55 protein-coding genes and 3 rRNA genes (2 of these 58 cut by a window edge) are annotated in these 57,026 nt (G+C 72.8%); 49 read left to right on the plus strand and 9 right to left on the minus strand.

All coding sequences use genetic code 11. From position 1 onward, the window contains the following. Window positions 1-23, minus strand: partial view of a phosphotransferase gene (locus tag G8D98_RS01085; protein ID WP_166097970.1) — the 5' end (the start) only. 895 nt of this gene lie to the left of the window's left edge; only the first 23 of its 918 coding nucleotides appear in the window; its start codon is at window positions 21-23; its stop codon lies off the left edge, out of view. A gap of 106 nt (window positions 24-129) precedes the next feature. Here G8D98_RS01085 and tyrS point away from each other — a divergent pair, with 106 nt between their 5' ends. The 18 genes from tyrS (at window position 130) to G8D98_RS01175 (ending at window position 21,713) form a co-directional block, all read left to right on the plus strand. Next, complete coding sequence (gene tyrS / locus G8D98_RS01090; protein ID WP_166097975.1) at window positions 130-1,425, plus strand: tyrosine--tRNA ligase; 1,296 nt, start codon at window positions 130-132, stop codon at window positions 1,423-1,425. 654 nt (window positions 1,426-2,079) lie between these two features. Further along, window positions 2,080-3,605: ribosomal RNA gene (locus G8D98_RS01095) — 16S ribosomal RNA — on the plus strand. A 342-nt stretch (window positions 3,606-3,947) separates the two neighbouring features. Next, a 23S ribosomal RNA gene (locus G8D98_RS01100) occupies window positions 3,948-7,066 on the plus strand. 96 nt (window positions 7,067-7,162) lie between these two features. Beyond that, window positions 7,163-7,279: ribosomal RNA gene (rrf, locus tag G8D98_RS01105) — 5S ribosomal RNA — on the plus strand. Together the 16S, 23S and 5S rRNA genes form the textbook arrangement of a ribosomal RNA operon. 144 nt (window positions 7,280-7,423) lie before the next feature. After that, entirely contained in the window at window positions 7,424-8,341 is a 918-nt protein-coding gene (locus tag G8D98_RS01110; RefSeq protein ID WP_229661716.1) for a tetratricopeptide repeat protein, read from the plus strand. Beyond that, complete coding sequence (locus tag G8D98_RS01115; protein ID WP_166097978.1) at window positions 8,338-9,282, plus strand: HAD-IIA family hydrolase; 945 nt, start codon at window positions 8,338-8,340, stop codon at window positions 9,280-9,282. Before G8D98_RS01110 ends, G8D98_RS01115 begins: the two co-directional genes overlap by 4 nt. A 43-nt stretch (window positions 9,283-9,325) precedes the next feature. Continuing rightward, window positions 9,326-10,069, plus strand: a complete 744-nt coding sequence (locus G8D98_RS01120) for a DNA-binding protein (protein ID WP_166097980.1) — start codon at window positions 9,326-9,328, stop codon at window positions 10,067-10,069. Continuing rightward, a complete protein-coding gene (locus G8D98_RS01125; RefSeq protein ID WP_166097982.1) occupies window positions 10,066-10,230 on the plus strand; it encodes a hypothetical protein in 165 nt (54 codons plus the stop codon). The genes G8D98_RS01120 and G8D98_RS01125 overlap by 4 nt, the downstream gene beginning before the upstream one ends. Beyond that, window positions 10,214-11,047 (plus strand): TlyA family RNA methyltransferase, encoded by an 834-nt coding sequence (locus tag G8D98_RS01130; RefSeq protein WP_229661715.1) that lies wholly within the window; start codon window positions 10,214-10,216, stop codon window positions 11,045-11,047. The genes G8D98_RS01125 and G8D98_RS01130 overlap by 17 nt, the downstream gene beginning before the upstream one ends. Next, a complete protein-coding gene (locus G8D98_RS01135) occupies window positions 11,044-11,979 on the plus strand; it encodes an NAD kinase (protein WP_166097985.1) in 936 nt (311 codons plus the stop codon). Before G8D98_RS01130 ends, G8D98_RS01135 begins: the two co-directional genes overlap by 4 nt. After that, the gene (gene recN / locus G8D98_RS01140) at window positions 11,976-13,661 is read left to right on the plus strand and encodes a DNA repair protein RecN (RefSeq protein WP_166097986.1); all 1,686 of its coding nucleotides are present in this window, start codon (window positions 11,976-11,978) and stop codon (window positions 13,659-13,661) included. The genes G8D98_RS01135 and recN overlap by 4 nt, the downstream gene beginning before the upstream one ends. Before the next feature lie 23 nt (window positions 13,662-13,684). Further along, on the plus strand, window positions 13,685-14,857 hold the full coding sequence (steA, locus tag G8D98_RS01145) for a putative cytokinetic ring protein SteA (RefSeq protein ID WP_229661714.1): 1,173 nt from the start codon (window positions 13,685-13,687) through the stop codon (window positions 14,855-14,857). Beyond that, window positions 14,854-15,807, plus strand: coding sequence for a copper transporter (locus G8D98_RS01150; protein WP_166097991.1), 954 nt, complete (start codon window positions 14,854-14,856; stop codon window positions 15,805-15,807). Before steA ends, G8D98_RS01150 begins: the two co-directional genes overlap by 4 nt. After that, a complete protein-coding gene (locus tag G8D98_RS01155; RefSeq protein WP_166097993.1) occupies window positions 15,804-16,607 on the plus strand; it encodes a hypothetical protein in 804 nt (267 codons plus the stop codon). Before G8D98_RS01150 ends, G8D98_RS01155 begins: the two co-directional genes overlap by 4 nt. Then, window positions 16,604-18,235, plus strand: a complete 1,632-nt coding sequence (murJ, locus tag G8D98_RS01160) for a murein biosynthesis integral membrane protein MurJ (RefSeq protein WP_166097996.1) — start codon at window positions 16,604-16,606, stop codon at window positions 18,233-18,235. The genes G8D98_RS01155 and murJ overlap by 4 nt, the downstream gene beginning before the upstream one ends. Further along, window positions 18,232-19,323: a glycosyltransferase family 4 protein gene (locus tag G8D98_RS01165; RefSeq protein ID WP_229661713.1), complete on the plus strand. Its 1,092-nt coding sequence runs from the start codon at window positions 18,232-18,234 to the stop codon at window positions 19,321-19,323. Before murJ ends, G8D98_RS01165 begins: the two co-directional genes overlap by 4 nt. A gap of 16 nt (window positions 19,324-19,339) precedes the next feature. Then, window positions 19,340-21,052, plus strand: coding sequence for a CTP synthase (locus G8D98_RS01170; RefSeq protein ID WP_166097998.1), 1,713 nt, complete (start codon window positions 19,340-19,342; stop codon window positions 21,050-21,052). Next, window positions 21,045-21,713, plus strand: a complete 669-nt coding sequence (locus G8D98_RS01175; RefSeq protein WP_166098001.1) for an NUDIX domain-containing protein — start codon at window positions 21,045-21,047, stop codon at window positions 21,711-21,713. Before G8D98_RS01170 ends, G8D98_RS01175 begins: the two co-directional genes overlap by 8 nt. On the opposite strand, the gene G8D98_RS01180 is transcribed toward G8D98_RS01175, so the two are convergent. Both G8D98_RS01180 and G8D98_RS01185 read right to left on the minus strand, forming a co-directional pair. Further along, a complete protein-coding gene (locus G8D98_RS01180) occupies window positions 21,692-23,146 on the minus strand; it encodes a LamG-like jellyroll fold domain-containing protein (protein WP_166098003.1) in 1,455 nt (484 codons plus the stop codon). The two genes, G8D98_RS01175 and G8D98_RS01180, sit on opposite strands and share 22 nt — an antisense overlap. Before the next feature lie 19 nt (window positions 23,147-23,165). After that, window positions 23,166-23,762 carry a TasA family protein gene (locus tag G8D98_RS01185; RefSeq protein ID WP_166098006.1) on the minus strand — a complete coding sequence of 199 codons (597 nt, stop codon included), beginning with the start codon at window positions 23,760-23,762 and terminating at the stop codon, window positions 23,166-23,168. A gap of 182 nt (window positions 23,763-23,944) precedes the next feature. Here G8D98_RS01185 and G8D98_RS01190 point away from each other — a divergent pair, with 182 nt between their 5' ends. The 4 genes from G8D98_RS01190 (at window position 23,945) to G8D98_RS01205 (ending at window position 28,111) form a co-directional block, all read left to right on the plus strand. After that, a complete protein-coding gene (locus G8D98_RS01190) occupies window positions 23,945-24,652 on the plus strand; it encodes a VOC family protein (RefSeq protein ID WP_166098008.1) in 708 nt (235 codons plus the stop codon). Between the two features lie 134 nt (window positions 24,653-24,786). Further along, a complete protein-coding gene (gene aspS / locus G8D98_RS01195; protein ID WP_166098010.1) occupies window positions 24,787-26,610 on the plus strand; it encodes an aspartate--tRNA ligase in 1,824 nt (607 codons plus the stop codon). Between the two features lie 20 nt (window positions 26,611-26,630). Beyond that, window positions 26,631-27,233: an HAD family hydrolase gene (locus G8D98_RS01200; protein ID WP_166098012.1), complete on the plus strand. Its 603-nt coding sequence runs from the start codon at window positions 26,631-26,633 to the stop codon at window positions 27,231-27,233. Between the two features lie 275 nt (window positions 27,234-27,508). Then, window positions 27,509-28,111, plus strand: coding sequence for a DUF6518 family protein (locus G8D98_RS01205; RefSeq protein WP_166098015.1), 603 nt, complete (start codon window positions 27,509-27,511; stop codon window positions 28,109-28,111). Between the two features lie 165 nt (window positions 28,112-28,276). On the opposite strand, the gene G8D98_RS01210 is transcribed toward G8D98_RS01205, so the two are convergent. Beyond that, complete coding sequence (locus G8D98_RS01210; protein WP_166098017.1) at window positions 28,277-29,101, minus strand: GNAT family N-acetyltransferase; 825 nt, start codon at window positions 29,099-29,101, stop codon at window positions 28,277-28,279. A gap of 57 nt (window positions 29,102-29,158) precedes the next feature. Then, on the minus strand, window positions 29,159-30,004 hold the full coding sequence (locus G8D98_RS01215) for an endo alpha-1,4 polygalactosaminidase (RefSeq protein WP_166098020.1): 846 nt from the start codon (window positions 30,002-30,004) through the stop codon (window positions 29,159-29,161). A gap of 89 nt (window positions 30,005-30,093) precedes the next feature. Between G8D98_RS01215 and G8D98_RS01220 the strand changes: the two genes are divergently transcribed. Then, window positions 30,094-31,509: a replication-associated recombination protein A gene (locus tag G8D98_RS01220; protein WP_229661712.1), complete on the plus strand. Its 1,416-nt coding sequence runs from the start codon at window positions 30,094-30,096 to the stop codon at window positions 31,507-31,509. Window positions 31,510-31,532: 23 nt separating this feature from the next. Here the strand turns inward: G8D98_RS01220 and G8D98_RS01225 are convergent, their stop codons facing one another. Continuing rightward, window positions 31,533-31,706 carry a hypothetical protein gene (locus tag G8D98_RS01225; protein WP_166098023.1) on the minus strand — a complete coding sequence of 58 codons (174 nt, stop codon included), beginning with the start codon at window positions 31,704-31,706 and terminating at the stop codon, window positions 31,533-31,535. Between the two features lie 101 nt (window positions 31,707-31,807). Between G8D98_RS01225 and G8D98_RS01230 the strand changes: the two genes are divergently transcribed. From G8D98_RS01230 to G8D98_RS01290, 13 genes are all read left to right on the plus strand, one after another. After that, the gene (locus tag G8D98_RS01230; protein ID WP_166098026.1) at window positions 31,808-32,173 is read left to right on the plus strand and encodes a DUF948 domain-containing protein; all 366 of its coding nucleotides are present in this window, start codon (window positions 31,808-31,810) and stop codon (window positions 32,171-32,173) included. After that, complete coding sequence (locus G8D98_RS01235) at window positions 32,170-32,547, plus strand: hypothetical protein (protein WP_166098029.1); 378 nt, start codon at window positions 32,170-32,172, stop codon at window positions 32,545-32,547. Before G8D98_RS01230 ends, G8D98_RS01235 begins: the two co-directional genes overlap by 4 nt. Before the next feature lie 104 nt (window positions 32,548-32,651). Further along, window positions 32,652-35,348 (plus strand): alanine--tRNA ligase, encoded by a 2,697-nt coding sequence (gene alaS / locus G8D98_RS01240; protein WP_166098032.1) that lies wholly within the window; start codon window positions 32,652-32,654, stop codon window positions 35,346-35,348. Continuing rightward, the gene (ruvX, locus tag G8D98_RS01245) at window positions 35,348-35,881 is read left to right on the plus strand and encodes a Holliday junction resolvase RuvX (protein ID WP_166098034.1); all 534 of its coding nucleotides are present in this window, start codon (window positions 35,348-35,350) and stop codon (window positions 35,879-35,881) included. Before alaS ends, ruvX begins: the two co-directional genes overlap by 1 nt. Then, entirely contained in the window at window positions 35,878-37,044 is a 1,167-nt protein-coding gene (gene mltG / locus G8D98_RS01250; RefSeq protein ID WP_166098037.1) for an endolytic transglycosylase MltG, read from the plus strand. Before ruvX ends, mltG begins: the two co-directional genes overlap by 4 nt. Next, on the plus strand, window positions 37,038-37,865 hold the full coding sequence (locus G8D98_RS01255; RefSeq protein ID WP_205859664.1) for a shikimate dehydrogenase: 828 nt from the start codon (window positions 37,038-37,040) through the stop codon (window positions 37,863-37,865). The genes mltG and G8D98_RS01255 overlap by 7 nt, the downstream gene beginning before the upstream one ends. After that, a complete protein-coding gene (locus G8D98_RS01260) occupies window positions 37,862-38,545 on the plus strand; it encodes a prepilin peptidase (RefSeq protein WP_166098040.1) in 684 nt (227 codons plus the stop codon). Before G8D98_RS01255 ends, G8D98_RS01260 begins: the two co-directional genes overlap by 4 nt. A gap of 24 nt (window positions 38,546-38,569) precedes the next feature. After that, a complete protein-coding gene (aroC, locus tag G8D98_RS01265) occupies window positions 38,570-39,799 on the plus strand; it encodes a chorismate synthase (protein WP_166098043.1) in 1,230 nt (409 codons plus the stop codon). Continuing rightward, entirely contained in the window at window positions 39,799-40,305 is a 507-nt protein-coding gene (locus G8D98_RS01270) for a shikimate kinase (RefSeq protein WP_166098858.1), read from the plus strand. Before aroC ends, G8D98_RS01270 begins: the two co-directional genes overlap by 1 nt. Beyond that, window positions 40,302-41,375, plus strand: a complete 1,074-nt coding sequence (gene aroB / locus G8D98_RS01275; protein WP_166098045.1) for a 3-dehydroquinate synthase — start codon at window positions 40,302-40,304, stop codon at window positions 41,373-41,375. The genes G8D98_RS01270 and aroB overlap by 4 nt, the downstream gene beginning before the upstream one ends. 183 nt (window positions 41,376-41,558) lie before the next feature. Further along, the gene (gene efp, locus G8D98_RS01280; protein WP_166098047.1) at window positions 41,559-42,119 is read left to right on the plus strand and encodes an elongation factor P; all 561 of its coding nucleotides are present in this window, start codon (window positions 41,559-41,561) and stop codon (window positions 42,117-42,119) included. Between the two features lie 3 nt (window positions 42,120-42,122). After that, the gene (nusB, locus tag G8D98_RS01285; RefSeq protein ID WP_166098049.1) at window positions 42,123-42,536 is read left to right on the plus strand and encodes a transcription antitermination factor NusB; all 414 of its coding nucleotides are present in this window, start codon (window positions 42,123-42,125) and stop codon (window positions 42,534-42,536) included. Continuing rightward, window positions 42,529-43,071 carry a GNAT family N-acetyltransferase gene (locus G8D98_RS01290; protein ID WP_166098052.1) on the plus strand — a complete coding sequence of 181 codons (543 nt, stop codon included), beginning with the start codon at window positions 42,529-42,531 and terminating at the stop codon, window positions 43,069-43,071. The genes nusB and G8D98_RS01290 overlap by 8 nt, the downstream gene beginning before the upstream one ends. On the opposite strand, the gene G8D98_RS01295 is transcribed toward G8D98_RS01290, so the two are convergent. Continuing rightward, complete coding sequence (locus G8D98_RS01295; RefSeq protein ID WP_166098054.1) at window positions 43,043-43,249, minus strand: dodecin; 207 nt, start codon at window positions 43,247-43,249, stop codon at window positions 43,043-43,045. The genes G8D98_RS01290 and G8D98_RS01295 overlap by 29 nt on opposite strands. Before the next feature lie 98 nt (window positions 43,250-43,347). Continuing rightward, the gene (locus tag G8D98_RS01300) at window positions 43,348-43,524 is read right to left on the minus strand and encodes a hypothetical protein (RefSeq protein ID WP_166098057.1); all 177 of its coding nucleotides are present in this window, start codon (window positions 43,522-43,524) and stop codon (window positions 43,348-43,350) included. Window positions 43,525-43,694: 170 nt separating this feature from the next. Here G8D98_RS01300 and G8D98_RS01305 point away from each other — a divergent pair, with 170 nt between their 5' ends. Continuing rightward, window positions 43,695-44,072 carry a hypothetical protein gene (locus G8D98_RS01305; protein WP_166098059.1) on the plus strand — a complete coding sequence of 126 codons (378 nt, stop codon included), beginning with the start codon at window positions 43,695-43,697 and terminating at the stop codon, window positions 44,070-44,072. A gap of 11 nt (window positions 44,073-44,083) precedes the next feature. Here G8D98_RS01305 and G8D98_RS01310 read toward each other — a convergent pair whose 3' ends face one another. Next, the gene (locus G8D98_RS01310; protein ID WP_166098062.1) at window positions 44,084-44,836 is read right to left on the minus strand and encodes a metallophosphoesterase family protein; all 753 of its coding nucleotides are present in this window, start codon (window positions 44,834-44,836) and stop codon (window positions 44,084-44,086) included. 139 nt (window positions 44,837-44,975) lie between these two features. On the opposite strand from G8D98_RS01310, the gene pyrR reads away from it, so the two are divergent. The 12 genes from pyrR to coaBC all read left to right on the plus strand — a co-directional run. Continuing rightward, complete coding sequence (gene pyrR, locus G8D98_RS01315) at window positions 44,976-45,605, plus strand: bifunctional pyr operon transcriptional regulator/uracil phosphoribosyltransferase PyrR (protein WP_268238607.1); 630 nt, start codon at window positions 44,976-44,978, stop codon at window positions 45,603-45,605. Then, window positions 45,602-46,546 (plus strand): aspartate carbamoyltransferase catalytic subunit, encoded by a 945-nt coding sequence (locus G8D98_RS01320; protein ID WP_166098065.1) that lies wholly within the window; start codon window positions 45,602-45,604, stop codon window positions 46,544-46,546. The genes pyrR and G8D98_RS01320 overlap by 4 nt, the downstream gene beginning before the upstream one ends. Window positions 46,547-46,749: 203 nt before the next feature. Next, window positions 46,750-47,985: a dihydroorotase gene (locus tag G8D98_RS01325; RefSeq protein ID WP_373868491.1), complete on the plus strand. Its 1,236-nt coding sequence runs from the start codon at window positions 46,750-46,752 to the stop codon at window positions 47,983-47,985. Further along, window positions 47,979-49,127, plus strand: a complete 1,149-nt coding sequence (gene carA / locus G8D98_RS01330) for a glutamine-hydrolyzing carbamoyl-phosphate synthase small subunit (protein ID WP_166098070.1) — start codon at window positions 47,979-47,981, stop codon at window positions 49,125-49,127. The genes G8D98_RS01325 and carA overlap by 7 nt, the downstream gene beginning before the upstream one ends. Beyond that, window positions 49,127-52,438 carry a carbamoyl-phosphate synthase large subunit gene (gene carB / locus G8D98_RS01335; protein WP_166098072.1) on the plus strand — a complete coding sequence of 1,104 codons (3,312 nt, stop codon included), beginning with the start codon at window positions 49,127-49,129 and terminating at the stop codon, window positions 52,436-52,438. The genes carA and carB overlap by 1 nt, the downstream gene beginning before the upstream one ends. Continuing rightward, the gene (locus G8D98_RS01340; protein ID WP_229661711.1) at window positions 52,435-53,310 is read left to right on the plus strand and encodes a dihydroorotate dehydrogenase electron transfer subunit; all 876 of its coding nucleotides are present in this window, start codon (window positions 52,435-52,437) and stop codon (window positions 53,308-53,310) included. Before carB ends, G8D98_RS01340 begins: the two co-directional genes overlap by 4 nt. After that, on the plus strand, window positions 53,310-54,269 hold the full coding sequence (locus G8D98_RS01345) for a dihydroorotate dehydrogenase (protein ID WP_166098074.1): 960 nt from the start codon (window positions 53,310-53,312) through the stop codon (window positions 54,267-54,269). Before G8D98_RS01340 ends, G8D98_RS01345 begins: the two co-directional genes overlap by 1 nt. Beyond that, entirely contained in the window at window positions 54,266-55,129 is an 864-nt protein-coding gene (gene pyrF, locus G8D98_RS01350; protein WP_166098078.1) for an orotidine-5'-phosphate decarboxylase, read from the plus strand. Before G8D98_RS01345 ends, pyrF begins: the two co-directional genes overlap by 4 nt. Before the next feature lie 89 nt (window positions 55,130-55,218). After that, the gene (gene mihF / locus G8D98_RS01355; protein ID WP_166098080.1) at window positions 55,219-55,536 is read left to right on the plus strand and encodes an integration host factor, actinobacterial type; all 318 of its coding nucleotides are present in this window, start codon (window positions 55,219-55,221) and stop codon (window positions 55,534-55,536) included. After that, entirely contained in the window at window positions 55,533-56,114 is a 582-nt protein-coding gene (gene gmk / locus G8D98_RS01360; RefSeq protein ID WP_166098083.1) for a guanylate kinase, read from the plus strand. The genes mihF and gmk overlap by 4 nt, the downstream gene beginning before the upstream one ends. A gap of 3 nt (window positions 56,115-56,117) precedes the next feature. Further along, window positions 56,118-56,408 carry a DNA-directed RNA polymerase subunit omega gene (gene rpoZ / locus G8D98_RS01365; RefSeq protein WP_166098086.1) on the plus strand — a complete coding sequence of 97 codons (291 nt, stop codon included), beginning with the start codon at window positions 56,118-56,120 and terminating at the stop codon, window positions 56,406-56,408. A 4-nt stretch (window positions 56,409-56,412) separates the two neighbouring features. Continuing rightward, window positions 56,413-57,026: the 5' portion of a bifunctional phosphopantothenoylcysteine decarboxylase/phosphopantothenate--cysteine ligase CoaBC gene (coaBC, locus tag G8D98_RS01370; protein ID WP_166098089.1), read on the plus strand. It continues 616 nt past the right edge of the window; only the first 614 of its 1,230 coding nucleotides appear in the window; it begins with the start codon at window positions 56,413-56,415; the stop codon falls past the right edge of the window.

Below are 57,026 nucleotides of genomic sequence, written 5' to 3' on the forward strand. Positions count from 1 at the left end.
TCCTCGTCGTGGATGCGTCGCACGGGCCCATCCCACCCGCTGGTGTCTGCGGCGTCCACCGGGTTGTGCCGTGGCAGGCTGGGCCTGCCGGCGGCCGCCGGCAGGGACCCCGGCGGAAGGACGTGGCGCGTGACCGACATCCTCGACGAGCTCCAGTGGCGGGGGCTGGTGGCCCAGACCACCGACGAGCCCGCGCTGCGCCGGGCACTCGCCGAGGGGCCGCTCACGGTCTACTGCGGCTTCGACCCCACGGCGCCGTCCCTGCACTTCGGCAACCTCGTCCAGCTCGTCGTCCTGCGTCGCCTGCAACGGGCCGGGCACCGGGTCATCTGCCTCGTCGGCGGCTCGACCGGCCTCATCGGCGACCCCCGCCCCACCGCGGAGCGGATGCTGAAGACCAAGGAGCAGACCGCCGAGTGGGTCGCGCGCATCGAGGAGCAGGTGCGCCCCTTCCTCGCCACCGAGGGCGAGAACCCGGCCGTGGTCGTCAACAACCTCGAGTGGACCGAGGGCCTCTCGGCGCTCGACTTCCTCCGGGACGTCGGCAAGCACTTCCGGGTCAACCAGATGCTGCGCAAGGACGCCGTGGCGGCCCGGCTGGCCAGTGACGAGGGGATCTCGTACACGGAGTTCAGCTACCAGCTGCTCCAGGGCCTGGACTACCTCGAGCTGTACCGGCAGTACGGCTGCACCCTGCAGACCGGGGGGAGCGACCAGTGGGGGAACCTCGTCGCCGGCGCCGACCTCATCCACCGCGTCGAGGGGGCCTCGGTGCACCTGCTGACGACCCCGTTGCTCACCGACTCCGGCGGGGAGAAGTTCGGCAAGAGCGCGGGCAACGCCATCTGGCTCTCGGCCGACATGACGAGCCCGTACGCCTTCTACCAGTACTGGCTCAACGTCGAGGACGCCTCGGTCGCCCGCCTCCTGAAAGTCTTCACCGACCTCGACCCGCAGGAGGTGGCCGAGCTGGAGCGCGCTCTGGCGGAGGAACCGTGGAAGCGGGCTGCCCACCGTGTCCTGGCCAGCGAGGTGACGACCCTCGTGCACGGCGCCGAGGCGACTGCCGCGGTGCGGGCGGCGAGCGAGGCCCTGTTCGGGCGGGGGGACCCCAGAGCGCTCGACGCCCGGACCCTGCGCGACGCCGCCGCCGAGCTGCCGAGCGGTCCGGTCACGGTGGGGATGGCGCTCGTCGACGTCCTCGTCGCCGTCGGCCTCGCCGACTCCCGCAACGCGGCTCGGCGCACCCTCGGCGAGGGTGGGGCGTCGGTCAACGGGCAGAAGGTGGCCGACCCGGAGGCGACGCTGGGTCCGCGGGACGTGCTGCCCGGCGGGGTGGTGCTCCTCCGCCGTGGACGCAAGAGCCTCGCCGCCGGCCTCGTCGCCGACGCTCCGGCAGAGCCCGACGACGTGAGCCGAGGCTGAGAACGGGTTCGACTGTCACACAGGCGCTTTCGTCGGCAGACGGCAGGCCTCGGGCCGCCGGGGGGCAGCCGATTTGTGTTCCGCGGCGCCGGTCCTCTAATGTTCTCGACGTCAGCCCGAGAGGGAGGAACGGACACCAAGCGGCAGGGCCGAACAGCCCCGCACCAAGTAGGCCGGTCCCACGAGCTGGCCCCTGGCTCTCGCAGGTGGCTCCGAGCGCTCGACGCCCGAAGCGACAGGTGGAACAGGCGCCCGCAAGGGTGCTAGAGTGAGGGCCCTCGCGAAGATCCAAGCGCGATCGAACCGCCCGCTCCCGCAGCGGAGCACGGATTTGACGCCCAAGCATGGACGCGGGTAAGTTTGAACAGTTGCTTCCAGCGACTGGGAGAACACCGGAAGTAGCCCCGACGACACGCTCGCTGAGCGCGGCGTTGGTGCGCGTCCGAACCTTGAGAACTCAACAGCGTGTCAAAAATCGATGCCAATAACCTCGTCGCATCGCGCCGATCACCGACCGACGGTCGGGGAGCGGTCAGATGCACGAAAATCCTTTGGTTGACAACGAACAACAGCGAAAGCGAGTTGTTCGTGCTCAGCCAGTGAAACAACCCTCCAAGGGTACCGATTTCCCGGTCTCGTATCGGGAGTCATACATCAACGGAGAGTTTGATCCTGGCTCAGGACGAACGCTGGCGGCGTGCTTAACACATGCAAGTCGAACGGTGACCCTCGGAGCTTGCTCCGAGGTGATCAGTGGCGAACGGGTGAGTAACACGTGAGTAACCTGCCCCAGACTCTGGAATAACCCCGGGAAACCGGAGCTAATACCGGATACGAGACGGAGAGGCATCTCTACCGTCTGGAAAGTTTTTCGGTCTGGGATGGACTCGCGGCCTATCAGCTAGTTGGTGAGGTAATGGCTCACCAAGGCAACGACGGGTAGCCGGCCTGAGAGGGCGACCGGCCACACTGGGACTGAGACACGGCCCAGACTCCTACGGGAGGCAGCAGTGGGGAATATTGCACAATGGGCGAAAGCCTGATGCAGCGACGCCGCGTGAGGGATGACGGCCTTCGGGTTGTAAACCTCTTTCGGCAGGGAAGAAGCGAAAGTGACGGTACCTGCAGAAGAAGCACCGGCTAACTACGTGCCAGCAGCCGCGGTAATACGTAGGGTGCGAGCGTTGTCCGGAATTATTGGGCGTAAAGAGCTTGTAGGCGGTCTGTCGCGTCTGCTGTGAAAATCCGGGGCTCAACCCCGGACTTGCAGTGGGTACGGGCAGACTAGAGTGTGGTAGGGGAGACTGGAATTCCTGGTGTAGCGGTGAAATGCGCAGATATCAGGAGGAACACCGATGGCGAAGGCAGGTCTCTGGGCCATTACTGACGCTGAGAAGCGAAAGCGTGGGGAGCGAACAGGATTAGATACCCTGGTAGTCCACGCCGTAAACGTTGGGAACTAGGTGTGGGTCTCATTCCACGAGATCCGTGCCGCAGCTAACGCATTAAGTTCCCCGCCTGGGGAGTACGGCCGCAAGGCTAAAACTCAAAGGAATTGACGGGGGCCCGCACAAGCGGCGGAGCATGTGGATTAATTCGATGCAACGCGAAGAACCTTACCAAGGCTTGACATATACGAGAACGCGTCAGAGATGACGTTCTCTTTGGACACTCGTATACAGGTGGTGCATGGTTGTCGTCAGCTCGTGTCGTGAGATGTTGGGTTAAGTCCCGCAACGAGCGCAACCCTCGTTCTATGTTGCCAGCGCGTTATGGCGGGGACTCATAGAAGACTGCCGGGGTCAACTCGGAGGAAGGTGGGGACGAGGTCAAATCATCATGCCCCTTATGTCTTGGGCTTCACACATGCTACAATGGCCGGTACAGAGGGCTGCGAAACCGCAAGGTGGAGCGAATCCCAAAAAGCCGGTCTCAGTTCGGATTGGGGTCTGCAACTCGACCCCATGAAGTCGGAGTCGCTAGTAATCGCAGATCAGCAACGCTGCGGTGAATACGTTCCCGGGCCTTGTACACACCGCCCGTCAAGTCACGAAAGTCGGTAACACCCGAAGCCGGTGGCCCAACCCTTGTGGAGGGAGCCGTCGAAGGTGGGACTGGCGATTGGGACTAAGTCGTAACAAGGTAGCCGTACCGGAAGGTGCGGCTGGATCACCTCCTTTCTAAGGAGCACTGGTCGCGCAAGCGATCCAGAGCCTGGCCACCGGCGTACGCCCGGTGGCAGGTGCTCAAGGGTGGAACATCGATTAGTTGGCACCGTGACCGCACGGTCGACAAGTACAGCTCCTTCGGGAGAGTGGAACGTCGCCGCGGGGCCCCGGTGCCTGACACGTTGTTGGGTCCTGAGGGCTCGGGCGCACAAGCGCCCCACCTCATGGGCCGCGAGGCCTGGACCTCGTCACGGACGAACCGCCGGAGTGATCCGCGCAGGCGCCGAGACTGCACGAGGGACCGCCCGTATGTTGAGAACTACACAGTGGACGCGAGCATCTTAAATCTTTGTGGCTCAAGTTTATAAGGGCACACGGTGGATGCCTTGGCACCAGGAACCGAAGAAGGACGTAGGAATCTGCGATAAGCCTCGGGGAGTCGATAACCAGACTGTGATCCGAGGATTTCCGAATGGGGAAACCCGGCTGGAGGCAAGTCCAGTCACTCCCACCTGAACACATAGGGTGGGTAGAGGGAACGTGGGGAAGTGAAACATCTCAGTACCCACAGGAAGAGAAAGCAACCGCGATTCCGTGAGTAGTGGCGAGCGAAAGCGGAACAGGCTAAACCTCATCTGCGTGATAGCTGTCAGGCGTTGCAGGTGAGGGGTCGTGGGACTTCTCGGTCAGTACTGACATGCTGACATGGAGTCAAAAATTCGCGTCATAGTCGAAGGACATTGAAAGGTCCGGCACAGAGGGTGCTACCCCCGTAGACGAAATGGCGCGAACTCCAGAGAACCATCCCAAGTAGCACGGGGCCCGAGAAATCCCGTGTGAATCTGGCGGGACCACCCGCTAAGCCTAAATATTCCCTGGTGACCGATAGCGGACAAGTACCGTGAGGGAAAGGTGAAAAGTACCCCGGGAGGGGAGTGAAATAGATCCTGAAACCGCGTGCCTACAATCCGTCGGAGCCTCCTTGTGGGGTGACGGCGTGCCTTTTGAAGAATGAGCCTGCGAGTTAGTGCTCAGTGGCGAGGTTAACCCGTGTGGGGAAGCCGTAGCGAAAGCGAGTCCGAACAGGGCGAATGAGTCGCTGGGTCTAGACCCGAAGCGGAGTGATCTACCCATGGCCAGGTTGAAGCGACGGTAAGACGTCGTGGAGGACCGAACCCACTTAGGTTGAAAACTGAGGGGATGAGCTGTGGGTAGGGGTGAAAGGCCAATCAAACTCCGTAATAGCTGGTTCTCCCCGAAATGCATTTAGGTGCAGCGTCACGTGTTTCTTACCGGAGGTAGAGCTACTGGATAGCCAATGGGCCTCACCAGGTTACTGACGTTAGCCAAACTCCGAATGCCGGTAAGTGAGAGCGTGGCAGTGAGACTGCGGGGGATAAGCTCCGTAGTCGAGAGGGAAACAGCCCAGATCACCAGCTAAGGTCCCTAAGCGTGTGCTAAGTGGAAAAGGATGTGGAGTTGCATTGACAACCAGGAGGTTGGCTTAGAAGCAGCCACCCTTTAAAGAGTGCGTAATAGCTCACTGGTCAAGTGATTCCGCGCCGACAATGTAGCGGGGCTCAAGCACACCACCGAAGCTGTGGCATTGACACTTTGCCCGGCCGTGACACCTGCGGGTCCACGGTCCAAGCGTGTCGATGGGTAGGGGAGCGTCGTGCGGCCAGGGAAGCGGCGGAGTGATCCAGCCGTGGAGGCCACACGAGTGAGAATGCAGGCATGAGTAGCGAATGACGGGTGAGAAACCCGTCCGCCGAATAACCAAGGGTTCCAGGGTCAAGCTAATCTGCCCTGGGTAAGTCGGGACCTAAGGCGAGGCCGACAGGCGTAGTCGATGGACATCCGGTTGATATTCCGGAACCGGCGAAGAACCGCCCATGACGAACCTTCTGATGCTAAGCGCCTGAAGCTCTTGTTCTGATCCTTCGGGTGACGACCTGAGTGGAGCGCGCGACCCGAGGTTGTAGTAGTCAAGCAATGGAGAGACGCAGGAAGGTAGCCTCCGCGTGGCGATGGTTGTCCACGTCCAAGGGTGTAGGGAGCCGGATAGGCAAATCCGTCCGGCACATATCCTGAGACCCGATAGTGACCGCGAATGCGGGAAGCAGGGTGATCCTATGCTGCCTAGAAAATCTTCTAGCGAGGTTCTAGCCGCCCGTACCCCAAACCGACTCAGGTGGTTAGGTAGAGAATACCAAGGCGATCGAGTGAATCGTGGTTAAGGAATTCGGCAAAATGCCCCCGTAACTTCGGGAGAAGGGGGGCCCGGACCCTGAAGGAGCTTGCCTCCTAGGGTGAAGGGCCGCAGAGACCAGGGAGAAGCGACTGTTTACTAAAAACACAGGTCCGTGCGAAGTCGCAAGACGATGTATACGGACTGACGCCTGCCCGGTGCTGGAAGGTTAAGAGGACGGGTTAGATCTTCGGGTCGAAGCTCAGAATTTAAGCCCCAGTAAACGGCGGTGGTAACTATAACCATCCTAAGGTAGCGAAATTCCTTGTCGGGTAAGTTCCGACCTGCACGAATGGCGTAACGACTTCTCCACTGTCTCAACCGCGAACTCGGCGAAATTGCACTACGAGTAAAGATGCTCGTTACGCGCAGCAGGACGGAAAGACCCCGGGACCTTTACTATAGCTTGGTATTGGTGTTCGGTACGGCTTGTGTAGGATAGGTGGGAGACTGTGAAGCATGCACGCCAGTGTGTGTGGAGTCAACGTTGAAATACCACTCTGGTCGTTCTGGATATCTAACCTCGGTCCGTGATCCGGATCAGGGACAGTGCCTGGTGGGTAGTTTAACTGGGGCGGTTGCCTCCTAAAATGTAACGGAGGCGCTCAAAGGTTCCCTCAGCCTGGTTGGCAATCAGGTGTCGAGTGTAAGTACACAAGGGAGCTTGACTGCGAGACAGACATGTCGAGCAGGGACGAAAGTCGGAACTAGTGACCCGGCGGTGGCTTGTGGAAGCGCCGTCGCTCAACGGATAAAAGGTACCCCGGGGATAACAGGCTGATCTTGCCCAAGAGTCCATATCGACGGCATGGTTTGGCACCTCGATGTCGGCTCGTCGCATCCTGGGGGTGGAGTATCTCCCAAGGGTTGGGCTGTTCGCCCATTAAAGCGGTACGCGAGCTGGGTTTAGAACGTCGTGAGACAGTTCGGTCCCTATCCGCTGTGCGCGTAGGAAACTTGAGAAGGGCTGTCCCTAGTACGAGAGGACCGGGATGGACGAACCTCTGGTGTGTCAGTTGTCCTGCCAAGGGCACCGCTGATTAGCTACGTTCGGAAGTGATAACCGCTGAAAGCATCTAAGCGGGAAGCACGCTTCAAGATGAGGTTTCCATGGGACTTGTCCCGAGAGGCTCCCGGCTAGACTACCGGGTTGATAGGCCAGATGTGGAAGTGCAGCAATGCATGTAGCTGACTGGTACTAATAAGCCGACAACTTGACTCACACTTAAAGATTTTCGTGTGCTCGCGTCCACTGTGCAGTTCCCGAGATACGGTCGGGAGGCCTACGGTAAGTAGGCACGACACATCTCCATAGAGTTTCGGCTGTCATAGCGAAGGGGAAACGCCCGGCTCCATTCCGAACCCGGAAGCTAAGCCCTTCAGCGCCGATGGTACTGCACTGGTGACGGTGTGGGAGAGTAGGACGCAGCCGGACATACTTTCCAGAAAGGGCCCGTCGTTCGCGACGGGCCCTTTCTCATGCTCGGGGCCCGGCGGTGGCGGCATCCCGCGCTGCCTAGACTGACCTCGGGCCCGCCGTGGCGAGAACCGGGCCCGCCGTGACGAAAGAGGACCGACTGTGGCCGAGCACCGAAACCCTTCCCCCCGCGACCGGGGGGGTGAGCGGCCCCGGCGAGCCGCCGGCCCGCGCACCGGGCGACGTCGCGACGAGCGCGGGGGGCGGCCGGGCGGGGAGCGCCCGGCAGCGGAGCGAGCCGGCGTCGCGCCGCGGGGCGGAAGCCGGCTCGCGGCCAAGGGGCCGCGGCTGCCGGAGCCACGCGTCCCCGAGGAGGTCACCGGACGCGAGCTGGACCGCGCGGTGCACCACCAGCTGCGCACGCTCTCGAAGGAGAACGCCGACGGGGTGGCCAAGCACCTCGTCATGGTGTCGGTGATGCTCGAGGCCGACGAGCTGGACGCCGCGCTGGCGCACGCCGAGACGGCGGTTCGCCGCGCGGGGCGCGTCCCGGCCGCGCGGGAGGCCCTGGGCATGGTGGCGTACCGACGTGGGGACTTCGCCCGGGCCCTGACCGAGTTCCGTACCGTGCGGCGGCTTAGTGGCTCCGAACACCTGCTGCCGCTCATGGTCGACTGTGAACGCGGGCTCGGGCGACACACGCGTGCCCTGGAGCTCGCCTCCTCGCCGCAGGCTCGAGCGCTGACCGGCGCCGAGGCGCTCGAGCTGGCGATCGTCGTCTCCGGGGTGCGCCGGGACCTCGGACAGCTCGACGCCGCCCTCCTGGCCCTCCAGCTGCCGGCGTTGACGCGGCGGGGGGGTGCGGGCGTCCACCGGCTCCAGTACGCCTACGCGGACACCCTCCTCGAGCTGGGGCGGGTGGACGAGGCACGGGACTGGTTCCAGCGGGCCCTCGACGGTGACACCGACGACGAGACGGACGCCGCGGAGCGGCTCGAGGAGCTCGACGGCGTGGTCGTGGAGGACCTCGGCGAGGGAGCCGAGGAGCCCACCGCCGACGAGGGCGACGGTCCTCGATGACCGCCCTCCTCGAGCGGTACGACGCGGTCGTCTGCGACCTCGACGGCGTCGTCTACCGGGGGACGGACGCCGTGCCGCACGCCGTGGAGACGCTGAGCGCGCTCTCGGCCCCGGTGGTCTACGCGACGAACAACGCCTCGCGCACCCCGGGGGCGGTCGCCAGTCATCTGCGCGAGCTCGGGTTGCGCCTCGGGTCGGCGGACGTCGTGACGAGCAGCCAGGCCGCCGCCTGGCTGCTGCATGAGCACGGGGTGAGCGAGGGGGGCATCGTGCTCGCAGTCGGCGGTGAGGGGGTGACGGTCGCGCTGAGCGAGGCCGGCTTCCGCGCGGTCCGGCGCCCGGAACCGGGGACGGGCGCCCCGGTCGCCGTCGTCCAGGGGTACGGGCGTGACGTCAGTGCCGCGGACCTGGCCGAGGTGGCGTACGCCGTCGCGGACGGGGCCACCTGGGTGGCGTCGAACACCGACCTCACCCTACCGACCGAGCGCGGGACCGCCCCCGGCAACGGGGCACTCGTGGCAGCGGTCGCGGAGGCGGTGGGTCGTGGCCCCGACCTCGTCGCGGGCAAGCCGGAGCCGCCGCTCTACGCGCTGGCCGCGCACCGGCTCTCGACCGACACCGCGCGTGTGCTCGCGGTGGGCGACCGCCTCGTCACCGACGTCCTCGGGGCCCGGCGGGCCGGCACCGACTCGCTCCTCGTCCTCACCGGCGTCGACGACCTGGACGCGGTGCTCGCCGCGCCGGCCGACCACCGGCCGACGCTCCTCGCGCCCGACCTGCGCTGGCTGTGCGAGGACCCGGCCGCCGGTGAGCCGTCCCTGGAGGAGCTGGCCGCGGCCGTCCGGCGTGCGCACGAGGCACGCGACGCCGGAGAGGACGAGAGCGCCGCCCGGCTGGGCGAGGAGGCCCACCGACTGCTGGACCGGCTGGCCGACCGGTAGCGTGGCAGTGGCCGGTGGCGTCCGGCCCGAAGGAGGAGGTCCCATGGTCAAGCGCTCCATCCGCGCCTACGTCGAGCTCGCCGCCGGGCTCGGCGAGACGACGCGCGCCCGGGCGGTCGAGGCGGCACAGCAGCTCGTCGCCTTCGCCGGGTCGAGCGGGTCGCCCTCGGCGGTGACGGCACAGGTCGAACGGGTCGCCGGTGAGCTGCTCAGCACTGCCGAGCGCAACCGGACCCAGCTGACGGGGCTCATCGAGCGCGAGGTGGACGCCGCGGTGCAGCGCCTCGACGCCGCGCGCCTGCGTGCCGACGTGCAGTCCCTCGCGGCCCGGGTCGCAGCCCTGGCAGCCCAGCTCGAGGAGGTGGGGCGCTCTGCGGGGACGCGCAGCTCTGAACGGAGCCGGTCCGCGGTGCCTGCACCGGATGCCGGAGCGCCCGCGGGCGTGACGTCGTCCTCGGCGACGGTGATGCCGGTGGCGAGCACCCCCGCGCCCAAGGCCCCCGCGAAGACGTCGGGCGCGAGGAAGGCGCCGGCCAAGAAGTCCGCGGCGGCGAAGACCTCGGCGGCGAAGACCCCCGCGAAGACGTCGGGCGCGAAGAAGGCGCCGGCCAAGAAGTCCGCGGCGACGAAGACCTCGTCGACGAAGACTGCGGCGGCGAAGACCTCCGCGACGAGGTCCGGCGCGAAGAAGGCGACGGCCAAGAAGTCTCCGGCGGCGAAGACCTCGGCGGCGAAGACGCCCGCGAAGAGGTCCACAGCGCCCGCGACCCGCAAGGGCAGCTCGTGAGCGACCAGCCCGAGGACCGTCCGGAGACCGGCGACCTCGTCATCGACTCCGCGCTCGCCGAGCTCGCCGCGTCGCCGGAGGTCGACCTCGACGCCCAGCTCGCCGCGGGCGAGGAGGTCCAGCGCACCCTGCGCTCGCGTCTCGGTGACCTCGGAGACTGACATCGCGCGGCTCGACGCCGAGCTGGTGCGCCGGGGGATGGCCCGCTCCCGAGGCGACGCCCGCGACCTCGTGCGCACGGGCCTGGTCCGGGTCGCCGGGGTCGCCGCGCGCAAGCCGTCCCAGGCCGTCGACGCCGATACCGACCTCGCGGTCGACGACGCGGCCCCCCGGTGGGTCGGGCGGGCGGCGCACAAGCTCCTCGCGGCCCTGGACCACTGGGCGCCGCGAGGGCTCACCGCGCAGGACCGCCGGTGTGTCGACGTCGGGGCCTCCACCGGCGGCTTCACCGAGGTCCTGCTCGCCCGAGGGGCCCGCCGCGTGGTCGCCGTGGACGTCGGGCACGGCCAGCTCGTGCCCACCCTCGCCGCCGACCCGCGGGTCGAGGACCGCTCCGGCACGAGCATCCGGGGGCTGCGGGCCGCCGACGTCGGTGGCCCCGCGGACCTCGTCGTCGCCGACCTGTCGTTCATCTCGCTCACGCTCGTGGCGAGCGACCTGGCCGGGCTGCTCGACGAGGGCGGCGACCTGCTCGTCCTCGTCAAGCCACAGTTCGAGGTGGGCAGGGCGCGGCTGGCCTCGAGCGGAGTGGTGCGCGAGCCCGCCGAGCGCGCCGCGGCGGTCGAGAGGGTCATCGCCGCCCTCGAGGCCACGGGCGTGGCGGTGCACGGCCTCATCCCGAGCCCGATCAGCGGCGGCGCCGGCAACGCCGAGTACCTCGTGTGGGCCCGCCGAGCGGCATCGGGGAGAATGAGCCCGGACGAGGTCGCCGCAGCCGTGCGGGCGGCCACCGCGCGGCCCCCGGGAGGACGAGAATGACGAGCCCGTCCCGCCGCGTGCTCCTCGTCACCCATGCCACCCGTCCCGACGCCCAGGAGCTGGCCGCTGCGGTCGCCTCCCGGCTGCTGTCCTCGGGGATCGGCGTGTGCGCCCCGCTGGCCGACCTCGAGGACACGCCCCTGGGCGCCGTCGAGGGTGTCGGCGGGGTCGACGAGCGCGCCGACGGCATCGACTGCGAGCTCGTGTGCGTGCTCGGCGGCGACGGCACGATCCTGCGGGGCGCGGAGCTCTCCCGGGGCTCGGGGGCTCCGCTGCTCGGGGTCAACCTGGGCCACGTGGGCTTCCTCGCCGAGGCCGAGCGCGAGGACCTCGACGCCACGGTCGAGCGCATCTGTGCACGCGACTACCGGGTCGAGGAGAGGATGACCCTCGACGTGCGCGCCCGGCGAGGGGGCGAGCTCGTCTTCTCCTCGTGGGCGCTCAACGAGGTGAGCGTCGAGAAGGCCGCACGCGAGCGGATGCTCGAGCTCACCGTCGAGATCGGCGGCCGCCCGCTGTCGACCTGGGGCTGCGACGGGGTCGTCGTCGCCACCCCGACCGGGTCGACCGCCTACGCCTTCTCGGCGGGCGGGCCGGTCGTGTGGCCCGACGTCGAGGCGCTGCTCGTCGTCCCGATCAGTGCCCACGCGCTCTTCGCCCGCCCTGTCCTCGTCGGTCCCGAGACGCACGTCGCCCTCCAGCTGCTGCCGGACAGCGACGCCGAGGCCGTTCTGTGGTGCGACGGGCGCCGAGCCGTCGCCCTCCCGCCGGGGGCCCAGGTCGAGGTCGAGCGCTCCGGACAGCCGGTCCGGCTCGCCCGGCTGTCCGACGGGGGCTTCACCGACCGCCTCGTCGAGAAGTTCCACCTCCCCGTCCACGGGTGGCGAGGTGGGGCGCGCTCCCAGCGGCCCGGGGAGGGGCCCACGCGGTGATCGAGGAGATCCGCATCCGCGACCTCGGGGTCATCGACGAGGCCGTCCTGCCTCTCCACCCCGGGCTGACGGTGCTCACCGGCGAGACCGGAGCCGGCAAGACGATGGTCGTCACCGGGCTGGGGCTGCTGCTCGGGGGCCGGGGGGACTCGGGCCTGGTGCGCGCCGGCGCCCGGCGCACCGTCGTCGAGGGTGTGCTCGACCTGCCCGCCGGACATCCGGCGCTCGTCCGCGCCGAGGAGGCCGGGGCCGACACCGGCGACGGGCTCGTCCTGGTCCGCACGGTGGGCGCCGACGGTCGCTCGCGGGCCCACGTGGGCGGGCGGGCGGCGCCCGTCGGGGTCCTCGGCGACCTCGCCGAGCACCTCGTCGCCGTCCACGGCCAGGCCGACCAGTGGCGGCTGCGACGGACCGAGGAGCACCGCGAGGTGCTCGACGCCTTCGGCGGCCCCGAGGTGGCCGAGGCCCTGGCGACCTACCGGGCGGTGCACGCCGAGCTGCAGGAGACCGAGGCCGAGCTCGCCGACCTGCGCACCGCCGCGGAGGCCCGCGCCCGGGAGGCCGAGAGCCTCCGGCTCGGTCTCGAGCGCATCGAGGCCGTCGACCCGGCACCGGCCGAGGACGCGCTGCTGCGGGCCGAGTCCGACCGTCTCGGACACGCCGAGGAGCTGCGTGCGGCCGCGGGCGCGGCGCACACCGTGCTGCACGGCTCCGAGGACGACGTCACCGGTGGCGGCACCCTCGAGGCGCTCGCGCAGGTCTCCGCCGGGCTCATGGCCGCGGCATCCACCGACCCGGCCCTCGCCGGGCTCGTCTCCCGGGTCGACGAGATCCGCTACCTGGCCGCGGACGTGGCCGCGGACCTCGGCTCCTACCTGGCCGACCTCGACGTCGACCCGGCCCGGCTGGACCAGGTCGAGCAGCGGCGCGCGCGGCTGACCGAGCTGACCCGTCTCTACGGGCCGACCGTCGAGGACGTCCTCGCCTGGGCGGGGACCGCCGCGGCCCGGGTCGCCGAGCTCGAGGGCACCGGCGACCGCATCGAGGAGCTGGCGGAGCGGGTCGCAGCCCTCTCGACGAGACGCGCGCACGCCGCCTCCACCCTCACCGAGCGCCGCCGAGCGGCGGCCGTCGCTCTCGGGGAGCGGATCACCGCGGAGCTCGGGCACCTCGCCATGGGGACGGCCACCGTCTCGGTGGCCGTCGAGGACGCCGGCCGGTTCGGCGCCGACGGTGCCGACACCGTCGAGGTCCGGTTGGCGCCCGGACCCGGCGCTCCGGCACGGTCGGTCACCCGGGCGGCCTCGGGAGGCGAGCTGTCGCGGGTGATGCTCGCGGTCGAGGTGGCGACGAGCGAGGCCGGCCCCGCCGTGCCGACCTTCGTCTTCGACGAGGTCGACGCCGGAGTGGGCGGGCGTGCCGCCCTCGACGTCGGGGCCCGGCTGGCCGCGCTGGCCCGGCACGCCCAGGTCGTCGTCGTCACCCACCTCGCCCAGGTCGCGGCGCACGCCGACCGCCACCTCGTCGTCGAGCGGGCCGACGACGGCCACGTCACCCGCAGCATGGTCCGCGAGGCGACGGGAGAGGAGCGGGTCGCCGAGCTCGCGCGGATGCTCGGCGGGTCGGGCACCGAGGCAGCCCTCGAGCACGCGCGCGACCTGCTCGGTCGCGCCCGGGCCTGACCGGTCGTGGCACGATGGTGCAGATGTCCATCCGTCTCCCGAGCCGTCGTGACCCCACCGAAGGGTGCTCCGGGCCCGCTCGCGTCGACCGACGGACCAAGAACCTCACCAAGCGCCTCAGGCCCGGGGACGTCGCGGTCATCGACCACACCGACATCGACCGGGTGAGCGCCGAGGCGCTCGTCGCGTGCCGTCCGGCGGCGGTCGTCAACGCTGCCGCCTCGACCTCCGGGCGCTACCCGAACCTCGGCCCGGAGATCATCGTCGCCGCCGGCATCCCGCTGCTCGACCGGGCCGGCCCCGAGGTGATGGAGCTCAAGGACGGGACCACCGTCCGCGTCGAGGACGGAGGGTTGCTGCGCGGCTCGACACCGGTGGGCGCCGGCCGGCTGCTCGACGCCGACGCGATCCAGGAGGCGATGACCCTGGCGCGTGCCGGGCTGTCGGCCGAGATCGAGGCGTTCGCCGAGAACACGATGGACTACCTGCGCCGCGAGCGCGAGCTGCTCTTCGACGGGGTGGGGGTCCCCGACATCCGCACGGAGATCGACGGCCGCCACGTCCTCATCGTCGTCCGGGGGTACCACTACAAGGAGGACCTCGAGACGCTGCGGGCCTACATCCGGGAGTACAAGCCGGTCCTCATCGGGGTCGACGGCGGCGCCGACGCGCTCATCGAGGCGCGGCACACCCCGGACCTCATCGTCGGTGACATGGACTCGGTCTCGGACGCGGCGCTGCGCTGCGGCGCGGAGATCGTCGTCCACGCCTACCGGGACGGCAACGCACCGGGGGTGGCCCGGGTGCGAGCCCTCGGTGTCGACCCCGTGGTCTTCCCCGCGACGGGCACCAGCGAGGACGTCGCCATGCTCCTCGCCGACGACAAGGGGGCCTCGCTCATCGTCGCCGTCGGAACCCACGTGACGCTCGTGGAGTTCCTCGACAAGGGGCGCTCGGGGATGGCCAGCACCTTCCTCACCCGGCTGCGGGTCGGAGGCAAGCTCGTCGATGCCAAGGGTGTCAGCCGGCTCTACCGCACCCGCATCTCGTCGCTGAGCATCGCCTTGATGCTCCTCGTCGGGCTGCTCGCGCTCGGGGCCGCCCTGTGGTCCACCGCCGGGGGCCGCGCCATGCTCGAGGTCCTCGCGGCCTGGGCCGACGACCTGGGGACCGCCCTCGAAGGAGTGTTCGGGTGATCGACTTCCGCTACCACCTCGTCTCCATCGTCTCGATCTTCCTCGCGCTCGCGGTGGGGATCGTGCTCGGGGCGGGGCCGCTCAAGGGCGAGATCGGCTCCACCCTGCAGAACGAGGTGGCCGGGCTGCGCGAGGACAAGGCCCAGCTGAACGACGAGCTCGCCGACGCCGACACCGAGGCCGAGGCGCGCAGCTCCTTCCTCGACGCGGTCTCCGGACGCGTGGTCGGCGGGTCGCTGACCGCGCGCTCGGTCGCGCTCGTCGTGCTGCCCGGCGCCGACGCGTCCGTCAGCGAGGCCGTCACCGACATGCTCGGCACCGCCGGAGCCACGGTCTCCTCGACGACGTCGGTCGGCGAGGACTGGGTGACGACGGACGAGGCCACCGCCGGCGCCCGGGACCGGGCCGTCGAGGAGGTCACTGCGCAGACCGGCGTCGAGACGACCGGCGACTCGAGCGACCCGCGGGACGTGCTGCTCGCCCGGCTGCTCACCCGCACCGCGCCCGCCGGCGACAGCGGGCCGGACGACGCGACCGCCCGGGAGGGCCTCCAGACGCTCGCGGACGACGGGCTGATCTCCCTCGACGCGCCCGACTTCACGCGGGCCGACCTGGTCGTCGTCGTCGCGGGCACCGTCTCCGACGGTGACGAGGCCGCGCAGACCGAGACCGCGCAGCGGTGGGTGGCTCTCGCGCAGGCACTAGACGACGCCTCCCGGGGCGTCGTGCTCGCGGCGGACCTCGACGGCGAAGGCGACGGCGTCTCGGTGCTGGCCAGCCTGCGGGACTCCTCCACGGCGGACGCGGTCTCCTCCGTCGACGACACCGGGGACCCGATGGGCCAGGCGAGCGTGGTGTACGCACTCGTCGAGCAGGACGGTGGAGGCGCCGGGCAGTACGGGCTGGGTCCGGGCACGGACGCGGCGTTCGCCCCGGTACCGCAGTCGTGAGGCCTGCGGGTGCGGCGGCCGGGGTCCTCGCGGCGGTCGTGACCACAGGGGCGCACCGGGCGCTCGTCGCCCGGGTGCGCTCGCGCCGGTGGGAGCGCACCAACCACGCGGGACGGACGGTCACCCTGCTCGAGGGGCCGGCCTTCGTCGCCGGAGCGGCCGCCGGGGCCACCCTCGGCGGCGCACCCGGGCTCCTCGCCGCCGTCGGGGCCGGGGCCTTCGGTGCCCTCGACGACCTCGCCGGCGACAGCGGCTCCAAGGGGTTGAAGGGCCATCTCGGCGCTGCCGCCCGCGGAGAGCTGACCACCGGTGCGGTCAAGATCGCTGGTCTCGGTCTGACCGGCCTGGCCGCCGCGGCGCTCGCCGACCGTGGCCGGGGCGAGGCGAGCACGCTCGACACCCTCGTCGGCGCGGGCGTGGTCGCCGGCAGCGCCAACCTCGCCAACCTCCTCGACCTCAGGCCGGGACGGGCGCTCAAGGCGACCGCCCTCGCCGGCACGCCGATCGCCCTGGGCGGTGGGGCCGGTGCCGCGAGCGCCGGTGCTGCCGTCGGTGCGGCGCTCGCCGCCCTCGGCCCCGACCTCGCCGGCCGCTCGATGCTCGGCGACACCGGGGCGAACGCGGCGGGCGCGCTCGTCGGTGTGGCCCTCGTGCACGGCTGTGGACGGCGCGGCCGCCTCGGCGCGCTGGCCGTGCTCGTCGCGACCACCCTGGTCTCGGAGCGGGTCAGCTTCACCGCAGTCATCGAGTCCACGCCGGTGCTGCGCGAGCTCGACGCGTGGGGCCGGGGGGGTCGATGACCCGGCAGCGGGCCGCCCTCGGGGTCGCCGGGGCGGCGGGCCTGATCTCCGTGGTCACCCTCCTCGCGCGGGTGGCCGGTTTCGGCCGGGTGATCGTCTTCTCGGAGTCGGTCCGGGCCAAGGGCGTCGGCAGCATCTACCAGAGCGTCAACGCGCTGCCCAACGTCGTCTACGAGGTCGCGGCGGGCGGCACCCTCGCGGCGGTCGCCGTCCCGCTCATCGCCCACCACCTCGGTGCCGGCGACCGGGACCGGGCCGACCGCCTGGCGTCGGTGCTCCTCACGTGGACGCTCGCCGTCCTCGTGCCCCTCGCCGCGCTGCTGTTCCTGCTCGCCGGCCCCGTCGTCGGCTGGCTGGTCGAGGCGCGGGACCCCGGTTCGCTGGCGGTCGGCCGGAGCCTCCTGCGCATCTTCGCCGTGCAGGTCCCGCTCTACGGGGTGGGCATCGTCCTCACCGGGCTGCTGCACGCCCACCGCCGCTTCCTCCTCGCCGCGCTCGCGCCGCTGCTGTCCTCGGTGCTCGTCCTCGTGAGCTACCTCTGGTACGGCGCGATCGTCCGGGGGGAGACCTCGGCCGCAGTGGTCCCCGACCGGGCCGTGGCCGTCCTCGGCTGGGGCACGACGCTCGGCGTCGTCGTGCTGTCCCTGCCGCTCGTCGTCCCCGCGATGCGGACCGGATGGCGGTGGCGTCCCGGCCTGCGGCTCGAGCCGGCCGACCGCCGCCGGATCGGGCACCTGGCCGGTGCCGGGGTCCTGGCCCTGCTCGCCCAGCAGGCCACCGTCCTCGTGACCCTCTGGCTCGCCAACCACTCGATCGACCACGGCGTCGCGAGCATCTACGCGTACGTCCAGGCCGTCTACCTGCTCCCCTACGCCGTCCTCGCCGTGCCGATCGCGCAGAGCACCTTCCCGGGCATCGCCCTCGGTCACGCCGGGGGCGCAGACGTCGCGCCGACGCTCGCCCGCGCCCTGCGGGCGGTCCTCGTCCTCACGGGGGTCGCGGCCGGTGTCCTCGTCGCCGCCGCGCCGGCCATCGGTGCCTTCTTCGGCATCCTCGACGCCCGCAAGGGTGCAGCGGGTGCGAGCCCCGCGGCCATCGCCGCCCTGCCCGGCGCCCTCGTCGCCTATGCCCCAGGGCTCGTCGGCTTCGGGCTCCTCGCCCTGCTCACCCGGGCCCTCTACGTCCGGGGGCGCCCGCTGCACGCCGCGGCGGCCGCTGCGGCGGGCTGGGGGGTCGCCGCCCTGCCGCCCCTGCTGCTCGTCGGCGGGCACGCAACGGCCGGTGCCGTCCTGCGGGCCCTGGGCCTGGCCTCGAGCGCCGGGATGACCCTCGCCGGCGTCGCGCTCGTCCTGCTCGTCCGTCGCGTCTGGGGGAGCGAGGTGACGCGCGGGCTCGGGCGCACGGCCGGCGCGGTCGTCGTGGCCCTCGCGCTCGCGGTGGTCGTCGGTGACCTCGTGACACACGGGCGGACCTACGACGGCGTGCTCGACACCGTCGTGTGGGGCGTCGTCGCCGGTGGTGCCGCGCTGCTCACCGCGCTGCTCGCCGTCTTCTACGGCGACCGGGCGATGATGGGGGAGATCCGCGAGCGAGGCCGGGCGGCCCGGCGAGGAGGGGGTGTGGGATGAGGGTTGCGCTGCTCGTAGGCCCGAGCACCGGCGGGATCGGCACCCACGTCGTCGAGCTCGCCCGCGAGCTACGGGCCCTCGGCGAGGACGTGCTCGTGGTGACCTCGCCGGTCACCGCCGAGCGGTTCGGCCTGGTGGACGCCGCGCTGTTGTGGCCGGGCGAGGACGCCGGGACGCCGGGTCGGCTGCGCCGGCTGCGCGCCGTCCTGGCCGCTTCCGACGTCGTCCACGCCCACGGGCTGCAGGCCGGCGTCGTCGGCGCCCTGCTCGCACCGCGCACGGTGCCGCTGGTGACCAGCCTGCACAACGACCTGGCCTGGGCTGGGGGTGCGCGGGCCAGGGTCGTGGACCGGCTGTTGCGGTACGTGGCCGGCCGCTCGGTGCTCGTGTCCGGCGCCAGCAGCGACCTGGTGGAGCTGGCGCGTGAGCACGGGGCGCGTCGCGCCGAGCTCGCGCCGGTCGGCTCCCCGTTCGTCCCGGGCCTCCTCGCCGAGGCACCTCTCGGTGCCGAGGAACGGGCAGTCGAGGCCGAGCGGCTGCTCGCGGGCCGTGGTGTCACGGGCACAGGTCCGCTCGTCCTGACGATCTCGCGGATCGCGCCGCAGAAACAGCTGGAGACCCTCGTCGCCGCGGCCGCCGCGGTGCGAGACGCCACCTGGGTCCTCGCCGGCGACGGCGTCGCCCGGCTGCGCGAGGATCTCGTCGCCGCCGCGGCCCACGCCGGAGCACCGCTGTGCGTCATCGGCCCGGTCGCCGACCCCAAGGCCTGGGTGCGCGCGGCCGAGGTCTTCGTCCTGACGAGCCGGTGGGAGGCCCGGGCCCTCGTCGTGCAGGAGGCGATGGCCGCCGGCACGCCGGTCGTCTGTCCGGCGGTGGGCGGTCTCGTCGACCTCGTCGACGGGGTGGGCAGGCTCGTCCCTCCCGAGGACGCCCTGGCCGTCGCGGAGGGTGTCCGCGGGCTCCTGGAGGACCCGTCGGCGCGAGAGGAGCTCTCCCAGGCGGGCCGCTCCCGGGCCGCCGGATGGGAGAGCGGCGAAGAGTCCGCGTGTCGGTGGCGGGGTTGGTACCGCGAGGCCGGCGCGGGATGACGTATCGTTGAAGCCCGTGGTGCTTCAGACGAAACAGATCTTCGTGACCGGAGGCGTCGCCTCCTCGCTCGGCAAGGGCCTCACCGCCTCGAGCCTCGGGCACCTGCTGCGGGCTCGCGGCCTACGGGTGACGATGCAGAAGCTCGACCCCTACCTCAACGTCGACCCCGGCACGATGAACCCCTTCCAGCACGGCGAGGTGTTCGTTACCGACGACGGCGCCGAGACCGACCTGGACATCGGGCACTACGAGCGCTTCCTCGACGTCAACCTGCGCGGCAGCGCCAACGTCACGACCGGCCAGGTCTACAACCGGGTCATCCAGAAGGAGCGCCGCGGCGAGTTCCTCGGCGACACCGTCCAGGTCATCCCGCACATCACCAACGAGCTCAAGGAGCGGATGCGCGCCCAGGCCGCCGGCTCGCCGGGGGTCGCACCGGCGGACGCGCCGGACGTCATCATCACCGAGATCGGGGGGACGGTCGGTGACATCGAGTCCCTGCCCTTCCTCGAGGCCGCCCGCCAGGTGCGTCACGACCTCGGGCGCGACAACGTCTTCTTCCTCCACGTCTCCCTCGTGCCCTATCTCGCCCCGAGCGGCGAGCTGAAGACGAAGCCGACGCAGCACTCCGTCGCCGCGCTGCGCCAGGTGGGCATCCAGCCCGACGCCCTCGTCCTGCGCGCCGACCGGGACATCCCGGACTCGATCAAGCGCAAGATCAGCCTGATGTGCGACGTCGACCTCGAGGCCTGCGCCGCCGCGGTCGACGCCCCGAGCATCTACGACATCCCCAAGGTCCTGCACCGCGAGGGCCTGGACGCCTACGTCGTGCGCCGGCTCGGGCTGACCTTCCGCGACGTCGACTGGACCGCCTGGGACCTCCTGCTCGAGCGGGTCCACCACCCCGAGCACGAGGTGGAGGTGGCCCTCGTCGGCAAGTACGTCGACCTGCCCGACGCCTACCTCTCGGTCAGCGAGGCCCTGCGCGCCGGGGGGTTCCACCACGACGCCAAGGTGCGCCTGCGCTGGGTCACCTCCGACGACTGCGAGACCGAGACGGGCGCCCAGAAGGCTCTCGGCGGGGTCGACGCGGTGCTCGTTCCCGGTGGTTTCGGCGTCCGCGGCATCGAGGGCAAGGTCGGGGCGCTGCGCTGGGCGCGTGAGCGGCAGGTCCCGAGCCTCGGCATCTGCCTGGGGCTGCAGTGCATGGTCATCGAGTTCGCGCGCACCGTCGCCGGGATCGAGGGGGCCAGCTCGACCGAGTTCGACCCCGAGACACCGCATCCGGTCATCGCGACGATGGAGGAGCAGAAGGCTTTCGTCGAGGGGGCGGGTGACCTCGGCGGCACGATGCGGCTCGGCAGCCAGCGCGCGCAGCTGCGGGAGGGGACGATCGTCGCGCAGGCCTACGGCACGCCCACCGCCGACGAGCGCCACCGGCACCGCTACGAGGTCAACGAGGGCTACCGCGAGCAGCTCGAGGCGGCGGGTCTGGTCATCAGCGGCACCCACCCCGACCTCGGGCTCGTCGAGTTCGTCGAGCTGCCCCGCGACGTGCACCCGTACTACGTCGCGACCCAGGCCCACCCGGAGTTCAAGTCCCGGCCCACGCGCGCCCACCCCCTCTTCGCCGGGCTGATCGGCGCGGCACTCGACCAGCAGCGGGCCTCCCGGCTGGTCGAGGTGGAGCGCCCGCGGACCGCGGAGGCAGCGGAGGCGCGTGCCTGAGCCGCTGCGCGACCGGCTGGAGCGGCGGCCGGTCCTGGCTTCCCGCCGCGCCTTCGAGGGCCGCGTCTGGGACGTGCGCAGCGACCGGGTCGACCTCGGGGAGGCCGGGGTGGTCACCCGCGACTACGTCGAGCACACCGGGGCGGTGGCCGTGCTCGCCCTCGACGAGCAGGACCGCGTCGTCGTGATCCGGCAGTACCGCCACCCGGTCGGCGCGTTCGCCTGGGAGATCCCCGCCGGGCTGCTCGACGTCGACGGGGAGCCGGCGCACGTCACCGCCGCCCGCGAGCTCTACGAGGAGGCCGACCTGCGCGCCGGGCGCTGGGCGACGCTCGTGGACCACTGGTCCTCGCCGGGCGGCTCGAGCGAGAGCCTGCGGATCTTCCTGGCGCGCGACCTGGAACAGGTGCCGGACGGCGAGCGGCACGAACGGACGGGGGAGGAGCTCGGGATGCCGCAACGCCGGGTTCCCCTGGAGGAGCTCGTGGCCGGCGTCCTCGAGGGGCGGCTGCACAGCCCGACCCTCGTCATCGCGGTGCTTGCGGCCGAGACGATGCGCCGGGGCGGCTGGTCCGGACTGCGGCCCGCCGAGGCGCCGTGGCCCGAGCGCAGCCCCGGTCGGGCTCCGCGGGACGCGGGTCAGCCCCCGCCGCCGGCGTAGAGCGTCACGACCTCCGCCTCGCCCAGGGCCCGCGCCCAGTAGGCGGCGTCGTCGAGCGCGCCGTCGAAGCGGCCGCTGCCAGGCCCCGGCCACCATCCCGCCGCCTCGTAGCCGACACGCAGGTCCCCGGCGTAGGCCGAGCTGCGGACCGTGGAGGACCCCGCCGGTGCGCCGTCGAGGTAGAGGCGCATGACACCGTCGGACACCGTGGCCGTCGCCAGGTGCCAGCGCCCGTCGGCGACCCGCGCCCGGCTGGTCACCGTGCGGGTGCTCCCCGTGTAGGTGCTGTCGGAGAAGACGCCGAGGACCAGGCGCCCGTCGTCGACATAGAGATGGCGCTCTCGTGAGGTCCACCCGGTGTCGGAGAACCCGATGAGATCACCGCGCGAGGCGGTGGTGCGGAACCAGACCGAGAGGGAGAAGGAGCCCGCGACCGACAGTCGTGGCCCCTCGACCCCGCCGGTGAGCCCGTCCAGGTCGAGCGCGCGACCGCCGTCCGCCGTGCACGGCACCGACCTCGAGGAGCTGGCCCCCCACCAGCTGTACGAGCCGTCCAGGCCGTGACCGGAGGCGTCGGAGACCCGCCCACGGGCCGTGCGCTCCTCGAACGGGTAGTACAGGGCGGGACCGGTGGTGAGCACCGCGGTGCGGCACGAGACGACCGCGGCCGTCAGATGGGCGACGGGTGAGCTGGTGCTCACCGCGAAGGACGCCCCGGTCGAGGTGGCGAACAGGCCCCCGAGGAGGACCGCGGGCGTGAGCAGCCGCGCCGTCCAGGCGCCAGGAGGTGCGTTGGACGCACCGACCGGCTCTCGCTCGCTCGCGGCGGGTGGAGGCTGCGATGGAGCACTGCCTCCGTCGCCCGGTCCGCCGCGGCCGGTCGTCGGTGCCGACCCGGCGGCGCGCCGCAGGTCCCGGTCGAGGCCGGTGGCCAGACCGAGCAGCGCCAGCCCGGCGAGCATCCCGCCCAGCCGCAGCCATTCGCCGCCGCGGACCCACAGCACCGGCAGCCCCGCGTACGGCACGCGCAGGGCGGCGACCCCGTGCACGGAGCCCGAGGTCACCGCGCTGGAGTCGACCTCCCGGTTGGCGTCACCCTTGAGGACCAGCCGGCCCGCGTCGTCGCGCCGGACCACGCGGTGCAGCCGGAGCCGGCCGGGGTGGTCGGGGTCGTCGACGAGGAGGACCTGGGGCGGGGCGACGGTGGCCGGGTCCACCGGGCGGGTCACGATGATGTCGCCCACCCTGATGGCGGGCGCCATGGAGCCGCTGACGACCGTCGTCGGCTGCCACCCGAGCAGGGCCGGCAGCGTGCTCCAGGCGGCCAGGCCGACGACGAGAACGACCCCGGACCGGGCGAGCGCGGCGACGAGGAGCCGCACCCACGCCAGGAGCGGTGAGCTGCTCCTGCGCGGGGGTCGAGCGCTGGGCACGGGGGTCGTCGGTGGCCGGTCAGCTGTTCTGGGCCTCCCAGGTGAACCCGATGCTCGCCGTCCCGCCCTGGACACTGTTGGGGGCGTCCGGGTCGAAGGCCAGGTCGAACTTGTACACGCGGCTCTGCTCCCCGCCCGCGGGCGACCAGGTGCCGACGCCCGTGCTGTACCCGGTGTGGCTGCTGCCGAAGTCGGCGACGCTGCCGCTGTAGACGGTGGCGCCCGAGGACGCCGGGGTGAAACCGTCGCAGCTGCCGAACGAGCCGCCCGTGCCCTGGGTGACATCGAGCGCGAGCTCGTCGGCGAGGTCCTTGGTCGTCTCGTAGCTCGTGCCGTAGAGCCTGACGGCCGAGGGGAGGGAGCCGGTGGAGGTCACGGCGATGCACTTGCTGCCCGCGTCGCCCGGCTTCATGTTCGACACGTCGAACGCGGCCGTCCCCGCGTCGTCGTCGGTGAGCTCGACGGTGCCGGCTGCCCAGTTCCCGGTGGGGTTGGACGTCGTCGCGGAGAAGGCCGAGTGTGAGGCCGTCGCGACGAGCCCGGCGCTGGCGAGGAGGGCCACGGGGGCAGCGCCCCAGGCGGCGATCCGGGCCAGGCGGGCGGAGGGGGTGAACATGACAGGTCTCCTGACGATCGTGACGTGGTGACGAAACGGCATTTCCCGGAGGGGTGCGGCCGGACGCTGGTGTGGTCCACCAGACCCCCCTGCCACCCTGCCAGGGCTCGCCGGTCACCGGATCGGTGGTTCGGCCAGGGACGGGTCGGCCGAACCACCCCCCTCGCTGGTAGAACGGGTCGATGTACCTGGAGAACCTCTGCCTCGACGCCGGTGAGCCCCTGGAGCTCGCCGCCTTCTGGGAGGGGATGCTCGGGGGTGGCCGCCTTGCCCACGGGCCCGACCTCGTCGAGCTGCGCCTCGACGTCGAGGGCGGCGCCTCCCTGGACCTCTGCCTCCCGCGGGTGCCCGGCGGGCGTACGGGCCCCGGGCGGCTGCTCCTGCGGCTCGCCGCCGGTTGCGAGCAGGCGCAGGAGCGGGCCCGCGCGCTCGGCGCCCGCCGGCTCGGCCCCGGCGGGGGCAGGCCCGCGGCGACGCTGGCCGACCCCGAGGGGCAGCCGTTCGAGCTCGCGCCGGCGGGCACGGGCCACGGCGGCGTCGACCTCGCCGCCATCGTCCTGGAGAGCGCCGACCCCGGTCGAGACCTGGCCTTCTGGCAGTGGGCCACCGGATGGGAGCAGGTGGACGGGGCCGCCGCGACCCTGCAGCGCCGAGACGGCGAGGGGCCACGGCTGACGTTGCGCGCCGAGCAGGCACCCAAGGGCGGCCGCGAGAAGAACCCGGCGCATCTCGACATCCGGCTCGAGGGGGAGGACGAGCTCGAGGCCGCCCTCGACCACGCCCGCCACCTCGGCGCCCGTGAGCTCGACCACGGCTGGGGGCCGCTGCCGTGGCGCGTGCTGCTCGACCCCTCCGGCAACGAGGTCTGCCTGCTTCCGGCGCGCTCCTGAGCGGGCGGCCGACGGCCGCCGGTGTCCGAATCCGGTTCGGACCGGACGGACCGCGTCCGTAGGATGGCCGCCGGGCTGCGCGGCAGGACCAGGCCGCGCGGTCGCCCACGACCCTCCGAGACGAAGGACCCTCCGTGCTCCGCACCCACGAGGCCGGCACCCTGCGTGCCGGCCAGACCGGCCAGACCGTCACCCTCACCGGCTGGGTGGCCAAGCGGCGTGACCACGGGGGAGTGGCCTTCATCGACCTGCGGGACGCGAGCGGCGTCGTCCAGGTGGTCGCCCGGGACGAGGTGCTCACCGGCGCCGCCCACGACCTGCGCAGCGAGTTCGTCGTCCGGGTGACCGGTGAGGTCACCGCGCGCGAGGAGCGCAACGTCAACCCCGAGCTGCCGACCGGGCAGGTCGAGGTGGTGGCGTCGCACATCGAGGTCCTCAACCCGAGCGCCGCCCTGCCCTTCCAGGTCGACGAGCGGGTGACCGTCGGCGAGGAGTCGCGGCTGAAGTACCGCTACCTCGACCTGCGCCGGCCGGGCGCACACTCGGCGGGGCACGCCCTCCGCCTGCGTTCGAAGGTCAACCAGGCCGCTCGGGCGGTCCTCGGCGAGCGTGACTTCGTCGAGATCGAGACCCCGACCCTGACCCGTTCCACCCCCGAGGGCGCCCGCGACTTCCTCGTGCCCGCCCGGCTCTCGCCGGGGAGCTGGTACGCCCTCCCGCAGAGCCCCCAGCTGTTCAAGCAGCTGCTCATGGTGGCCGGGATGGAGCGCTACTACCAGATCGCCCGGTGCTACCGCGACGAGGACTTCCGGGCCGACCGACAGCCGGAGTTCACCCAGCTCGACGTCGAGATGTCCTTCGTCGAGCAGGACGACGTCCTCGAGCTCGGGGAGGCCGTCGTCCGCGAGATCTGGCAGCTCATCGGCGTCTCGCTCGAGACCCCCTTCGTGCGGATGACCTATGCCGAGGCCATGCGCCGCTTCGGCACCGACAAGCCCGACCTGCGCTTCGGCCAGGAGCTCGTCGAGTGCACGGAGCTCTTCGCCGACACGACCTTCCGGGTCTTCCAGGCCGACTACGTCGGGGCCGTCGTCATGCCAGGGGGTGCGAGCCAGCCGCGCAAGCAGCTCGACGCCTGGCAGGACTGGGCCAAGCAGCGCGGCGCCAGGGGCCTCGCCTACGTCCTGGTCCAGGAGGACGGCACGCTCACCGGGCCGGTCGCCAAGAACCTCTCCGAGGCCGAGACCGCCGGCCTCGCCGCCCACGTCGGGGCGCGGCCGGGCGACTGCGTCTTCTTCGCGGCGGGTGCGCCGCGGTCCTCGCGGGCGCTGCTCGGCGCGGCCCGTCTCGAGATCGGGCGGCGCTGCGGCCTCATCGACGAGGACGCGTGGAGCTTCCTGTGGGTGGTGGACGCGCCGCTGTTCGAGCCGGCCGACGAGGCGGTCGCCGCCGGAGACGTCGCCGTGGGCGCGGGCGCCTGGACCGCGGTCCACCACGCGTTCACGTCGCCGACGAAGGAGTTCGAGGACACCTTCGACCAGCGTCCCGGCGAGGCGCTCGCGTACGCCTACGACATGGTGTGCAACGGCAACGAGATCGGTGGCGGCTCCATCCGTATCCACCGGCGCGACGTCCAGGAGCGGGTCTTCGCCGTCATGGGCCTGACTCCCGAGCAGGCGCGGGAGAAGTTCGGCTTCCTCCTGGACGCCTTCCAGTACGGGGCGCCGCCGCACGGCGGGATCGCCTTCGGCTGGGACCGCATCGTCATGCTCCTCGGGGGCTTCGAGTCCATCAGGGACGTCATCGCCTTCCCGAAGTCCGGCGGCGGCTACGACCCGCTGACCGACGCCCCCGCCCCGATCACGCCCGAGCAGCGCAAGGAGGCCGGCATCGACGCCGCCCCCGCCGGCGCGAGCGCGCCCCAGGGCTCGCCCGAGGTGAACCCGAGGCAGGGCTGACGCCCCGCGTGGCGACCGGCGTGCCTGCGGCCGTGCGGGCCGTGCTGTGGGACGCCGACGGCGTCCTCCAGCACACCCCCGATGGCTGGTTCGAGGCGCTGCGGGCGGGCGGCGGCCCGGGGTTCGCAGAGGACGTGCTCGCCGCCGAGGCCCCGGCCGTGCGCGGTGAGGCCCCGCTCCGGGACACTCTGGTCGGTGTCCTCGCGCGGCGACCGGACGCGACCGTCTCACTCGGGGAGCTGCTCTCCCTGTGGGAGCTGGCGGAGGTCGACGCCGACGCGCTCGGACTCGTCGCCGAGGTGCGTGCCCGCGGGTTGGTGTGCGCCCTGGCGACCAACCAGCACGACCACCGGCGGTCGTGGATGCGCGACGGCCTCGGCCTCGACCGGCACTTCGACGCCGTCTTCTACTCCGCCGAGCTGGGCGTCGCGAAGCCCGAGCCCGCCTACTTCCACCGCGTGCTCGCCGACCTCGGCCTGGGCCCCGGGGAGGTCGTGTTCGTCGACGACTCCCGGGCGAACGTCGACGCGGCCGCCTCGGTCGGGATCCGGTCCGTGCGCCACGACCCGGCGAGCGGCGCGTCCGTGCTGCGGGCCGAGGTCGAGGCCCTGCTCCGACCCTGACCGGACCCGCCGGAACCACCCCCCTTCACGACCGCCCCGAAAGCCGAGCAGGCCCGACAGCGAACCGACGCACTCGCTGGCGAACCCACAGGGTCCCTCGACCCGAGCAACCGTGACGTGATCCTGACCCTGCTCGCCCGCCGTGGCGACCACGGCAGCACCGTGCTCCTCGTCACCCACGATCCCGTCGTTGCCGCGGACGCCGACCGCATAATCGAACCGTGACCAGCCAAACTCCCCAGCCCGACCGGCGAGGCCGCCGGCCGAGCTCCACCATGAGCAGGCTCATCGCTGCCGCACTGCTCGGCCTCTGCCTCGGCGCAGCCAACTCCCTGAGCAACTCCCTCGGCTCCCCCTACAGCCCCGTCAGCCTCAGCTCCGAGGGCGTCCTGCCCCTCCAGATCTTCGCCGCGGTGCTCGGCACCACCTGGGCGTGGTCGATCACCGCATTCCTTGCCGGCTGGCTCGCCCGCCGCGTCTGGGCAGGCCCCGTAGCCGGGATGATCTGCCTGCTGATCGCCGACCTCACCTACTACTGTGCAGACAGGACCTCCGGCTACACCGGCGGCCTCGACCGCGGAGGGCTGCTCTACTGGGGACTGCTCGCCATCCCGTGCGGGCTCGGCATGGGCCTGCTCGGAGCGCTCGCCGCACAACGACGCTGGTGGAGCCTCGCCCCCGGCCTCGCCGCCCCGGTGATCATCCTGCTCCTCGCCACCCCAACCGGCACCCCAGACATCCAGCACTGGTCGACCATCGTCACCAACACCACCGCCCTTGTCCTCGCCGTTGCCATGGCAGCGACCTGGACCCACCGCGTCCTCCTCACCCTCAACCACAGCCCTCACGCCGGCCCGGAACGCCAAGTGGTCCCCTGAAGGGGGCTGTCCGTCGAACGGTGATTCTGGCCTGATACGCCGGCGTCGCCGGTGGGGAAGGTCAGGTGATGACCGAGAAGATCTCGAGTGTGAGCTCGATGCCCTAGGAAGCGAAGAAGACGGTCTCGTGCGGCGAGTCCGAGCGTGCAGCGGTCCGGGAGCTGGTCAAGGCTGCCGGGGAGGGGGCTGTGGGGGGAGGGCGCCCTCGCGCCACCGGCTGCGCCACCGGACCGCCACGGTGAACCCGAGGCCGGTGTAGAGCCGCCGAGCGCCGTCGTTGTCCGAGAACATCCCGAGTGCGCACGCCCCCGTCCGGGCCACCGCCTCGCGGGTCAGGGCGGCCGTGACGGCGGCGCCGAGCCCGGCGCGCCGCTGGCCGGGATCGACGGCGATCCCGGTGAGGGTCGGCGTCCCCGCGGTCGAGGGCTCGCTCGACCCGCACGCGAGGAGCTGCCCGCCCTCGTCGCGGATGCCGACCCAGCGCTGCCCCGGCCGGGTGAACGGCTGACCGTGAGTCCGTGGGCTCGCGACCGCCAGGAAGCCGAGCAGCTCCTCCCGGTGGCCGGAGTCCAGCTCGAGGACGCGTTCCTCACCCGCGACGGCCGGGGGCGGCGTCCGGGTGAACATCCACTCCCAGTCCCCGGCGACGGTCGACAGCGGCAGGTGGTCTTCCACGAGGTCGTCGAGGTGGCGCGGGCGACCGAGGTGGCGGAAGTCGCCACCCTCGAACCACGCGCGCACCCGGGGGTCCGCGACGAGCCTCGCCACGGCGGGCGCGTCGCCGAGGACCGATGCGCCGGGGACCCCGTGGTCGCTGCGGCGCGCGAACGCGACGGCGCTCGCCGGTCCGACCCGGGCAGCCCAGGCGGGGGGCGGCAGGCCGCCGCCGACGTCGAGCTCGACGACGGGGTGGTGCCCCGACGCCACGAGCAGCTCCTCGTACCCGTCCAGCCGCCGGACGCTCACCGGGCCGGCCCGCACTCGCCCCACGTCCTCACGATGCACAGGATCGCACGCGTCCCGCGGGGCCGCGGCGACGGGCCGCCCTCAGGAGGTGGGGCGGCCGGCCCCCGGGCACTCGCGACGCAGGTACCCGGGCTCGCCGGACGGGACGAGGTCGAGGTCGCGCAGCACGGGCCGCAGCCTCGGCCACCCCGCACATGCCGCGGCGAGGCCGTCGGCGGTGTACTCGACGAGCAGGACGCGGCCGGCGTACGCCTCGGCGGCGTCACCGCACTCCTCGTACTCGCCGCACTGCTCGAGGACGGCGAAGTCGGCGTCCCCCCGGGCGAGCCGCGCCGTGAGCCCGGTGGCGTTCTTCTGCCCGACGGCGAGCCCGGCGCGATGGGCCACCTCGGCCAGCGCCGCGAAGGTCTCGGCGGCGTCCTCGCGGGTCAACGCCCCCTCGGAGCGGGTGTAGGAGTCGAGGTTGTCGAGCTCGACGGCGTCGTACCCGTGGTCGGCGCACCCGGTGACCCACGGGGCGACGAGGTCGACGACCGCAGCCCGCGTCGGGGCACGCACGTCGAGGAGCAGCTCACCCCAGTCCTCGTCGACGAGCGGCTCGCCCGCCGCGTCGCGCAGGACGAGCTCAGGGTGCTGCTCGAGCCAGGTCCCGTTGGCCTCGGGCTGGGTCTGGAAGGCGTTGACGTAGCAGACCGCGTAGACCCCCTCCGGCGGGGGTGCGCTCTGGTCCCGGACGACGACCCCGACGCCCGGCGGGACGGGGGAGGGCCCCCCGAGCTGGTAGTCCACGCCGGCCCCGACGGGCAGTGGACGCACGGTCGGTGCCGCCTCGGCCACCGCGCTGCCGGGGCGGTCCGCCGGGGGCGACGCGCAGCCCGCGAGGGCCACGAGGGTGGCCACCGCCGTCCACGCCGACCGCGTCCCCACCCCACCAGTGCACCCCCGCCGCGAGCGCGGCGCAACCCCGGCGGCCGGCCAGCGCGAGGGACGTCGCCGGCGCTGGATAGCGTGGCCCCGTGAGCCAGGACGGGAGCGACCTCTTCGGCGCCGCCGCGGCCGACGCCGGCGGCGCGCCGGGCGGGGTCGTCCCACCACTCGCGGTGCGGATGCGTCCTCGCTCGGTCGAGGACGTCCGTGGGCAGGCCGAGGTACTGCGACCGGGCAGCCCCCTGCGCCGGCTCGTCGAGGGCAGCGGGGGAGCGGCGGGTCCGCTCTCGGCGATCCTCTGGGGGCCGCCGGGGACGGGCAAGACGACGCTCGCCCACCTCGTCGCGACGGCCGCGGAGCGTGAGTTCGTCGAGCTGTCGGCCGTCACCGCCGGCGTCAAGGACGTGCGGGCGGTCATGGAGCAGGCCGCCCGAGCGCGCGACCTCTACGGCCGCCAGACGGTCCTCTTCCTCGACGAGATCCACCGCTTCACCAAGGCCCAGCAGGACGCGTTGCTCCCGGGCGTCGAGAACCGGCAGGTGGTCCTTGTCGCCGCGACGACCGAGAACCCGAGCTTCTCGGTCATCGCGCCCCTGTTGTCCCGCTCGATGCTCGTCACCCTGGTCCCGCTCACCGACGACGACGTCGCCGACGTCCTCACCCGGGCGGTCGCCGACGAGCGGGGTCTGGCCGGGGAGCACACGCTCGCCGACGAGGCGCTGGAGCATCTCGTCCGGCTCGCCGGGGGCGACGCCCGCCGCGCGCTCACCTTCCTCGAGGCTGCGGCCGGGGTCGCCGAGGACTCGGTGGCCGCCGGCGTGCAACGACCGCGCCCACTCGAGATCACCCTCGCGCACACCGAGCAGGCGGTCGCGCACGCGGCCGTCCGCTACGACCGCACCGGTGACCAGCACTACGACGTCGCCTCGGCGCTCATCAAGTCGATGCGCGGCTCCGACGTTGACGCCGCCCTGCACTACCTCGCCCGGATGCTCGAGGCGGGCGAGGACCCGCGCTTCGTCGCGCGACGCATCGTCATCGCCGCCTCCGAGGACGTCGGGATGGCCGACCCCACGGCCCTGCAGACCGCCGTCGCGGCGATGCACGCCGTGGCCCAGGTCGGGATGCCGGAGGCCCGGATCATCCTCGCGCAGGCGGTCGTCCACAACGCGCTCGCCCCGAAGTCCAACGCCGCCTACCTCGGCATCAACGAGGCCATCGCCGACGTGCGTTCAGGCAAGGGCGGTCCGGTCCCGCTGCACCTGCGCGGCAGCGGGTACGGCGGTGCGTCCCGGGTCGCCGAGGCCTCGGCCCGGGCGGCCGGGCGGGAGCGCGCGCCGGAGTACGTCTACGCCCACGACGAGCCGGATGGCGTCGCGGCCCAGCAGTACCTCCCCGACGACCTGCACGGTCAGACCGACTACTACCGGCCCACCGGTCGCGGCTTCGAGGCGCGCCTGCAGGAGCGGTGGCGGTGGCTGCGGGAGCGCCTCGGGCGCAGGTGACCCGCCCCGCCGCGACGGTGCCCCTAGCGGTTGCGCAGGAGGCGCCAGGCCAGGCCGACCACCCCGACGAGCGCGAGGGCGAGGCCCACCGCGACGCTCGTGCCGGACTCCTCGGCGACGAGCATCACGGTGATCCCTGCAGCGATGACGAGCAGCCACTCGCGCGAGGTGCTCTCGTTGCGGGGACCGTAGGGCATGGCCGACAGCGTGCCCTACGAGCGAGGCGCTCGCCACGCGGGGGCGGGCGCCGCCGGGAGCGGCCCCGCGGGGGCCTGCCGGGCCGGGTAGGGTCGGAGGCATGGAGGTCACGCTCGGAGGGGTCGCAGGGCTCGTCGCCGCGCTCGCGTTCGCCTACCTCGTGCTGCGGGTCGCGGGCCTGGTCGGCAAGGCCGGCCGCATACTCGACGAGGCTCGCGAGAGCGTCCGGACCACGTCCGACAACGTCCAGCCCACCCTGAAGAGCCTCACCGACACCGTCGGGCTGACCAACGACCAGCTGACCCGCGTCGACGCCATCACCAGCTCGGTCTCGACGATGACGACGAACGCCTCCGCGCTCACGTCGGTCTTCGCCGCGACCGTCGGCTCGCCGCTGATCAAGGTGGCCGCCTACAGCTACGGCCTGCGCACCGCGCTGCGGGGGCTGCGCCGGAGCACCCGATGAGGCCGCGCACGCTCCTCGCCCTGGTCCTCGTCGGGGCCGCGGGCTACGCGTCCTGGCGGCTGCCCGCAACCCGACGCTTCGTCACCACGGTCCGCGAGGTCGCCGCCCAGCGCGAGGTCGAGCTGCGCCAGGCGGTCGAGACCGCCGTGCACGCGGACGCGACGACCCGCGCCCCCCGGCACGCCGCGGACGCGGAGGTCCCCGAGCTCGACGTCGAGGCGGGATGGGGTGGGCACGACCCCGACCGCGAGCGTCCCGTGGCCCTCGCCGAGGGCGACCCCGGCCGCTCGCTCACCCCGGACGAGGCCCGCGAGCTGCTCCTCGACCCGGCCGGCCACGCCCGTGCCGCCGACCGGGAGCGGCGAGCTCGCTAGGGGCACCCGCCCCCGCCTCCGCCCACCCGGACGCCGCCCGGGCGCGGCCCGGCCTACGATGTGGCCTGCCCGCGCCCGGACCACCACCCCAGGACTGACTCGACATGGACACCGCTGAGATCCGCCGCCGCTGGCTCGACTTCTTCGGCCGCAACGGCCACACCGTGGTCCCGAGCGCCTCGCTGCTGCTCGACGACCCCAACCTGCTCTTCGTCAACGCAGGGATGGTCCCGTTCAAGCCCTACTTCCTCGGCCAGGAGAGCGCGCCCTACGCCCGGGCCACGAGCGTGCAGAAGTGCATCCGTACCCAGGACATCGAGGAGGTCGGCAAGACCTCGCGGCACGGCACGTTCTTCCAGATGAACGGCAACTTCTCCTTCGGCGACTACTTCAAGGAGGGGGCCATCCGGCTCGCGTGGGAGCTCGTGACCACCCCGCAGGACCGCGGCGGCTTCGGGATCGACGGCGAGCGCCTCTGGGCCACGGTCTACGAGGACGACGACGAGGCCATCGAGCTGTGGACCGAGCTGACCGACATCCCCGCCGAGCGGATCGTCCGGCGCGGGAAGGCGGACAACTACTGGCACATGGGGGTGCCCGGCCCGGGCGGGCCGTGCTCGGAGATCTTCTACGACCGGGGGCCCGAGTACGGGCCCGACGGGGGGCCGGAGGTCGACGAGGACCGCTTCATGGAGTTCTGGAACCTCGTGTTCATGCAGTACGAGCTCTCGGCCGTGCGGGCCAAGGACGACTTCGACGTCAAGGGGGAGCTGCCCCGCAAGAACATCGACACGGGGATGGGCCTGGAGCGGATCGCCTCGATCCTCCAGGGAGTCGACACGATGTACGAGATCGACGAGGTCTACCCCGTCCTCGAGCGGGCCGCGCAGATGACCGGCAAGCGCTACGGCGAGCACTCCGGGCACGCCGCGGGCTCCAGCCACCCCGACGACGTCCGGCTGCGCGTCGTCGCCGACCACGTGCGCTCCTCCCTGATGCTCCTCGGTGACGGCGTCACCCCGGGCAACGAGGGCCGTGGGTACGTCCTGCGCCGGATGCTGCGCCGGGCCGTCCGCTCGATGCGCCTGCTCGGCCACGACGACGCCTGCCTGCCGGACCTGCTCCCGGTCTCCCTCGAGCGGATGGAGCGCTCCTACCCCGAGCTGCGCACCGACTGGGAGCGCATCTCGCAGACCGCCTACGCGGAGGAGGACGCCTTCCGGCGCACGCTGTCCGCAGGCACGACGATCCTCGACACCGCCGTCGCCCGGACGCGGCAGTCGGGCGGGTCGGTGCTCTCCGGCGACGAGGCCTTCCAGCTCCACGACACCTACGGGTTCCCCATCGACCTCACCCTGGAGATGGCCGCCGAGCAGGGCCTGGAGGTCGACCGCGAGGGCTTCACCCGGCTGATGACCGAGCAGCGGCAGCGGGCCAAGGCCGACGCCCGGGCGAAGAAGACCGGGCACGGGGACACGAGCGTCTACCGCGCGCTCGCCGACGGTGTCGGCCAGCCGGTCGAGTTCACCGGCTACCACGAGGTCGTCTCCGAGGGGCGGGTGGCGGGCCTGCTGCGCGACGGCGCCCCCGTGGCCTCCGCGGTGGCCGGTGACGACGTCGAGGTCGTCCTGGACCGGACGCCGTTCTACGCCGAGGGCGGGGGCCAGCTCGCCGACGCCGGGCTCCTGCGCCTCGGCAGTGGTGCCCTCGTCGAGGTTCGTGACGTGCAGTCGCCGATCACCGGCCTCGTCGTCCACAAGGCCACGGTCGTGCAGGGCGAGGTCGCCACCGGCGAGAGCGCGCTGGCGCAGGTCGACATCGAGCGTCGGCGCTCGATCTCGCGGGCCCACACGGCGACCCACATGGTCCACAAGGCCATCCGGGAGGCCCTCGGGGAGACCGCGACCCAGGCCGGCTCGGAGAACTCACCCGGGCGCTTCCGCTTCGACTTCCATGCGTCCTCGGCGCTTCCGCCGTCCGTGCTGCGCGACGTCGAGGCCCGGGTCAACGCCCTCCTGCTGGACGACCTCGCCGTGCGGGCCGACGTCATGACCCAGCAGGAGGCCCGCGAGGCCGGGGCGATGGCCCTGTTCGGCGAGAAGTACGGCGAGGCCGTGCGCGTCGTGTCGGTCGGGGAGTGGGCACGCGAGCTGTGCGGAGGCACCCACGCCGAGCACACGACCCAGCTCGGGCTGGTCACGCTGCTCGGCGAGTCCTCGATCGGCTCCGGGGTCCGACGCGTCGAGGCGCTCGTCGGCACCGACGCGTTCTCCTTCCTCGCCCGCGAGCGGGCCATCGTCGGCCAGCTCACCGAGCTGGTCAAGGGCCGCCCCGAGGAGCTGCCCGAGCGGGTGGGTGGGCTGCTGGCCCGCCTCAAGGACGCCGAGCGAGACCTGGAGCGGCTGCGTGCCGAGCGGCTGCGTGCCGAGGCCGGCTCGCTCACCTCGGCGGCGCGGGACGTCGGCGGGGTGACCTTCCTCGGCCACGACGCGGGTGAGACCGGCGCCGACGAGGTGCGTGCCATGGTCCTCGACCTGCGGGGTCGGCTCGGCGGTGAGCGGCCCAGCGTCGTCGCCGTCACCGGTGCCGCGAAGGGCCGCCCGGTCGTCGTCGTCGCGACCAACGAGCCGGCCCGCTCACGAGGCATCCGGGCGGGCGACCTCGTGCGGGCCGCCGCCCAGGCGCTCGGCGGCGGTGGCGGCGGCAAGGACGACATCGCCCAGGGCGGGGGCCAGGACCCCACCAAGGTGGGTGAGGCACTCGCCGCCGTCGAGTGGCGCGTCGGGGAGCTCGCCGGCTGATGGCGGCGCCCGAGCAGGCACCGGCCCGCGGCGTGCGCCTCGGCGTCGACGTCGGCTCGGTGCGCGTCGGGGTCGCCGTGAGCGACCCCGACGGCCTGCTCGCGACACCCGTCGAGACGGTCACGAGGACGAGCAGCGAGGTTGCGGCCCCCGGCGACGAGGACGTGGAGCGGGTGGCCACCCTCGTCGCGGAGTACGGCGCGGCGGGGGTCGTCGTCGGGCTGCCGCGCTCGATGTCCGGTGACGAAGGGCCCGCTGCGCAGCGCGCCCGCACGTATGCTGGCGTGCTGGCGGCGCGTGTCGCCCCCGTCCAGGTCCGGCTCGTCGACGAGCGGCTGACGACGGTCGACGCGCACCGCTCGCTCCGCGACAGCGGGGTGGCCGGGAGGCGGCAGCGCGCCGTGGTCGACCAGGCCGCGGCCGTGCTCATCCTCCAGTCCGCGCTCGACGCCGAGCGGGCGACCGGCGCCCCGAGCGGGGAGCGGGTGCCAGGACGACGGCGCAAGCCACGGACGAAGGGCACGAGGACGTGAGCCAGGACTTCACCGAGACGATCTTCGGTGACGACACCGAGCCGCGCGCGCGGACCCGGCGCGAGATCCACGGTCGTCACGCCAAGCCGCCGCGCCGCGGGCGGCGGGCGCTCGCGGTGCTCGTCGCCGTCGCGCTCATCGGGGGGGCCGGCTACGCGGCGGTGCGCGTGCTCGGGCCGTCGGTCACCGGCCTCTTCGGCGGGACGGGCACGGAGGTCGACTTCCCCGGCCCGGGCGAGGGGGAGGTCGCGGTCCAGGTCGCCGAGGGCGACACCGGCGAGGACATCGCCACCACGCTGCGCGACGCCGGCGTGACGAGGACCCGCACGGCCTACCTCGAGGCCGCGGCCACCGACCCCCGCTCCGCGGCGAAGATCCAGCCCGGGACCTACACCCTCCTGAAGGGGATGCGCGGCCTGGACGCCTTCGCCGTGCTCGTCGACCCGGCCAACCGGGTCGCCGACCGGGTGACGCTGCGCGAGGGACTGTGGAAGGACGAGACCTTCGCCCGGCTCTCGGAGGGCACCGGGGTCAAGGTCGCCGCCTACGAGAAGGCCGCCCGCAACACCAAGGCGATCGGGCTGCCGTCGGCCGCCGGCGGGGACGTCGAGGGCTGGCTCTTCCCGTCGACCTACGAGTTCGGCGAGAACACCTCGGCGACGGCTCAGCTGAAGAAGATGGTGTCCCTCACCGTGGCCACCCTCGAGGACGCCGGCGTGCCGCAGGACCAGTGGGAGCGCACGCTGACCATCGCCTCGATCGTCGAGGGCGAGGTGAGCGGCGACGCCGACCGCGCCAAGGTGGCCCGGGTCATCCTCAACAGGCTCGAGGGCGGGCCGCCGAGCTACGGGCTGCTGCAGATGGACTCGACCGTGCACTACGCCGCACAGCAGCGCGGCAAGGCGGGTACGAGCGACGAGCAGCGGGCGTCGGACAGCCCCTACAACACCTACAAGGTGGCGGGGCTGCCACCTGGCCCCATCGGGAACCCGGGCAAGGCCTCGATCGTCGCCGCGGCCAACCCCGAGCCGGGGGACTGGGTCTTCTTCGTCACCGTCGACCCCGGGACCGGTGAGACGAAGTTCGCCACCACCCAGGCCGAGCACGACCGCTACGTCCAGGAGTTCCAGCAGTGGTGCTCCGACCACGAGGGCCAGTGCTGAGGGCCGCGGTCCTCGGCTCGCCCGTCACCCACTCCCTCTCCCCGGTGCTGCACCGGGCCGGGTACGCGGCGGCGGGACTCACCGGGTGGGAGTACGAGCGGTACGACGTCGACGTCGCCGCCCTCCCCGGCTTCGTCGCCGCCCTCGACCCCACGTGGCGCGGTCTGTCCCTGACGATGCCGCTCAAGGTGGCCGCCCTCGAGCTCGCCACCACGGTCTCCGAGGTCGCCCGGCGGGCCGGTGCCGCGAACACCCTGGTGCGCCGCGAGGACGGCGGCTGGGACGCGACGAACACCGACGTCGTCGGGGTGGTCGAGGCGCTGGCGCCCCGGCTGGCCGGCACCCCCGAGCGGGCGCTGGTCCTCGGCGCCGGGGCCACCGCCCGCTCGTGCGTGCTCGCCCTCGCCGAGCTCGGGGTGCGTACGCTGACCGTCCGGGCCCGCGACACCGGCCGGGCGGCGGACCTGCTCGCCTGGGCGCTCGACGCCGGCATCGGGCTGCGCAACGGGTCGGTGGCCGCCCTCGACCCTTGGGCCACCACGCGTGACGACGTCGTCGTCTCCACGGTGCCGCCCGACGGGGGCGCCGTGGTCGCCGCCACCGTGCCCCCGGAGCACCCGGGGGTGCTCCTCGACGTCGTCTACGCGAACTGGCCGACGCCCCTCGCCCGGGCGGCCGCTGCGGCGGGCATGACCGTCGTCCCCGGGCTCGACATGCTCGTGCACCAGGCGGCGGCGCAGTTCACCCTCGTCACCGGCACCGCGGCACCGGTCGCGGCCATGGCCGCCGCCGGGCGCGAGGCCGCGGGGATGCTGGGGTGAGCCCCTGGTGGGCCACCGGGCTGGCCGCCGTGGTGCTCGGGGTCCTCGGCCACCGGACCGGGCGGCAGCTCGCGACCGGCGGCTACCGCATCCCCGAGGACGAGGCCGCGGGGCCGACAGGTGCCTCGTGGTGGCCAGGCCCCGGTGCGGCACTCCTCGCCGGTCTGGCCACGGCGGTCGTGCCGGATGCCGCGGGCTGGGCTGCGCTGCCGCCGTTCCTCCTGTTCGCGTGGCTGACCGTCGGCCTCGTCTGGGTCGACCTCGACGTCCACCGGCTGCCCGTCGGCCTCGTCGTGCCGGGCGGCGTGGCCATCGCGGTGCTCCTCGCGCTGGCCGCCCTCGCCGGCGGGGACCGACGGTGGCTCGCCGTCCTCGTCGGGGCGGCGCTCATGGGCACCGTGTACCTGGTCCTCTTCCTCCTGCCGGGCGGTGGCCTCGGCGGCGGCGACCTGCGTCTCGCCCCCCTCATCGGTGGGCTCCTCGGCTCGCTCGGCCTGGTCCCCGTCGTCGTCGGCATGCTCGCGGGGTTCGTCCTCGGCGGCCTCCTCGCCGCCGGGCTCCTACTGGCCCGCCGTGTCGGGGTGGGCTCCTCCATCGCCTACGGTCCGGCGATGTGCGCCGGGGCGTGGGTGGCGGTCGGTCTCTCGAGCCGGATCGTGACCGGCGTCGTCGTCGCCTGAGCCGCCCGTGACAGGATTGGCGCCATGCTGCGCTGGCTGACCGCGGGGGAGTCGCACGGACCCGCCCTCCTCGCGACGATCGAGGGCCTGCCCGCGGGCGTCGGGGTGACGACGGGCGACATCGCGGGGGCGCTCGCCCGGCGTCGCCTCGGCTACGGGCGCGGCGCCCGGCAGAAGTTCGAGCAGGACGAGGTCGAGCTGCTCGGCGGCGTGCGCCTGGGGCTGACCCTCGGTTCCCCGGTCGCCATCCGCATCGGCAACACCGAGTGGCCCAAGTGGCGAACGGTCATGAGCCCCGACCCCGTCGCGCCCGCCGACTACGCGGCCGCCGACGACGTGAACGCCGAGAAGGAGGTCGCGCGCAACCGTCCGCTGACCCGCCCGCGCCCCGGGCACGCCGACCTCGTCGGGATGCAGAAGTACGGCTTCGACGACGCCCGCCCCGTGCTCGAACGCGCCTCCGCGCGCGAGACCGCCGCCCGGGTGGCGCTCGGTGCGGTGGCCGCCGCGTTCCTCGAGCAGGCCTACGGCATCCGGCTCGTCTCGCACACCGTGGCCATCGGCCGCGCCGGGGTCGGCGACGACGCACCGCTGCCCGGGCCCGAGGACGTCGAGGCGCTCGACGCCGACCCCGTGCGCGCCTTCGACCCGGAGGGTTCGGCGGCGATGGTGGCCGAGGTCGACGCCGCGCGGTCCGACGGCGACACCCTCGGCGGGGTCGTGGAGGTCGTCGCCGTCGGCGTGCCGCCCGGCCTCGGGTCGCACGTGCACTGGGACCGCCGGCTCGACTCGCGCCTCGCCGCGGCGCTCATGGGCATCCAGGCCATCAAGGGGGTCGAGGTGGGCGACGGTTTCCGCACCGCGGCCCGCCGCGGGTCGCAGGCCCACGACGAGATGGACCGGGGCGAGGACGGGGTGATCCGGCGGCGTACCGGCCGGGCGGGCGGCACCGAGGGCGGGATGTCGGTCGGCGGCGTGCTGCGGGTGCGCGCGGCGATGAAGCCGATCTCGACCGTGCCCCGGGCGCTCGCCACCGTCGACACCGCCTCGGACGAGTCGGCCACCGCCATCCACCAGCGCTCGGACGTGTGCGCGGTGCCGGCGGCCGGGGTGGTCGCCGAGGCCATGGTCGCACTCGTCCTCGCCGAGGCCTGCCTCGAGAAGTTCGGGGGCGACTCGGTCGCCGAGACCGCCCGCAACCATCGTGCCTACCTCGACGCCGTGCCGCCCTCGATGCGCACGTGGGACGCCTGATGCCGCGCGTCGTGCTCGTCGGGCCGCCCGGGTCGGGCAAGACGAGCACCGGGCAGGCCCTCGCGGCGCTGCTCGGCGTCGGCTTCCACGACACCGACGCCGCGGTGGAGGCGGCGCAGGGTCGGTCGGTCAGCGACATCTTCGTCGTCGACGGCGAGCCGGCCTTCCGCGAGCTGGAGCGGGCCGAGGTCGCGCGGGCGCTCGCCGAGGAGGACGGGGTGCTCGCGCTCGGCGGAGGTGCGCCGGTCGACCCCGGCACCGAGGCGGCCCTTCGCGGACACACCGTGGTCTTCCTCGACGTCGGCATCGCCGACGCCGCCAAGCGGGTCGGCTTCGACCGTTCCCGGCCCCTGCTGTCGGTCAACCCGCGCGCCTCGTGGGTACGACTGATGGACGAGCGTCGCGCGGTGTACGAGCGGGTGTCCACGCACGTCGTCGACACCGCCGGGCGTTCGGTCGACGAGGTTGCCTCAGAAATCGCCGCCCTGGTCGGGGGCCGGGCGTGAGCGAGTCGGTCGTCGTCCCGGTGGGTGACCTGCACGACGTCGTCGTCGGCCGGGGTGTGCTCGAGCGGGTCACGGCGATGGTGCCCGCCGGGGCTCGCCAGGTCCTCCTTGTGCGGCCCGAGAAGCTCGAGCGCTACTCCTCCTCGGTGGCCGCCGCCTTGGCCGAGGCGGGCTACCTCGTCCACGACGCCCCCGTGCCGGACGCCGAGGCTGCCAAGACCGCGCAGGTCGCGTCCGGGCTGTGGTCGCTCCTCGGCCGGCACGCCTTCACCCGCACGGACGTCGTCGTCGCGGTCGGCGGTGGCACGGTCACGGACCTCGCCGGGTTCGTCGCGGCCACCTGGCTGCGCGGGGTGCCCGTCGTCCAGGTGCCGACGACCCTGCTCGCGATGGTCGACGCCGCGGTGGGGGGCAAGACGGGCATCAACATCCCGGAGGGCAAGAACCTCGTCGGGGCCTTCCACATCCCCGCCGGGGTCGTCTGCGACCTCGACGTGCTCGAGACCCTGCCCCGGGTCGACCTCGTCGCCGGGCTCGCCGAGGTCGTCAAGGGCGGGTTCATCGCCGACCCGGGCATCCTCGAGCTCGTCGAGGCCGACCCCGACGCCGCCACCGACTGGGCCTCGCCCGTGCTCGCCGAGCTCGTCGAGCGTAAGGTCCGGGTCAAGGCCGAGGTCGTCGCGGCGGACCTGCGAGAGGCCTTCGGCCGGGAGGTCCTCAACTACGGGCACACCCTCGGCCACGCCGTCGAGCAGGTGTCCGGGTACCGCCGGCGGCACGGCGAGGCGGTGGCCGTGGGGATGGTCTTCGCGGCCGAGCTCGGCCACCGGGCGGGCGGGGTCGACGACGCGCTGCTCACCCGTCACCGTGCGGTGCTCGAGGCCGTCGGCCTGCCGACGACCTACGACGAGGTGCCGTTCGGCCGGCTGCTCCCCGTCATGGCGCGCGACAAGAAGTCGCGCGGCGCGACGCTGCGGTTCGTCGTCCTCGACGGGCTGGCGCATCCGGTCCGGCTCGAGGGGCCCGACGAGGCGGTCCTGCGTGCCGCCTATGCCGCCCTCGCCCCCTGACCGCCCGCCGGCCGTGGGAGCGGTGACCATCGATCGGGGCAAGGGCCGCGCGTAGCGGACGCGGCCGTCCGGGCGGTGGCCGGCGGGGCGGTACGATGGCGCTCGATCCCCGACCTTTCGCAGGGGTGACGCGCGCCCGTGCGGCGGCGCGGCCCCACCGACCAGGAGAGAGACCCGAGCGCAGTGGCATCGACCAACGACCTCAAGAACGGCATCGTGCTCAACCTCGAGGGCCAGTTGTGGTCCGTCGTGGAGTTCCAGCACGTCAAGCCCGGCAAGGGTCCGGCCTTCGTGCGGACCAAGCTGAAGAACGTCCTGTCCGGGAAGGTCGTCGACAAGACCTTCAACGCCGGCGTCAAGGTCGAGACGGCCAACGTCGACAAGCGCACGATGCAGTACCTGTACAACGACGGCACCGACTTCATCTTCATGGACCCCGACACCTACGACCAGCTGCCGGTGAGCCCGGAGGTCGTCGGCGACGCGGCGAAGTTCATGATGGAGAACCAGGACGCCGTCGTCGCGCGGCACGAGGGGAACGTGCTCTACATCGAGCTGCCGGCGTCCGTCGTCCTCGAGATCGCCTACACCGAGCCCGGCCTGCAGGGCGACCGTTCGAGCGGCGGCACCAAGCCCGCGACGCTCGAGACCGGCGCCGAGATCCAGGTCCCGCTCTTCCTCGAGCAGGGCACGAAGATCAAGGTCGACACCCGCGACGGCTCCTACCTCGGCCGGGTCAGCTGACCCGTGGCCGCTCGTACCAAGGCCCGCAAGCGCGCCCTCGACCTGCTGTTCGAGGCGGAGCAGCGGGGCGTCGACGCCGCGGAGCTGCTGCGTGAGCGGCTGGCGGCGCCGGTCACCGAGCACCCACTGCCCGAGCTGACGGCCGACCTGGTCTCGGGGGTCGCCGAGCGCCGTGGACAGCTCGACGAGCTCATCACGACGTACTCGCAGGGCTGGACGCTGGAGCGGATGCCGGCGGTCGACCGCGCGATCCTGCGGCTCGGCGCCTGGGAGGTCCTGTTCTCCGGCGACGTGCCCGAGGGGGTCGCGATCAGCGAGTGGGTCTCTCTCGCCACCGAGCTGAGCACCGACGACAGCCCCCGCTTCGTCAACGGGCTGCTCGCCCGTCTCGCCGAGGTCAAGCCGACCCTTGCCTGACGGGCTGTCCGCCGTCCGGGTCGCCACGGCGGCCGACCTGCCCGCGTTCGCGCCGATCGAGGACGCCGGCGACGAGCAGTTCGCCCGGCTGTTCGGCGGCGTCGACTGGCCGGCCGCGACGCCGGGGGAGGACCGTGCCCGCGAGCCGGGCTTCCTCCTCACCGCGACGGAGGCGGGCCGGGTCGTCGGGTTCGCCCACGTCGTCCAGCTCGGTGGGCACTGGCACCTCGAGCAGCTCGCCGTCGACCCGCCGTGGCAGCGGCGCGGGCACGGCGGGCGGCTGCTCGCGGCGACGCACGCCGAGGTGGCCACTCGCGGCGGGGCGGAGGTCACGCTCGTCACCTACGCCGACGTGCCGTGGAACGGCCCGTGGTACGCGCGCCACGGCTACGCCGAGGTCGACCCGCCCGCACGACTCGCCCCGGTGCTCGCCGCGGAGGACCTCCTCGGCCTCGCCCAGCACGGCCGCCGCGTCGCGATGCGGCGCGACGTCGGAGCGGCCGGCGTCAGTCCTCGAGCCGGAAGCCGAGCTTGAGGCCCACCTGGTAGTGCGCCACGGCGCCGTCCTCGAGGTGGCCGCGGATCTCGGTGACCTCGAACCAGTCCAGCCCGCGCACCGTCGTGTGGGCCCGCGCGATCGCGGTGCTGATCGCGTCGTCGACCGAGGTGGTCGAGGTCCCGACGACCTCGCTGATGCCGTAGGTGTGCGCCATCGCTGCACCCTCTCGCCGTGGGGCCGCCCGGTGGCGGGCCCCGGTCCCTGGATCCTCCCGGTCCGGGCCCGGGCGCGCCAGCACCCGGGGCGCCGGCCTCAGCGGGCGCCGGCGCTCGCGAAGACGACCTCCGGCCACGGCGAGGAGGCCAGCCAGTCGCGGTAGGTCTCGGCGTCGGCATCCGCCGGCGGGAAGAGCGACCGGGGGGTGCCCGGGCGGTCGGCGTCCGGACACATCGAGGCGTCAGAGGGGGTGCTCGTGGGGTGCGGGTTCACGACTGGCCTCCTTCCACGGTGGGATGTCCGCCTAGTGCATCACGCGACGTTATCTGACCCATCGTGAAGGGTTATGTGTCTCACGGATCGGATGACACCCGTCACGACGACGGGCGCGGGGCCGGGCGGCCCCGGTTGGCAGCCGGCGGCCACCGTCGCACACTGTGCTGGTGACCACCCTCGGGCCGCGGCTCGCCCGCGCCATCGCCGCCAAGGACCCCGCCGCCGTGCGCGCCCTCGTCACCCCCGACGTCGACTTCCGCGGCCTGACCCCCGGCCGGGCCTGGGCCGGCTCGAGCGCCGACGAGCTCGTCGACGTGCTCTTCGGCTCGTGGTTCGAGGATGCCGACGAGGTGCTGGCCCTGCTCGACGTCACGACCGGCGCCCCGGTCGAGGACACCGAGCGGGTGTCGTACCGCCTCGCGCTGCACAACGGCGACGGCGACCACACCGCCGAGCAGCAGGTGTACTACCGCACCGACGGCGACCGCATCGTGCACCTGCGGGTGCTCTGCTCGGGGTTCCGCCCCGCGCGCCACACGGCCTGACCCGCCGGCGCTCAGCGACCGTCGCGCGGCCCGAACACGGTGAGCGCCACCGCGTCGGAGTGCTCGCCGCGCACGTACTCGTCGGCCCAGGCTGCCGCGTCCGGGTAGGCCGACTCGGCGACGATCTGCGCGCAGACGGAGTCCACGTCGACGGCGGTGTGTCGCAGCGTGACCTGCCCGTCGTGCAGCAGCGCCCACGCGCCACCGACCCGTCCGTACGGCATCCCGACGCTGCCGGGGTTGACGACGAGGCGGCGGTCGACGAGCCGGACGAAGGGCATGTGCGTGTGACCGCAGCAGACCGTCCGCACGTGCTCCGGGACGTCGGCGAGTGCCTCGCCCCAGCGCTCGAGCCGGGTGTCGACGAGCACGACCTCGTCGTCGTCGCGCGGGCTGCCGTGGCAGAACAGCACCTCGCCGAAGCCCGCGACCGGGCGCACGACGGGGTGGGGGAGCGCGGCGAGCACGTCGACCTGGTCCGGACGCAGCGAGCCGGCGGCGAAGACCGACTCCGGATGGGGGCAGTGCCCGCCCCGCGCGACCTCGACGACCTCGCGGTCGGCGTTGCCCCGTACGAGCAGCACCCGCGGCCCGAGCGCCCCGAGTGCGTCGAGCGTCTCGAGCGGCATCGGGCCCGAGACGATGTCCCCGGTGACGACGACCAGGTCTGCCGAGCGCACGTCCGGCTCGGCGAGGACCGCCTCCAGCACCGGCAGCACCCCGTGCACGTCGGAGAGGAGCGCCACGCTCGCCGGCTCGCCCATGACCGCGACCCTAGGGCGGACACGCCCCGTCCGCCCGGTGGTCCGCTGTCAGCGCAACCGGTGGGGACGTCGTAGAGTGAGCACCGCCAGACGTCCTTTAACGACCTGTCCCGTGAGGCAGGGAAGGAGGTCGCCGCGGATGCCGCGCGCCGACGACCTGCAGCCCGCCGGAGCCGACCCCGGCGCTCCCGGTGCCCCCCGCACCGTGATGAGCGCTCCGGACGTCGCCCGGGCCCTGCGCCGCATCGCCCACGAGATCGTCGAGCGCAACAAGGGCGCCGCCGACCTCGTCCTTCTCGGCATTCCCACCCGCGGAGTCGAGCTCTCCCGCCGCCTCGGGGCCCTGCTGCAGGAGATGGAGGGGGCGGAGGTCCCCGTCGGCGAGCTCGACATCACGATGTTCCGCGACGACCTGCGGCGCCAGCCGACGCGCGCGCCGATGCCGACCCGGATCCCCGCCGGCGGCGTCGACGACAAGGTCGTCGTCCTCGTCGACGACGTCCTCTACTCGGGACGCACCATCCGCGCGGCGCTCGACGCCCTCTCCGACCTCGGCCGTCCCCGGGCGGTGCGCCTCGCGGTCCTCGTCGACCGGGGGCACCGCGAGCTGCCGATCCGCGCCGACCACGTCGGCAAGAACCTGCCGACGGCCCACTCGGAGCGGGTCATGGTGCGCCTCACCGGCGTCGACGACGAGGAGGAGTCGGTGACCATCGCCGCCGGGGAGACCCGCGCCGGGCACCCCTCCGGGCCGGGGGGTGCCGCGTGAGGCATCTGCTCTCCAGCGCCGACCTCGGTCGCGACGACGTCCGCGCGCTGCTCGCCACGGCCGCCGAGATGCACGAGGTCCAGCGCCGCGACGTCAAGAAGCTGCCGACGCTGCGCGGGCGCACCGTCATCAACCTCTTCTTCGAGGACTCCACGCGCACCCGCTCGAGCTTCGAGATCGCCGGCAAGTGGATGTCGGCGGACACCATCAACATCACCGGCAAGGGATCCTCGACGAGCAAGGGGGAGAGCCTGCGCGACACCGTGATGACCATCGACGCCATGAGCGTCGACTGCGTCGTCATCCGGCACATGGCCAGCGGCGCCGCCCACCAGGTGGCCCAGTGGGTGGACGCCAGCGTCGTCAACGCCGGCGACGGCACGCACGAGCACCCCACCCAGGCGCTGCTCGACGCCTACACGATGGAGGCGCGCCTCGGCGACCTCGAGGGCCGCAGGGTCGCGATCGTCGGAGACCTCACCCACAGCCGGGTGTTCCGCTCCAACGCGATCACGCTGCGCACGCTCGGGGCGGAGGTCACCCTCGTCGCGCCGCCGACGCTCATGCCGAGCGGCATCGCGTCGTGGGCGCGGGCCGACGGGCTGACCCTGGCCGACGACCTCGACGCCGTGCTCGCCGACGGCCCAGACGCCGTGATGATGCTGCGCGTCCAGCGGGAGCGGATGAGCGGCGGCTTCTTCCCGACCCCGAGGGAGTACACCGTGGGGTACGGCCTGACCCGCGAGCGGCTGCGTGCCCTGACCTCGGCCAACCCCGACGCGGTGATCTGCCACCCGGGGCCGATGAACCGGGGGCTGGAGATCAGCGCCGACGCCGCCGACGCGGCGAGCAGCCTCGTGCTGGACCAGGTGTCCGCGGGCGTGGCGGTGCGGATGGCCGTCCTCTACCACCTGCTCGCCGGTGAGGAGGTGACGGCATGACCCCGACGAACCCGTCCTCGAATCGACCAATAGGTCACGTCGGTGACGGCCACGCGTCCTCGAATCGACCAATAGGTCACGTCGGTGACGGTGGCGTGTTCCCGGATCGACCTATTGGTCGAGTCTCGACGTCGAGAGACCTGCTGCTGACCGGGGTCACCTGGTACGAGCCCGACGGCACGCCCCGCCGCGGCGACCTCGCCCTGCGCGAGGGCCTCGTCACCGAGGTCGGGACCGTCGAGGACACCGAGGGGCTCGAGCGTCTGGACGCCGACGGGCTGACCGCTCTGCCCGGGTTCGTCGACCTGCACACCCACCTGCGCCAGCCGGGCCGCGAGGACGCCGAGACCGTGGCCTCCGGGTCCCGGGCCGCGGCCGCCGGGGGCTACACGGCGGTGCTCGCGATGGCGAACACGACCCCCGTCACCGACACCGCGGAGGCGGCCGAGCACATCGTCGAGCTCGGGCTGGCCTGCGGGCTCGTCGACGTCGTCCCCATCGGCGCCGTCACCAAGGGGCTCGCGGGCACCGAGCTGGCCGAGCTGGGCCTCATGCACCGCAGCCGCGCCCGCGTGCGGGTCTTCTCCGACGACGGGCACTGCGTCTCCGACGGCCGGGTGATGCGCCGCGCGCTGGAGTACCTGCGCGCCGTCGACGGCGTCATCAGCCAGCACAGCCAGGACCCCGCGCTCGCCGGGCCGCAGGCCTGCTGTCACGAGGGTGAGCTCTCCGGGCGCCTCGGGCTGCCCGGCTGGCCGCCGGTGGCCGAGGCGAGCATCATCGCCCGCGACGCGATGCTCGCCGAGCACACCGGTGGACGGGTGCACGTCGCCCACGTGACGACGGCCGAGGGCCTCGACGTCGTGCGCTGGGCCAAGGCGCGCGGCATCCGGATGACCGCTGAGGTCACCCCCCACCACCTCGCCCTGGGGACCGACCTGCTCACCGGCTACGACCCGGTCTACAAGGTCAACCCGCCGCTGCGTCCCGCCGAGGACCGCGAGGCCCTCGCCGAGGGCCTGCTCGACGGGACGATCGACGCGGTGGCCACCGACCACGCCCCCCATGCCCGCCACGACAAGGAGCACGCGTTCGTCGACGCGGCCTTCGGGATGCTCGGCCTCGAGACCGCATTCGCCGTGGTCCACGACCTGCTCGTCGCACCGGGCAGGATGTCGATGTCCGACCTCGCGCGGGTGATGTCGCTCAACCCGGCGCGGATCGCCGGGCTGACGGGGCACGGACGACCGCTGCGGCCGGGCGAGCCCGCCAACCTCGTGCTCGTCGACCCCGCGGCGAGCGTCACCGTCGACCGTGACGCGTCGGCGTCCCTGTCCCGCAACAGCCCCTGGCACGGCCGCTCCCTCACCGGCGCGGTCCACACCACGATCCTGCGCGGTGAGACCACCGCCCGGGAAGGAGAGCCCGCACCGTGCTGACCCCCCGCGAGCCCGCCGTCCTCGTCCTCGAGGACGGCCGCACCTTCACCGGCCACGCCTTCGGCCACCGCGGCGCCACGGTCGGCGAGGCGGTCTTCGCCACCGGCATGACCGGCTACCAGGAGACCCTCACCGACCCCAGCTACCACCACCAGGTGGTCGTCATGACGGCGCCGCACATCGGCAACACCGGCTGGAACGACGAGGACGACGAGTCCGGGCGGATCTGGGTCGCCGGCTACGTCGTGCGCGACCCGGCGCTGCGCCCCTCGAGCTGGCGCAGCGCGCGCACGCTCGAGGACGAGCTGGACGCGCAGGGCGTCGTCGGCATCTGTGACGTCGACACCCGCGCCCTCACCCGGCACCTGCGCGAGCGGGGGGCGATGCGGGTGGGTGTCTTCTCCGGCCCGGACGCGACGCACGACCCCGAGGAGCTGCTGCGACGCGTGCGCTCGGCGCCGCCGATGAGCGGTGCCGACCTCGCCGGCGAGGTCGCGACCGCCCAGCCGTACGTCGTGCCCGCCGTGGGCGAGCGCCGGCTCACGGTCGCCGCGGTCGACCTCGGGATCAAGTCGATGACCCCGCGGATGATGGCCGAGCGGGGCCTTGACGTCCACGTCCTGCCGGCGACCGCCACCCTCGAGCAGGTGCGCGCCACCGGCGCCGACGGCGTCTTCTTCTCCAACGGCCCCGGTGACCCGGCGACGGCCCGGGTCCAGGCCGAGCTGCTCCGCGGCGTGCTCGGGGCCGGTATCCCGTACTTCGGGATCTGCTTCGGCAACCAGATCCTCGGCCGGGCGCTCGGGTTCGGCACCTACAAGCTCAAGTACGGGCACCGCGGGATCAACCAGCCGGTCATGGACCGCACGACCGGCAAGGTCGAGGTGACGGCGCACAACCACGGGTTCGCCGTCGACGCCCCCCTCGACCACCCGACCGAGACCGAGTTCGGCAGCGCGAGCGTCAGCCACGTCTGCCTCAACGACGACGTCGTCGAGGGGCTGGAGGTGCGCCGCGACGGGCGCCTCGCGGCGTTCTCGGTCCAGTACCACCCCGAGGCCGCGGCCGGCCCGCACGACGCGGCCTACCTCTTCGACCGGTTCATCGACCTCATGACCACCCAGCAGGAGGTGCGCGCCTGATGCCGAAGCGCGACGACATCACGAGCGTCCTCGTCATCGGCTCCGGCCCGATCGTCATCGGCCAGGCCTGCGAGTTCGACTACTCAGGTACCCAGGCCTGCCGCGTCCTGCGCGACGAGGGCATCCGGGTCGTCCTCGTCAACTCCAACCCCGCGACGATCATGACCGACCCGGAGTTCGCCGACGCCACGTACGTCGAGCCGATCACCCCCGAGGTCGTCGAGAAGATCATCGCCCACGAGCGCCCGGACGCCGTGCTCGCCACCCTCGGTGGCCAGACGGCCCTCAACTGCGCCGTCGAGTTGCACGAGCGCGGAGTCCTCGAGAAGTACGACTGCCCCCTGATCGGGGCCAACGTCGAGGCCATCGAGCTCGGCGAGAACCGTGAGCGGTTCAAGGGGGTCGTGCAGCGCTGCGGCGCCGAGTCGGCCCGCTCGGCCATCTGCCACACGATGGCGGAGGTCCTCGAGGCCGCGGACGACCTCGGCTACCCCGTCGTCGTGCGCCCGTCCTTCACGATGGGCGGCCTGGGCTCCGGGTTCGCGCACACGCCCGAGGAGCTGCGCCGGATCGCCGGCGCGGGCCTGCAGTACTCCCCGGTCACCGAGGTCCTGCTCGAGGAGTCGATCCTCGGCTGGAAGGAGTACGAGCTCGAGCTCATGCGCGACCGGGCCGACAACGTCGTCGTCGTGTGCTCGATCGAGAACCTCGACCCCATGGGGGTGCACACGGGTGACTCGGTCACCGTGGCGCCGGCCCTGACCCTCACCGACCGCGAGTACCAGCGGCTGCGCGACATCGGCATCGCCGTCATCCGCGAGGTCGGGGTCGACACCGGCGGCTGCAACATCCAGTTCGCCGTCAACCCGCGCGACGGGCGGGTCATCGTCATCGAGATGAACCCCCGCGTGTCGCGCTCCTCGGCCCTGGCCTCGAAGGCGACCGGGTTCCCCATCGCGAAGATCGCCGCCAAGCTCGCGGTCGGCTACACCCTCGACGAGGTGCCCAACGACATCACCCAGGAGACGCCGGCGTCCTTCGAGCCGACCCTCGACTACGTCGTCGTCAAGGCCCCCCGGTTCGCCTTCGAGAAGTTCCCCGCCGCGGACGACACCCTGACGACGACGATGAAGTCGGTCGGGGAGGCGATGGCCATCGGCCGCTCCTTCACCGAGGCGCTGCAGAAGGCGCTGCGCTCGCTCGAGCGGCCCGGCAGCAGCTTCCACTGGGACGGCCCCGTGCCGACCCCCGAGGAGGCCCGCGCCCTGCTCGAGGCGGCGCGCCGCCCCACCGACGGGCGGATCGTCCAGGTGCAGCAGGCGCTGCGCGGCGGGCTGTCGGTCGAGGAGGTCCACGACGCGACGGGCATCGACCCGTGGTTCCTCGACCAGGTGGCCCTGCTCAACGAGCTCGCGGAGACGGTCTCGGCCGCCGACGAGCTCACCCCGGACCTGCTCCGCCTCGCCAAGCGACACGGCTTCAGCGACGCCCAGCTCGCGGCGCTGCGCACGATGCCCGAGGCCGTCGTGCGCGGGGTGCGGCACGCGCTCGGGGTCCGCCCGGTCTACAAGACGGTCGACACCTGCGCCGCGGAGTTCGCCGCCCGCACGCCCTACCACTACAGCGCCTACGACGAGGAGAGCGAGGTGGCCCCCCGCGAGCGGGAGGCCGTCGTCATCCTCGGGTCCGGCCCGAACCGGATCGGCCAGGGCGTCGAGTTCGACTACTCGTGCGTGCACGCCAGCTTCGCCCTGCGCGAGGCCGGCTACGACACGGTCATGGTCAACTGCAACCCGGAGACGGTCTCGACCGACTACGACACGAGCAGCCGGCTCTACTTCGAGCCGCTGACCCTCGAGGACGTCCTCGAGGTCGTCCACGCCGAGCAGCAGGCCGGCCCGGTCGCCGGCGTCGTCGTCCAGCTCGGGGGCCAGACGCCGCTCGGGCTCGCCGGTGCCCTGCAGGAGGCCGGCGTGCCGATCGTCGGCACCTCGCCCGAGGCGATCGACCTCGCCGAGGACCGCGGGGCGTTCTCCCGGGTGCTGCACGACGCGTCGCTGCCCGCCCCCAAGCACGGCACGGCGTACAGCGCCGCGGAGGCGGTCGAGATCGCCCGCGAGATCGGCTACCCGGTGCTCGTGCGGCCCTCGTACGTCCTCGGCGGGCGCGGGATGGAGATCGTCTACGACGACGAGACCCTCACCGGGTACGTCGAACGCGCCACCGTCGCCAGCCCCGACCACCCGGTCCTCGTCGACCGCTTCCTCGACGACGCCATCGAGATCGACGTCGACGTCCTCTACGACGGCGAGGAGATGTACGTCGGCGGGATCATGGAGCACATTGAGGAGGCGGGCATCCACTCCGGCGACTCCTCGTGCACCCTGCCGCCGGTCACCCTCGGCGCGAGCGAGATCGAGCGGGTCCGCGAGTCGACCCGGCGGCTCGCCGAGGGCATCGGGGTCCGCGGGCTGATGAACGTCCAGTTCGCCCTCGCCCAGGACATCCTCTACGTGCTCGAGGCCAACCCGCGCGCCTCGCGGACCGTCCCCTTTGTCGCCAAGGCCACCGGCGTCGCCTTGGCCAAGGCCGCCGCGCGGGTCATGCTCGGGTCATCGCTCGCGCAGCTGCGCGAGGAGGGCCTGCTGCCACGGCACACCGACGGAGCGCGGCTGCCGGTGACGGCACCGGTGTCGGTCAAGGAGGTGGTCCTGCCGTTCAAGCGCTTCCGCACCGACGACGGGCTCGTCGTCGACAGCCTCCTCGGCCCGGAGATGCGCTCCACCGGCGAGGTCATGGGCATCGACCACGACTTCGGGCGCGCGTTCGCCAAGGCACAGCTCGCCGCGATCGGTGGGCTGCCGACGACGGGCACGGTCTTCGTCTCGGTCGCCAACCGCGACAAGCGGGCGATCATCTTCCCGGTCGGGCGGCTCGTCGACCTCGGCTTCCGCATCCTGTCCACGTCGGGCACGGCCGAGGTGCTGCGGCGCAACGGGATCGAGGCCGACGTCGTCCTCAAGCACGCCGAGCGCGGCGAGGGGGACCAGTCGGTCGTCGACCTGATCAACGCGGGGGAGATCGCCATGGTCGTCAACTCCCCGAGCGGGCCGAGCGCGACGACCCGGGCCGACGGCTACGCGATCCGGGCTGCCACGACGGCGATGGACCGGCCGATCATCACGACCGTCCAGCAGCTGTCCGCGGCCGTGCTGGCCATCGAGGCCGTCCAGCGCGACGACCTCGGCGTGCGTTCCCTCCAGGAGCACGCGGCCGCCCTCGACCTGCACGGCGTCGAGGCCACGCCGTGAACGCAGGGGTGCTCCAGGTCGGCGGCGAGCTCATCGCCAGCCGCCGGGCCGGTGCCTACCACCACCTGACGCTCGTGGCCCCGGGCGTGGCCGAGCTCGCGGCACCCGGGCAGTTCGTGGCGCTCGCCGTCGGGGGGGCGACCTCGGCCACCCTGCTGCGGCGGTGCTTCTCCATCCACCGCGTCACCCCTTCGGGCACCTACGGCGGCACGGTCGACGTCGTCGTGGCCGCCCGGGGGGCGGGCACCCGGTGGCTGACGTCCCTGCGCGTGCACGACCCCGTCGACGTCGTCGGCCCGCTCGGGAGGCCCTTCCCGCTGCCCACCGAGCCGGTGCCGTGCGTCCTCGTCGGCGGCGGCTACGGCTCCGCGCCGCTGTTCTGGCTCGCCGAGGTGCTGCGCGAGCGGGGCTGCCCGGTCGAGATGGTGCTCGGCGCCGCGTCGGAGGACCGCCTCTTCGGCGTCCTGCAGGCCCGGCGCAGCGCCGACGGCGTGACGGTGACGACCGACGACGGCTCGGCCGGGCACCGCGGCTGGGTCTCGGACGTCCTCGGGGACGTCGTCGACCGCCTCGGCGCCGGGGTCGTCTACGCGTGCGGCCCGATGGGGATGCTGCGCTCGGTCACCGAGGTCGCCTCCGCGCACGGCGCCGTCGCCCAGGTCGCGGTCGAGGAGTCGATGGCGTGCGGCATCGGGGTGTGCATGACGTGTGTCCTGCCGGTCCGCGGCGGCGACGGCGTGACCCGGATGGTGCGCTCGTGCGTGGGCGGCCCGGTCTTCCGCGGCGACCGGGTGCGCTGGGACGCCATCGGCGACGGGGTCACCCGGGTCCCCGAGGACGCGCTCGGCGCGCCGCACCCGGGGGGCCACTGATGGTCGACATGCGCACGGTGCTCGCCGGCACCACCCTGCCCAACCCGGTGATGACCGCCTCGGGCTGCGCCGCCAACGGCACCGAGCTCAACCGGTTCTTCCCCGTCGCCGAGCTTGGGGCGTTCGTCACGAAGACGGTGATGCGCGACCCCCGCTCGGGCCGGCCGACGCCGCGGATGGCCGAGACACCCTCGGGCATGCTCAACTCGATCGGCCTCCAGGGGCCGGGGATCGACGCATTCTGCGAGCACGACCTGCCCTGGCTCGAGCAGCAGGGGGCCCGCGTCGTGGTCTCGGTGGCGGGGAACACCGCCGAGGAGTTCGGCGAGGTCGTCCAGCGCCTCGTCGGCTCGCCCGCCTGGGGGTGCGTCGTCGGGGTGGAGGCGAACATCTCCTGCCCCAACGTCGCCAACCGGGGCCTGGTCTTCGCCTGCGACCCCGTCTCCTCCGAGCGGGTCGTGCGGATCGTGCGGGCCCGGGTCCCCGCGGAGGTGCCGGTGCTCGCCAAGCTGACGCCGGACGTCACCGACATCGTCACGATCGCCGGTGCGGCCCTCGGGGCGGGTGCCGACGCCCTGACCATGGTCAACACCCTCCTCGGCATCGTCATCGACACCGACCTGCTGCGGCCGCGGCTCGCCGGTGTCACCGGCGGCCTCTCCGGCCCCGCGATCCGCCCGGTCGCCGTGCGCGCCATCTGGCAGGTCACCGCCGCCATGCGCTCGGGCACCCTGCCCACGGCGCCCGTCGTCGGGGTCGGGGGGGTCCGCACGGGCACCGACGCCCTCGAGCTCGTCGCGGCGGGGGCGAGCGCGGTCCAGGTCGGTACCGCGACGTTCAACGACCCGTCGGCTCCCCGACGGGTCCTCACCGAGCTCGAGGCCGAGGCCGCCCGGCACGGCGTCGAACGCTTCGCCGACCTCGTCGGCATCGCCCACGAGAGGATGGTCCGCCCATGACCCCGCCCTTCGGGACCCGCCTGCGCGCCGCGATGGACGCGCACGGCCCCTTCTGCCCGGGCATCGACCCGCACCCGGCACTGCTCCAGGCGTGGGGGCTGGCGGACACCGTCGACGGCCTCGAGCGCTTCGCGGAGGCGTGTGTGGCCGCCTTCGGGGGGCACGTGGCGTGCGTCAAGCCGCAGTCGGCCTTCTTCGAGCGGTTCGGCTCCCGCGGGGTCGCCGTCCTCGAGCGCACGCTCGCGGGCCTGCGCGACGCCGGCACGCTCGCCCTGCTCGACGCCAAGCGCGGTGACATCGGGACGACCATGGCCGGCTACGCGCAGGCCTACCTTGCCGACGACTCACCGCTGCGGGCCGACGCTGTGACGCTCAGCCCCTACCTCGGGTACGGGTCGCTGCGCCCCGCGCTCGACCTCGCCGCCGCGACCGGCCGGGGGGTGTTCGTGCTGACGCTCACGTCCAACCCCGAGGGCCCCTCGGTGCAGCACGCGGTGCGGGCCGGCGAGAGCGTCGCCGCCTCGATGGTCGCCGGGGTGAGCGCCGACAACGCCCGGGCCCGCGCCGAGGGGACCCTGGGCTCGGTGGGCATGGTCCTCGGCGCGACCGTGGGGGGTGCGGTGCACGAGCTCGGGCTCGACCTGGCCGGCTCGGCCGCCCCGCTGCTCGCCCCGGGCCTCGGCGCCCAGGGCGGCACCCCGCAGGGGCTGCGTGCCGCCTTCGGGGAGGCCCTGCCCCAGGTGCTCGGGTCCAGCTCGCGCGAGGTGCTCTCCGCGGGCCCGGACGTGACGGCGCTGCGGGCCGCGGCGCGCTCGGCTGCCGAGAGCCTCGGCGCGCTCGCCACGGCGGCCCGGTCCTGACGCGACGGGGCTGGTCAGGCAGGTACAGTCGTCCCCGTACAGCCGGGTGTTGAGCAGCCAGCGCCCGCAGTGACAGCAAGGACGCATTCGTGGCACTTCCCCCGCTCACCCAGGAACAGCGCACCGCGGCCCTCGAGAAGGCCGCCGCCTCCCGACGCGAGCGAGCCGAGGTCAAGAACCGGCTCAAGCACGGCGGCGCCTCCCTCGGGGCCGTCATCCAGGACGGCAAGCGCAACGAGGTCATCGGCAAGATGCGGGTCTCGGCCCTGCTGGAGTCGATGCCCGGCGTGGGGCGGGTGCGCGCCCGCCAGATCATGGAGGAGGTCGGCATCTCCGAGAGCCGTCGGGTCCGCGGGCTCGGGCAGAACCAGGTGGCCGCCCTCCTGGAGCGCTTCGGGCGGCAGTGACCGGCCGCTCCCGCCTCACCGTCCTCGCCGGGCCCACCGCGGTCGGGAAGGGGACGGTCGCCGCCTACGTGCGCGAGCACTATCCCGAGGTCTGGGTGTCGGTGTCCGTGACGACCCGGCCCCCCCGCCCGGGCGAGGTCGACGGTGTCCACTACCACTTCGTCTCCGACGAGCGGTTCGACACCATGGTGGCTGAGGGGGAGCTGCTGGAGTGGGCGCTCGTCCACGGCCGGGCGAAGTACGGCACGCCGCGCCGGCCGGTCGAGGAGGCTCTCGGCGCCGGACGTCCGGCCCTGCTCGAGATCGACCTCCAGGGTGCCCGGCAGGTGCGGGCCTCGATGCCCGACGCCTTCTTCGTCTTCCTCGCCCCCCCGAGCTGGGAGGAGCTGGTCCGCCGGCTCGTCGGCCGGGGCACCGAGGACGAGGAGGAGCGCGCGGTCCGGCTGGCGACCGCGCGGGTGGAGCTGGCCGCGGCGGCGGAGTTCGACGTCACCGTCGTCAACGACGACGTTCGGCGTGCGGCCGAGGAGCTCGTATCATGGACCCGAACCCCTGTCCCCTCGACGAAACGAGACTGACGCGTGTCCGGAACCACGGCCAACCCCATCGGGATCACCAACCCGCCGATCGACGAGCTGCTCGAGCAGGCCGACTCCAAGTACGCCCTCGTCCTGTACTCGGCCAAGCGCGCGCGGCAGATCAACGCCTACTACGCCCAGCTCCAGGAGGGGCTGCTGGAGTACGTCGGCCCGCTCGTCGACTCCGAGGTCCACGAGAAGCCGCTCTCGATCGCGCTGCGCGAGATCAACGAGGGCCTGCTGACCAGCGAGCCGACCGGCGAGGGCGGCGACGAGCCGAGCGCCGAGGCCTGACCGGGTGAAGGTCGTCCTCGGGGTCGCCGGGGGCATCGCCGCGTACAAGGCGTGCTCGCTGCTGCGGCTGCTCACCGAGGCCGGCCACGACGTCACCGTCGTGCCGACCGCCTCGGCGCTGCACTTCGTCGGTGAGGCCACCTGGTCGGCACTGTCCGGCAAGCAGGTGCACACCGACGTCTGGTCCGACATCACCGAGGTGCCGCACGTGCGGATCGGCCAGGAGGCCGACCTCGTGGTCGTCGCGCCGGCCACGGCGGACCTGCTGGCGCGGGCGGCGACCGGGCAGGCCGACGACCTGCTGACGAACGTCCTGCTCACGGCGCACTGTCCGGTCGTCCTCGCCCCGGCCATGCACACCGAGATGTGGGAGCACGCCGCGACCCAGGCCAACGTCGCGACGCTGACCGAGCGGGGTGTCCATGTCGTCCCGCCGGCATCGGGCCGGCTCACCGGCACGGACTCCGGCCCCGGTCGGATGCCCGAGCCGCACGAGCTGTTCGCCGTGTGCGAGCGAGAGCTCACGGCCGCCGAGGGCGACCGCCCGCTCGCCGGGCGACGGGTCGTCGTGACCGCCGGGGGGACCCGCGAGCCGCTGGACCCGGTGCGCTACCTCGG

Origin of the sequence: Phycicoccus endophyticus, assembly GCF_011326735.1 — a bacterium.
GTDB classification, from domain to species: domain Bacteria; phylum Actinomycetota; class Actinomycetes; order Actinomycetales; family Dermatophilaceae; genus Phycicoccus; species Phycicoccus endophyticus.

What these genes read in the sequence shown, in the direction of transcription:
- G8D98_RS01115 (WP_166097978.1), top strand. Translation starts at nt 8,338, where the DNA reads ATGACCGCCCTCCTCGAGCGGTACGACGCGGTCGTCTGCGACCTCGAC.
- G8D98_RS01120 (WP_166097980.1), top strand. Translation starts at nt 9,326, where the DNA reads ATGGTCAAGCGCTCCATCCGCGCCTACGTCGAGCTCGCCGCCGGGCTC.
- G8D98_RS01135 (WP_166097985.1), top strand. Translation starts at nt 11,044, where the DNA reads ATGACGAGCCCGTCCCGCCGCGTGCTCCTCGTCACCCATGCCACCCGT.
- steA (WP_229661714.1), top strand. Translation starts at nt 13,685, where the DNA reads ATGTCCATCCGTCTCCCGAGCCGTCGTGACCCCACCGAAGGGTGCTCC.
- murJ (WP_166097996.1), top strand. Translation starts at nt 16,604, where the DNA reads ATGACCCGGCAGCGGGCCGCCCTCGGGGTCGCCGGGGCGGCGGGCCTG.
- G8D98_RS01165 (WP_229661713.1), top strand. Translation starts at nt 18,232, where the DNA reads ATGAGGGTTGCGCTGCTCGTAGGCCCGAGCACCGGCGGGATCGGCACC.
- G8D98_RS01185 (WP_166098006.1), bottom strand. Translation starts at nt 23,762, where the DNA reads ATGTTCACCCCCTCCGCCCGCCTGGCCCGGATCGCCGCCTGGGGCGCT.
- G8D98_RS01190 (WP_166098008.1), top strand. Translation starts at nt 23,945, where the DNA reads ATGTACCTGGAGAACCTCTGCCTCGACGCCGGTGAGCCCCTGGAGCTC.
- G8D98_RS01205 (WP_166098015.1), top strand. Translation starts at nt 27,509, where the DNA reads ATGAGCAGGCTCATCGCTGCCGCACTGCTCGGCCTCTGCCTCGGCGCA.
- G8D98_RS01225 (WP_166098023.1), bottom strand. Translation starts at nt 31,706, where the DNA reads ATGCCCTACGGTCCCCGCAACGAGAGCACCTCGCGCGAGTGGCTGCTC.
- G8D98_RS01230 (WP_166098026.1), top strand. Translation starts at nt 31,808, where the DNA reads ATGGAGGTCACGCTCGGAGGGGTCGCAGGGCTCGTCGCCGCGCTCGCG.
- G8D98_RS01235 (WP_166098029.1), top strand. Translation starts at nt 32,170, where the DNA reads ATGAGGCCGCGCACGCTCCTCGCCCTGGTCCTCGTCGGGGCCGCGGGC.
- alaS (WP_166098032.1), top strand. Translation starts at nt 32,652, where the DNA reads ATGGACACCGCTGAGATCCGCCGCCGCTGGCTCGACTTCTTCGGCCGC.
- ruvX (WP_166098034.1), top strand. Translation starts at nt 35,348, where the DNA reads ATGGCGGCGCCCGAGCAGGCACCGGCCCGCGGCGTGCGCCTCGGCGTC.
- aroC (WP_166098043.1), top strand. Translation starts at nt 38,570, where the DNA reads ATGCTGCGCTGGCTGACCGCGGGGGAGTCGCACGGACCCGCCCTCCTC.
- G8D98_RS01270 (WP_166098858.1), top strand. Translation starts at nt 39,799, where the DNA reads ATGCCGCGCGTCGTGCTCGTCGGGCCGCCCGGGTCGGGCAAGACGAGC.
- G8D98_RS01295 (WP_166098054.1), bottom strand. Translation starts at nt 43,249, where the DNA reads ATGGCGCACACCTACGGCATCAGCGAGGTCGTCGGGACCTCGACCACC.
- G8D98_RS01310 (WP_166098062.1), bottom strand. Translation starts at nt 44,836, where the DNA reads ATGGGCGAGCCGGCGAGCGTGGCGCTCCTCTCCGACGTGCACGGGGTG.
- pyrR (WP_268238607.1), top strand. Translation starts at nt 44,976, where the DNA reads ATGCCGCGCGCCGACGACCTGCAGCCCGCCGGAGCCGACCCCGGCGCT.
- carB (WP_166098072.1), top strand. Translation starts at nt 49,127, where the DNA reads ATGCCGAAGCGCGACGACATCACGAGCGTCCTCGTCATCGGCTCCGGC.
- G8D98_RS01345 (WP_166098074.1), top strand. Translation starts at nt 53,310, where the DNA reads ATGGTCGACATGCGCACGGTGCTCGCCGGCACCACCCTGCCCAACCCG.
- pyrF (WP_166098078.1), top strand. Translation starts at nt 54,266, where the DNA reads ATGACCCCGCCCTTCGGGACCCGCCTGCGCGCCGCGATGGACGCGCAC.